Origin of the sequence: uncultured Nitrosomonas sp., from assembly GCF_902826915.1 — a bacterium.
In the GTDB taxonomy this organism is placed as follows: domain Bacteria; phylum Pseudomonadota; class Gammaproteobacteria; order Burkholderiales; family Nitrosomonadaceae; genus Nitrosomonas.
The window spans coordinates 1-57671 of the sequence record NZ_CADEGP010000005.1 but is presented as its reverse complement, the minus strand read 5'-3'; the positions used below and the strand labels follow the sequence as shown (position 1 = coordinate 57671).

General features: G+C 45.2%; 54 protein-coding genes and 5 pseudogenes (1 of these 59 running past the window's edge). 44 read left to right on the top strand and 15 right to left on the bottom strand.

Annotated elements, in window-relative coordinates:
* Positions 1-281, bottom strand: the start of a protein-coding gene (locus QZV86_RS01720) for a serine/threonine-protein kinase (RefSeq protein ID WP_295623553.1). 1432 nt of this gene lie to the left of the window's left edge; the window shows 281 of its 1713 coding nt (coding positions 1-281); the start codon lies at positions 279-281; the stop codon falls past the left edge of the window.
* Positions 282-637: 356 nt separating this feature from the next.
* On the opposite strand from QZV86_RS01720, the gene QZV86_RS01715 reads away from it, so the two are divergent.
* The 4 genes from QZV86_RS01715 to QZV86_RS01700 all read left to right on the top strand — a co-directional run bounded on the left by QZV86_RS01715 (position 638) and on the right by QZV86_RS01700 (position 3446).
* Positions 638-1129: a low molecular weight protein-tyrosine-phosphatase gene (locus QZV86_RS01715; RefSeq protein ID WP_295623552.1), complete on the top strand. Its 492-nt coding sequence runs from the start codon at positions 638-640 to the stop codon at positions 1127-1129.
* Between the two features lie 15 nt (positions 1130-1144).
* Positions 1145-2251 (top strand): S-(hydroxymethyl)glutathione dehydrogenase/class III alcohol dehydrogenase, encoded by a 1107-nt coding sequence (locus QZV86_RS01710; RefSeq protein ID WP_295623551.1) that lies wholly within the window; start codon positions 1145-1147, stop codon positions 2249-2251.
* 2 nt (positions 2252-2253) lie between these two features.
* Positions 2254-3096 carry an S-formylglutathione hydrolase gene (gene fghA / locus QZV86_RS01705; RefSeq protein WP_295623550.1) on the top strand — a complete coding sequence of 281 codons (843 nt, stop codon included), beginning with the start codon at positions 2254-2256 and terminating at the stop codon, positions 3094-3096.
* Between the two features lie 107 nt (positions 3097-3203).
* Positions 3204-3446 carry an Imm32 family immunity protein gene (locus tag QZV86_RS01700; RefSeq protein WP_295623549.1) on the top strand — a complete coding sequence of 81 codons (243 nt, stop codon included), beginning with the start codon at positions 3204-3206 and terminating at the stop codon, positions 3444-3446.
* Positions 3447-3849: 403 nt separating this feature from the next.
* On the opposite strand, the gene QZV86_RS01695 is transcribed toward QZV86_RS01700, so the two are convergent.
* Entirely contained in the window at positions 3850-5214 is a 1365-nt protein-coding gene (locus QZV86_RS01695) for an HD-GYP domain-containing protein (protein WP_295623548.1), read from the bottom strand.
* 178 nt (positions 5215-5392) lie between these two features.
* On the opposite strand from QZV86_RS01695, the gene QZV86_RS01690 reads away from it, so the two are divergent.
* From QZV86_RS01690 to QZV86_RS01680, 3 genes are all read left to right on the top strand, one after another.
* A complete protein-coding gene (locus QZV86_RS01690; protein ID WP_295623547.1) occupies positions 5393-6367 on the top strand; it encodes a 2-hydroxyacid dehydrogenase in 975 nt (324 codons plus the stop codon).
* A 389-nt stretch (positions 6368-6756) separates the two neighbouring features.
* A complete protein-coding gene (locus tag QZV86_RS01685; RefSeq protein WP_295623546.1) occupies positions 6757-7383 on the top strand; it encodes a PEP-CTERM sorting domain-containing protein in 627 nt (208 codons plus the stop codon).
* Between the two features lie 244 nt (positions 7384-7627).
* On the top strand, positions 7628-7960 hold the full coding sequence (locus QZV86_RS01680; RefSeq protein WP_295623545.1) for an SMR family transporter: 333 nt from the start codon (positions 7628-7630) through the stop codon (positions 7958-7960).
* A gap of 174 nt (positions 7961-8134) precedes the next feature.
* Here the strand turns inward: QZV86_RS01680 and glgB are convergent, their stop codons facing one another.
* Entirely contained in the window at positions 8135-10321 is a 2187-nt protein-coding gene (gene glgB / locus QZV86_RS01675) for a 1,4-alpha-glucan branching protein GlgB (protein WP_295623544.1), read from the bottom strand.
* A gap of 146 nt (positions 10322-10467) precedes the next feature.
* Between glgB and glgC the strand changes: the two genes are divergently transcribed.
* The 10 genes from glgC to QZV86_RS01625 all read left to right on the top strand — a co-directional run bounded on the left by glgC (position 10468) and on the right by QZV86_RS01625 (position 23251).
* Positions 10468-11787 carry a glucose-1-phosphate adenylyltransferase gene (glgC, locus tag QZV86_RS01670; RefSeq protein ID WP_295623543.1) on the top strand — a complete coding sequence of 440 codons (1320 nt, stop codon included), beginning with the start codon at positions 10468-10470 and terminating at the stop codon, positions 11785-11787.
* A gap of 131 nt (positions 11788-11918) precedes the next feature.
* On the top strand, positions 11919-13631 hold the full coding sequence (locus QZV86_RS01665) for a glycoside hydrolase family 57 protein (RefSeq protein WP_295623542.1): 1713 nt from the start codon (positions 11919-11921) through the stop codon (positions 13629-13631).
* Positions 13632-13708: 77 nt separating this feature from the next.
* Positions 13709-15715 carry an alpha-amylase/4-alpha-glucanotransferase domain-containing protein gene (locus QZV86_RS01660; protein ID WP_295623541.1) on the top strand — a complete coding sequence of 669 codons (2007 nt, stop codon included), beginning with the start codon at positions 13709-13711 and terminating at the stop codon, positions 15713-15715.
* Between the two features lie 53 nt (positions 15716-15768).
* Positions 15769-17403, top strand: a complete 1635-nt coding sequence (gene pgi, locus QZV86_RS01655) for a glucose-6-phosphate isomerase (protein WP_295623540.1) — start codon at positions 15769-15771, stop codon at positions 17401-17403.
* A gap of 11 nt (positions 17404-17414) precedes the next feature.
* Entirely contained in the window at positions 17415-18890 is a 1476-nt protein-coding gene (gene glgA, locus QZV86_RS01650; protein ID WP_295623539.1) for a glycogen synthase GlgA, read from the top strand.
* A 32-nt stretch (positions 18891-18922) separates the two neighbouring features.
* The gene (locus QZV86_RS01645) at positions 18923-20722 is read left to right on the top strand and encodes a c-type cytochrome (RefSeq protein ID WP_295623538.1); all 1800 of its coding nucleotides are present in this window, start codon (positions 18923-18925) and stop codon (positions 20720-20722) included.
* A 74-nt stretch (positions 20723-20796) separates the two neighbouring features.
* Entirely contained in the window at positions 20797-21120 is a 324-nt protein-coding gene (gene sugE / locus QZV86_RS01640; RefSeq protein WP_295623537.1) for a quaternary ammonium compound efflux SMR transporter SugE, read from the top strand.
* A gap of 79 nt (positions 21121-21199) precedes the next feature.
* On the top strand, positions 21200-21619 hold the full coding sequence (locus QZV86_RS01635; protein WP_295623536.1) for a VOC family protein: 420 nt from the start codon (positions 21200-21202) through the stop codon (positions 21617-21619).
* Complete coding sequence (locus QZV86_RS01630; protein ID WP_295623535.1) at positions 21606-21869, top strand: hypothetical protein; 264 nt, start codon at positions 21606-21608, stop codon at positions 21867-21869. The genes QZV86_RS01635 and QZV86_RS01630 overlap by 14 nt, the downstream gene beginning before the upstream one ends.
* Positions 21870-22234: 365 nt before the next feature.
* Entirely contained in the window at positions 22235-23251 is a 1017-nt protein-coding gene (locus tag QZV86_RS01625; protein ID WP_295623534.1) for a sodium:calcium antiporter, read from the top strand.
* A 7-nt stretch (positions 23252-23258) separates the two neighbouring features.
* On the opposite strand, the gene QZV86_RS01620 is transcribed toward QZV86_RS01625, so the two are convergent.
* Complete coding sequence (locus QZV86_RS01620) at positions 23259-25976, bottom strand: cation-transporting P-type ATPase (RefSeq protein WP_295623563.1); 2718 nt, start codon at positions 25974-25976, stop codon at positions 23259-23261.
* 124 nt (positions 25977-26100) lie between these two features.
* Between QZV86_RS01620 and QZV86_RS01615 the strand changes: the two genes are divergently transcribed.
* The 4 genes from QZV86_RS01615 to QZV86_RS01600 all read left to right on the top strand — a co-directional run bounded on the left by QZV86_RS01615 (position 26101) and on the right by QZV86_RS01600 (position 29418).
* Positions 26101-26613: a protein tyrosine phosphatase family protein gene (locus tag QZV86_RS01615; RefSeq protein WP_295623533.1), complete on the top strand. Its 513-nt coding sequence runs from the start codon at positions 26101-26103 to the stop codon at positions 26611-26613.
* A 228-nt stretch (positions 26614-26841) separates the two neighbouring features.
* A complete protein-coding gene (locus QZV86_RS01610) occupies positions 26842-28071 on the top strand; it encodes a hypothetical protein (RefSeq protein WP_295623532.1) in 1230 nt (409 codons plus the stop codon).
* Positions 28072-28173: 102 nt separating this feature from the next.
* Complete coding sequence (locus QZV86_RS01605; protein WP_295623531.1) at positions 28174-28533, top strand: hypothetical protein; 360 nt, start codon at positions 28174-28176, stop codon at positions 28531-28533.
* A 6-nt stretch (positions 28534-28539) separates the two neighbouring features.
* Complete coding sequence (locus tag QZV86_RS01600) at positions 28540-29418, top strand: restriction endonuclease (RefSeq protein WP_295623530.1); 879 nt, start codon at positions 28540-28542, stop codon at positions 29416-29418.
* Positions 29419-29606: 188 nt separating this feature from the next.
* On the opposite strand, the gene QZV86_RS01595 is transcribed toward QZV86_RS01600, so the two are convergent.
* From QZV86_RS01595 to QZV86_RS01575, 5 genes are all read right to left on the bottom strand, one after another.
* Positions 29607-30437: a sulfite exporter TauE/SafE family protein gene (locus QZV86_RS01595; protein ID WP_295623529.1), complete on the bottom strand. Its 831-nt coding sequence runs from the start codon at positions 30435-30437 to the stop codon at positions 29607-29609.
* Positions 30438-30443: 6 nt separating this feature from the next.
* Positions 30444-32054 (bottom strand): bifunctional protein tyrosine phosphatase family protein/NAD(P)/FAD-dependent oxidoreductase, encoded by a 1611-nt coding sequence (locus tag QZV86_RS01590; RefSeq protein WP_295623528.1) that lies wholly within the window; start codon positions 32052-32054, stop codon positions 30444-30446.
* A 109-nt stretch (positions 32055-32163) separates the two neighbouring features.
* Positions 32164-32490, bottom strand: a complete 327-nt coding sequence (locus tag QZV86_RS01585; RefSeq protein WP_295623527.1) for a metalloregulator ArsR/SmtB family transcription factor — start codon at positions 32488-32490, stop codon at positions 32164-32166.
* Between the two features lie 99 nt (positions 32491-32589).
* Positions 32590-33006 carry a DUF6691 family protein gene (locus tag QZV86_RS01580; RefSeq protein WP_295623562.1) on the bottom strand — a complete coding sequence of 139 codons (417 nt, stop codon included), beginning with the start codon at positions 33004-33006 and terminating at the stop codon, positions 32590-32592.
* 32 nt (positions 33007-33038) lie between these two features.
* Complete coding sequence (locus tag QZV86_RS01575) at positions 33039-33467, bottom strand: YeeE/YedE family protein (protein ID WP_295623526.1); 429 nt, start codon at positions 33465-33467, stop codon at positions 33039-33041.
* A 125-nt stretch (positions 33468-33592) separates the two neighbouring features.
* Here QZV86_RS01575 and QZV86_RS01570 point away from each other — a divergent pair, with 125 nt between their 5' ends.
* Positions 33593-34453, top strand: coding sequence for an MBL fold metallo-hydrolase (locus tag QZV86_RS01570; protein WP_295623525.1), 861 nt, complete (start codon positions 33593-33595; stop codon positions 34451-34453).
* A gap of 187 nt (positions 34454-34640) precedes the next feature.
* On the opposite strand, the gene QZV86_RS01565 is transcribed toward QZV86_RS01570, so the two are convergent.
* Positions 34641-35720, bottom strand: coding sequence for a molecular chaperone DnaJ (locus tag QZV86_RS01565; protein WP_295623524.1), 1080 nt, complete (start codon positions 35718-35720; stop codon positions 34641-34643).
* A gap of 211 nt (positions 35721-35931) precedes the next feature.
* On the opposite strand from QZV86_RS01565, the gene QZV86_RS01560 reads away from it, so the two are divergent.
* From QZV86_RS01560 to QZV86_RS01520, 9 genes and pseudogenes are all read left to right on the top strand, one after another.
* Complete coding sequence (locus QZV86_RS01560) at positions 35932-36117, top strand: hemin uptake protein HemP (protein ID WP_366925675.1); 186 nt, start codon at positions 35932-35934, stop codon at positions 36115-36117.
* A 246-nt stretch (positions 36118-36363) separates the two neighbouring features.
* A complete protein-coding gene (bfr, locus tag QZV86_RS01555; RefSeq protein WP_295623522.1) occupies positions 36364-36828 on the top strand; it encodes a bacterioferritin in 465 nt (154 codons plus the stop codon).
* Positions 36829-36947: 119 nt separating this feature from the next.
* Positions 36948-37586, top strand: coding sequence for a DUF2325 domain-containing protein (locus QZV86_RS01550; protein ID WP_295623521.1), 639 nt, complete (start codon positions 36948-36950; stop codon positions 37584-37586).
* Between the two features lie 184 nt (positions 37587-37770).
* Positions 37771-38028, top strand: a pseudogene (locus QZV86_RS01545) (IS3 family transposase); the annotation flags it as partial.
* 124 nt (positions 38029-38152) lie between these two features.
* A complete protein-coding gene (locus QZV86_RS01540) occupies positions 38153-38872 on the top strand; it encodes a c-type cytochrome (protein ID WP_295623561.1) in 720 nt (239 codons plus the stop codon).
* Positions 38869-40149 carry a cytochrome c gene (locus tag QZV86_RS01535; RefSeq protein WP_295623520.1) on the top strand — a complete coding sequence of 427 codons (1281 nt, stop codon included), beginning with the start codon at positions 38869-38871 and terminating at the stop codon, positions 40147-40149. Before QZV86_RS01540 ends, QZV86_RS01535 begins: the two co-directional genes overlap by 4 nt.
* Positions 40150-40279: 130 nt before the next feature.
* Positions 40280-41587, top strand: a complete 1308-nt coding sequence (locus tag QZV86_RS01530; RefSeq protein WP_295623519.1) for a M18 family aminopeptidase — start codon at positions 40280-40282, stop codon at positions 41585-41587.
* Between the two features lie 213 nt (positions 41588-41800).
* On the top strand, positions 41801-43060 hold the full coding sequence (locus QZV86_RS01525; RefSeq protein ID WP_295623518.1) for a peptidoglycan-binding domain-containing protein: 1260 nt from the start codon (positions 41801-41803) through the stop codon (positions 43058-43060).
* Between the two features lie 2 nt (positions 43061-43062).
* Positions 43063-43680, top strand: coding sequence for a hypothetical protein (locus QZV86_RS01520; RefSeq protein ID WP_295623517.1), 618 nt, complete (start codon positions 43063-43065; stop codon positions 43678-43680).
* Positions 43681-43731: 51 nt separating this feature from the next.
* On the opposite strand, the gene QZV86_RS01515 is transcribed toward QZV86_RS01520, so the two are convergent.
* Positions 43732-44568, bottom strand: a complete 837-nt coding sequence (locus tag QZV86_RS01515) for a thermonuclease family protein (protein ID WP_295623516.1) — start codon at positions 44566-44568, stop codon at positions 43732-43734.
* 483 nt (positions 44569-45051) lie between these two features.
* On the opposite strand from QZV86_RS01515, the pseudogene QZV86_RS01510 reads away from it, so the two are divergent.
* Together QZV86_RS01510 and QZV86_RS01505 are read left to right on the top strand one after the other, a co-directional pair.
* Positions 45052-45458, top strand: a pseudogene (locus tag QZV86_RS01510) (transposase); the annotation flags it as partial.
* 65 nt (positions 45459-45523) lie between these two features.
* Positions 45524-46486 (top strand): IS1595 family transposase, encoded by a 963-nt coding sequence (locus tag QZV86_RS01505; protein WP_295623515.1) that lies wholly within the window; start codon positions 45524-45526, stop codon positions 46484-46486.
* A gap of 45 nt (positions 46487-46531) precedes the next feature.
* Here QZV86_RS01505 and QZV86_RS01500 read toward each other — a convergent pair.
* A pseudogene (locus QZV86_RS01500) lies at positions 46532-46845 on the bottom strand (transposase); the annotation flags it as partial.
* A gap of 70 nt (positions 46846-46915) precedes the next feature.
* Here QZV86_RS01500 and QZV86_RS01495 point away from each other — a divergent pair.
* Positions 46916-47369 (top strand): annotated as a pseudogene (locus QZV86_RS01495) (IS3 family transposase); the annotation flags it as partial.
* A gap of 94 nt (positions 47370-47463) precedes the next feature.
* Here the strand turns inward: QZV86_RS01495 and QZV86_RS01490 are convergent.
* Both QZV86_RS01490 and QZV86_RS01485 read right to left on the bottom strand, forming a co-directional pair.
* On the bottom strand, positions 47464-48360 hold the full coding sequence (locus tag QZV86_RS01490) for a 3-hydroxyacyl-CoA dehydrogenase NAD-binding domain-containing protein (RefSeq protein WP_295623514.1): 897 nt from the start codon (positions 48358-48360) through the stop codon (positions 47464-47466).
* A 184-nt stretch (positions 48361-48544) separates the two neighbouring features.
* Positions 48545-49091: pseudogene (locus tag QZV86_RS01485) on the bottom strand (IS3 family transposase); the annotation flags it as partial.
* Between the two features lie 578 nt (positions 49092-49669).
* Between QZV86_RS01485 and QZV86_RS01480 the strand changes: the two are divergent.
* From QZV86_RS01480 to QZV86_RS01435, 10 genes are all read left to right on the top strand, one after another.
* Positions 49670-50482 (top strand): ABC transporter ATP-binding protein, encoded by an 813-nt coding sequence (locus QZV86_RS01480; protein WP_295623513.1) that lies wholly within the window; start codon positions 49670-49672, stop codon positions 50480-50482.
* Positions 50475-51272, top strand: a complete 798-nt coding sequence (mlaE, locus tag QZV86_RS01475; RefSeq protein WP_292920199.1) for a lipid asymmetry maintenance ABC transporter permease subunit MlaE — start codon at positions 50475-50477, stop codon at positions 51270-51272. The genes QZV86_RS01480 and mlaE overlap by 8 nt, the downstream gene beginning before the upstream one ends.
* Positions 51272-51739: an outer membrane lipid asymmetry maintenance protein MlaD gene (gene mlaD, locus QZV86_RS01470; RefSeq protein WP_295623512.1), complete on the top strand. Its 468-nt coding sequence runs from the start codon at positions 51272-51274 to the stop codon at positions 51737-51739. The genes mlaE and mlaD overlap by 1 nt, the downstream gene beginning before the upstream one ends.
* An 86-nt stretch (positions 51740-51825) precedes the next feature.
* A complete protein-coding gene (locus tag QZV86_RS01465; protein ID WP_295623511.1) occupies positions 51826-52446 on the top strand; it encodes a phospholipid-binding protein MlaC in 621 nt (206 codons plus the stop codon).
* A gap of 8 nt (positions 52447-52454) precedes the next feature.
* Entirely contained in the window at positions 52455-52793 is a 339-nt protein-coding gene (locus tag QZV86_RS01460; protein ID WP_295623510.1) for an STAS domain-containing protein, read from the top strand.
* Between the two features lie 52 nt (positions 52794-52845).
* Positions 52846-53763 carry an ABC transporter ATP-binding protein gene (locus QZV86_RS01455; RefSeq protein WP_295623509.1) on the top strand — a complete coding sequence of 306 codons (918 nt, stop codon included), beginning with the start codon at positions 52846-52848 and terminating at the stop codon, positions 53761-53763.
* Positions 53760-54515, top strand: a complete 756-nt coding sequence (locus tag QZV86_RS01450; protein ID WP_295623508.1) for an ABC transporter permease — start codon at positions 53760-53762, stop codon at positions 54513-54515. The genes QZV86_RS01455 and QZV86_RS01450 overlap by 4 nt, the downstream gene beginning before the upstream one ends.
* 48 nt (positions 54516-54563) lie before the next feature.
* Complete coding sequence (locus tag QZV86_RS01445) at positions 54564-54809, top strand: BolA/IbaG family iron-sulfur metabolism protein (protein ID WP_295623507.1); 246 nt, start codon at positions 54564-54566, stop codon at positions 54807-54809.
* Positions 54810-54897: 88 nt separating this feature from the next.
* Positions 54898-55677, top strand: coding sequence for a co-chaperone DjlA (gene djlA / locus QZV86_RS01440; RefSeq protein WP_295623506.1), 780 nt, complete (start codon positions 54898-54900; stop codon positions 55675-55677).
* A gap of 34 nt (positions 55678-55711) precedes the next feature.
* Positions 55712-56320 carry a glutathione S-transferase gene (locus tag QZV86_RS01435; protein ID WP_295623505.1) on the top strand — a complete coding sequence of 203 codons (609 nt, stop codon included), beginning with the start codon at positions 55712-55714 and terminating at the stop codon, positions 56318-56320.
* Positions 56321-56392: 72 nt separating this feature from the next.
* Here the strand turns inward: QZV86_RS01435 and QZV86_RS01430 are convergent, their stop codons facing one another.
* Complete coding sequence (locus tag QZV86_RS01430; protein WP_295623504.1) at positions 56393-56992, bottom strand: hypothetical protein; 600 nt, start codon at positions 56990-56992, stop codon at positions 56393-56395.
* Positions 56993-57671: the final 679 nt, after the last annotated feature.

Sequence of the window (57671 nt, the reverse complement as noted above, 5' to 3'; positions counted from 1 at the left end):
TGCTCAATCTGAGTCAGAATCTCGGCCTGATCCAGAAATGCCTTTAATCCATAATCAAACTTTTCTTTATCCGTTAAAAATTTAGGTTCAACACCAAGACCATCCATCGCGCGTATGGCGAAATCGTGAGGAAAATATTCGCGTATTTTCACCCGTTCTTTAAGATGATGATTCCAGGCACGATAAGTGATATCAAATGAACCGACTTTTGCAACGCCCTTGATTTCATAGACGCCAATTTGAGTGCCCTCAGGCAGAATTTGATCGTGTATTTGTGTCATGATAGGTATTATCCCTGTTACTAATATCAGTTAGGTGTCAAATTTTTATTATGTGTTATGTGCACCTTAAAACTGCAATGTTAACAATAAATGTTTTCGATGAAAGTTAGTTTTTCAACAGCCTGCTAAACGGCAATCATATATTGAGCCGACATAAGCATTATGACACCAATGGAATAGAATCACTTTAGAGTTTCCAAAAAGATGGCTTGCCAAGTTTAATGACGTATTAGTAAACTTTAGGTTAATTCAGAAAAGCCTGAGGGATGCTAAAAACACAGTTTGCTGATTTGCTAAGGACTTATGGCAACTCATCGAATATTATTAATATCTGCCAACCCAGAGTCACAATAATCATGGACCAGAATAAAAAAATAAAAGTACTATTTGTCTGCATGGGCAATATTTGCCGGTCCCCAACCGCGGACGCCGTATTCCGGCATATCGTCAATACCGCCGGCATGGGTCACATGATAGAAGTGGATTCCGCGGGCACGCATGCCTACCACATTGGCAACCCGCCGGATCATCGCGCACAGCATACGGCATTACAGCGTGGATACAAAATGGACGAATTACGCGCTCGTGCGGTGCAATCGAGTGATTTTGAGGAATTCGACTACATACTTGCCATGGACAACGAAAACCTCGCATTATTGCGGCAGCGCAGTCCTCAACATCATCACGGCAAGATCCAATTATTCATGCAATATGGCGAGAACACCCCTGCGACTATCGAAGTGCCTGACCCTTATTTCGGAGGGCAGCAAGGATTTGAACAAGTGCTGGATATGGTCGAAGAAGCCAGCCGTGGTCTGCTGGTGCATCTGCGCAATCACAAAATATAGCAAGGACAAATTTCAATGAAAACAAGCGCTGCAATAGCCTGGAAAGCCGGTCAGCCCTTAACGATCGAACAAGTCGATTTGGCAGGCCCGAAATCCGGTGAAGTACTGATCGAAATCAAAGCCACCGGCATTTGTCATACCGATTATTACACACTATCCGGCGCTGATCCCGAAGGTCTTTTCCCGACCATCCTGGGTCATGAAGGTGCCGGTGTAGTGGTGGATGTCGGGCCCAACGTAAAATCGTTGCGTAAAGGTGATCATGTCATTCCACTCTACACCCCGGAATGCCGCGAATGTAAATTTTGCCTTTCCCAAAAAACCAACTTGTGCCAGGCGATTCGCAGCACCCAAGGTCGCGGCCTGATGCCGGACAGCACCTCGCGTTTCTCAATCGATGGAAAACCGCTATTCCACTACATGGGCACATCGACGTTCTCCAATTACACCGTGGTACCGGAAATCGCGCTGGCAAAAATCCGCGAAGACGCTCCTTTCGATAAGGTGTGCTATATCGGCTGCGGCGTCACGACCGGACTCGGTGCGGTGATCTACACCGCCAAAGTCGAGGCCGGCGCGAACGTGGCCGTGTTCGGTCTAGGCGGCATCGGTTTGAATGTGATTCAGGGCGCGCGCATGGTCGGCGCCGACAAAATCATCGGCATCGATATCAATCCGGGACGCGAAGCGATGGCGCGCAAATTCGGCATGACGCGTTTCATCAACCCGAACGATGTACCGAATATCGTCGATGCCGTGGTGCAACTGACCGACGGCGGCGCGGATTACAGCTTTGAGTGCATCGGCAACACCAAAATCATGCGCCAAGCACTGGAATGCACGCACAAAGGCTGGGGACGCAGCATCATCATCGGCGTGGCCGAGGCCGGTGCCGAAATCAGCACGCGCCCCTTCCAACTCGTCACCGGTCGCAAATGGGAAGGCTCCGCCTTCGGTGGCGCGCGCGGACGCACCGATGTACCCAAAATTGTGGATTGGTATATGGAAGGCAAAATCGATATCGATTCGCTGATCACCCACACCCTGCCGCTGGACAAGATCAATGACGGCTTTGACTTGATGAAAAGCGGTGAATCGATTCGCTCCGTGGTGATTTACTGATCATGACATCACTCGAAACTCGTAACCAGCACGGCTGCTTTGATGGCATCCAGAGCTACTATCAACATTCGTCGGAAACTATCGGTTTGCCGATGCGCTTTTCGGTGTATCAACCGCCGCAGGCAAAAATTCAACGCGTTCCGGTACTATTTTTTCTCGCCGGACTCACCTGTACCGAAGAAACCTTCATGATCAAAGCCGGTGCGCAGCGTTACGCAGCGGAGTACGGCCTGATGCTGGTATCGATGGACACTAGCCCGCGCCAGACCGGCATTACCGGTGAAACCGACGGCTGGGATTTTGGCGCAGGCGCGGGATTTTATTTGGACGCAACGCAACCGCCGTGGTCGAAGTATTACCGCATGGAAAGTTACATTACCCGGGAACTACGCCAGATCATTATCGATCACTTCCCCGCAGATCCGAGTCGCGCCGGTATTTTCGGTCATTCGATGGGCGGCCACGGCGCATTGATGTTGGCGCTGCGTTATCCCGAGTTGTTTCGCTCGGTATCCGCATTCGCGCCAATTTGCGCACCGATGCAATGCCCGTGGGGGCAAAAAGCATTCCGCAATTACCTGGGTGAAGATCAACAAAGCTGGCGTCAGTACGATGCCACCGCGCTGATCCAGGATGGTCGCCGTATTCCAGATTTATTGATCGATCAGGGTTTGGACGATCAGTTTCTGGCGCAACAACTGTACCCGGAAAACCTGGAAAAAGCGTGCCGCGAAGCAGATCAAAAGCTGACGCTGCGTTTTCATAACGGGTACGATCACAGCTATTACTTTATCAGCACATTTATCGACGATCATTTGAAATATCATCGCGATGCGTTGTTATGATCATAAGTAATGTCAACACTTCATTTTTTGCTCTTATTTTTCTTGATTCGAGACCCCATTTTCTTGCCATTTTTTATGAAGAGATTTTGAATTATAAGGAATTTAGAATGAGAGTTAGTGTAGAAATTGGTGATTATCGCGAACCAGAAAATAACAAACCACAAGAAGTTGAAATCTACTGCGATAAAGAAGGATTGGAATATTTAATTAAAGAATTATCCAAATTAAAAAATAATGGCGATCACGCTCATTTTATGACCCCTTCGTGGGGAATGAATGATTTGAGTAAAAATAAGTTTGTAGCTAAAAATGACCTTGTACATCATTTAAAGCTAACATTAATCGAGTAATTCGCTAAGTAATGAACTCTGCCTCCAGTTAGAGGAACGATAGGGTCAGGTGCATAACTAAGAATTTCTTGTTTTTGCGAAGAATCACTCTGCGAGACCGAGAAAATTTTGCAGCACGCCAATGGGGTCAAGTCTATAACTAAGAATTTTTTGTTTTTGCAAACAGTCTCAATAGGATCATCGATTTGGTTGAGACTGTCTCCTTTGCGGGTGCGGCGGGTGACATCAAATTCAGAGAAATTCATGAACACCAATTCAATTGCATGATTTAAAATGGGATTATATCACCTCACTCTTCTCAATGAGACTTTGTCCGTGCAAAGGTTTCTAGATGCTAGTGTATTTCCTATGGCCGCACTCATAATTTTGGTTCTTACCCGGTAACAATCGAAGGAATTCTGATTCAAGGTGTTTGGCTTTGAGGCCTGGTACCGATTGCGGTTGTCAGGAAATGGCGCGAAATGCAACGTTTTACCATGGCAATCATCTGGCTTTCCTCCATGCCTGTCACCTCCTGATAGAGCGCTGGGGCGATCGACACAAAAATACGTAATAACTGTGGATCAAAATGACTGCCGCTATCACGTTCAAGTTCGGCAAGAGCGTCATGCACCGTCCATGATTCCTTATACGGGCGTTTGGAGGTCAGCGCGTCGAACACGTCAACAATGGCGAATATTCGCGCATTCAACGGAATCGCTTCGCCCTCGAGTCCTTTCGGGTAGCCGCTGCCATCGTATTTTTCGTGATGAAAATGAGCCACATCACAAGCACCACTGAGCCAACTGGATTGTTTTAATATATCCACGCCCAGCGTGACATGCGTTTTCATGATCTCAAATTCCTGTGGGGTCAGCTTTCCCGGCTTTAGCAGAATCGGGTCGCGAATGCCGATCTTGCCGACATCGTGCAAGAAAGCGCCCGTGATCAGATTGAGGATATTTTCATGACGCAGTCCGACCGCCTCTCCCAGCCGGAGGGCATAAAAGGTAACGCGGTAATTATGGCTGTTGGTATCGGAATCGCGCTCCGCGATGGCGCAGCCCATCACATTCATCAACTCCAGATTTCCAGTTAAAAGATCAGTGGAAAGTTTAGTCAATTCCCGATTGAGTGTCAGTACAATCGGATACATCAAAAGGGTAGTAAAAGTGATGCTAAGGGCAATCAGTAACAGTGTGTGCAACAGTTCATCCTTGATCGAATCCTGAGTTTCCTGATCAATCTGGTAGATGCCCTCGAAATAACCGATTAATGCATGCTGCGGCCCTTTTATCGGGACCAGCATAAGCAGCAACAGCTTGCCCTGAGTGAAATGAAATTCCTGAAAAAAGTCACCACGCTGGGGGAATTGATGGCGGTGGCTATTGATCCATTGCTCAGTTGTCTCTTGTCCCTGACGGACTGCTTCGATCTTTAGCTGCTTATTGACATCATAGAGCTCAACCACGAGAAAATTGCGCTTAACCAATTGTTGCGCCAGATTGGTCAGGTGCTGATAAGTCGATCCATCCAGCTGTTCTAAATCAGAAGGGATTTCACCGCTGAGTACGCCAGATTCCTTTAACGCAAGCGCATGAACGAATTGCTGGAAGCGCGAAATTTCAAGCCATAGAACGATGCTTCCAATCGTGAGACTGAGAAAAAGCCATCCCAGAAACAAACGAAGCAGGATTTTTCGATGAACAAACTGACTGGTGGCAAGTGCCTCTTGTGAATCAGCTTTAACATCAATTACACTTGGAGCGGTGGGTTTTGCTTCAGTCATATTCTGATTTCCTCGCTAGAAATCACATCGACATTTGATGGCAGATGAGCAATGTATCAAGTCGTGCGATAAAAGTACACTACTCAATATTTTTAGATGCACATGATTCTACGTGACCCGCAAGGAACGTCCAAGCATCGCTTGTGGTATGATTTTCGATCATAGCTGGAGGATTGAGATGCGCGCTGTTTTTTTGGATTTTGGTTCTGTAACTCGCGGCGATATGGATTGCGCGGCGCTGGAGCGAGCAGTATCACCGTGGCAGTATTATCATGACTCTTCCGAACAGGAGGTGCAGGAAAGAATCCGCACGGCCGAGGTGATCGTCAGCAACAAGGTGTTTATCGACCGCGCAGCAATCGTTGCGGCGAAACATCTGAAACTCATCTGCGTGGCGGCAACCGGGTATAACAATGTCGATTTCGCAGCTGCTGGTGAATGCAATATTCCGGTGTGTAATGTGCGTGGTTATGCTACGCCCTCAGTAGTGCAGCACGTGTTTATGCTGATGCTGAATCTGGCGCGCCATTTTGTGGATTATCAGGAGCTGATGGAACGCGGCGGCTGGCAAGCGAGCCAATTTTTCTGTCCATTGGATTTTGATATTCAGGAGTTATCCGGAAAAACATTGGGAATCATCGGTTTTGGTGAATTGGGTAAAGCGGTGGCTAACGTGGCGCACGCATTCGGGATGCAGGTGCTGATCGCGGAGCATAAAGGCAAACCGCCACGCTCTGGCAGAACCGCGTTTGACGACGTGTTGCGGCGGGTGGATTTTGTTACGCTGCATTGCCCATTGTCGCGGGAAACGCAACACCTGATCAGCCGCAGAGAATTGGATCTACTGAAACCTTCTGCGTATCTGATCAATACCGCGCGCGGTGGTTTGGTCAATGAAGTCGATTTATTGCAGAGCTTATCCAATGGCCGGATTGCCGGTGCTGCGATCGATGTGATCCAGGAAGAGCCGCCGAACAAGGATAATCTGATACTGCGGCAGCAACCGGGCAACCTGATTGTTACGCCGCATATCGCCTGGGCTAGTCGGGAATCTAGACAGCGTTTGCTGGATCAATTGGCAGGCAATATCGAGAATTTTTTCCAGGATAAGCCTTTTAATCAAGTAGCTGGTTCAGATAGCAAAGTGATATAGCGAAAAATCAAAAGAACATGAAATCTAGCAAAGTTTAATCCGCGAATTCAAATTGCTGGTAGCGATTTTTAATTATTCTGCGCATAATAAACATCGGGTTATTTAAGGCTATGTAACAATTAACTGTTGATTTTTACAGTACTCTGATGACAAATGACTTTTTAATTACCATGAAACGACATAACCAATTGTTTACAAAAAAATCATGTGATTCTATAAGTCATTCTCAATAATCAGCTGTGACATAGCCTTATTTAAATAGTAATAGTAAACTTTCAGGAACGACTATGAACCATTAGCTACTAAGGAAAGTGATTACATTACACAATGCGTATTTGCGATAACAAGCAAAGAAAATCTAAGATATTTTTACTTGAAAGGGGAAGCGAATGAAAATACTAAAATGGTTGAAACAAATTGCTCTGGCGGTTGGTTTCGTAGTGACGCTAGGTGGAGTGAGTCATGCAGGTGCATCAGGATCAGTTTTCATAAAAACCCTTGGTCCGCTCGATTCCTTTACGGTAGATATTGCGAGTTCTAACAGGACCGATGGTATGATCCAGAGCCTGCGGTTTGATTTGTCGGGCACGCAGTGTGGTAACACGGGATGCGTACTCGGAGAACCGTTGGTGTTTAGTGTCTTGCAAGATTCTGGTTTCGCTCATGATCCCGCTGGTGATGGGGTTTCATCTCCGTTTGGCGTGCATAATGCGCTGCATTTCGGTTTTAACTTCACCGGTTATGATCCGCTCGATAAATTTCAGTTTTTGTGGGATCCCGACGTTGCGAGTAACAGTGACTATGCCGCGATAGTATCCGATCTGATCGGAATGGTGATTAGAGCATCCGTCATTTTTCCCGATAATTCAACTCTGATCTATTCTGGGACCATGGCGGTAGTGGGTTCCGATGTTGCAGTCAATCTCCTTCCTGTTCCAGAGCCGAGAGTTTATGCCATGCTGGCTGTTGGACTGGGTTTACTTGGTTTCATCAGATACCGCCGTAAGATCGCCTAATTGATCAGGTACAGGTTAATAAAACTATCTGCATTGTTGCCGCGGAAACATTCTTCAACAGCCTATTTAAGCAGTAGGTTATCTTGAGAAGTCGGCGCTCCATTACACGGCTTTTAGAGCAAAGAAGGCTGAAATGATTGCCGGTCATTGGTTGTTCCTCATCCCTGTTATAGTTACTCTGTGTGTCATTTGGAATTAATACATGTATCCGCCACCAAGTGGTACAAAATATGGAGTTATTAGAATGCAGCACTGGATTTTTCTTTCAATCGCGATTATCAGTGAAGTGATTGCAACCTCATTTCTTAAGGCATCCGAAGGATTTACTCGCTTGTGGCCGTCGCTCGTAGTGATTGTGGGCTATGTGCTAGCCTTTTATTTGCTTTCGTTGACACTCAAAACCATTCAGGTCGGGGTGGCTTATGCTATTTGGTCCGGCGCAGGATTGGTATTGATTGCGCTGAGCGGTTGGATCTTTTTCGGGCAGTCGTTGGATATCCCTGCTGTGATTGGCTTAGTGCTAATCGTTGCAGGGATTGTGGTGATTAACATGTTTTCGCAGACTGTTTCACTTTAACAGACTGTTGAAAAACTAACTGCATTGCCGCTGCAGTGTTAAAAACAGGTTCAAAATTTTCATTTATTAGGCATAAACTGCGCTTTTCACCTGTTTTTCCTCGCATCAGCTGCTTCGAAAACATTTTTCAACAGCCCGTTAAACTGAATAAATCAAGTCAGTCTAATCTCCGGGTTATTCTTTCCAAGAAAAAATAACCCCCGCCAGTGGCGGCAGCGTAATTGCCATTGAATTGGCAAATCCCATCCAGGGGATCGATATACTGTCAATATTACCTAAGTTGCCGACATTGCTGCCACCGTAATAAGTGGAGTCGCTATTAAAGATTTCTTGATAAGCGCCGGCAGCTGGTACACCGATGCGATAGCCGGTGCGTGGTACCGGAGTAAAATTGAGAATGATCAACACAAATGTTCCGTCGATGGCGCGCCGCAAATAAGCGATTATCGATTGATCGGCATCTTGGCAGTCGATCCAGTGAAAACCTTCGGCAGTAAAGTCAAGTTGATGTAAAGCCGGGGTATTTTGATAACAATGATTCAAATCGCGCACAGCAGCTTGCACCCCGGCATGTGGTTGTTGCTCCAGTAAATACCAGTCAAGTTCGTGACTCACGCGCCATTCGCGTTGCTGTGCGAATTCATTGCCCATGAAATTGAGTTTTTTTCCTGGACAAGTCATTTGATAGACCAGTAACAAGCGCACATTGGCAAATTTTTGCCAGGAATCTCCGGGCATTTTGTTCCAAAGTGAACCCTTGCCGTGCACCACTTCATCATGCGAAAAAGGCAACACAAAATTTTCGGTATACGCATAGAGCTGGCTGAAAGTCAGCTGTTCGTGATGATAGCGCCGGTGAATCGGATTTTGCTGTATATAAGAAAGCGTATCGTGCATCCAACCCATGTTCCATTTCATCGAGAAACCCAAACCGCCGACATAGGTAGGGCGCGACACACCCGGCCAAGCAGTGGATTCTTCCGCCAGTGTGAGTGCGCCAGGAAATTCTCCGTGCACCATGATATTCAGCTCGCGAATAAAATCAATCGCCTCCAGATTTTCTCGCCCACCATATTTGTTTGGCAACCATTCGCCATCCTTGCGTGAATAGTCGAGATAGAGCATCGAAGCCACCGCATCGACGCGCAGTCCATCCAAATGAAATTCGGATAGCCAATAATGAGCGCTGGACAGAAGAAAGGATTTCACTTCATTGCGGCCATAGTTGAAGATATAGGTGCCCCAATCCTGATGAAACCCCAGGCGTGGATCCTCGTGTTCATACAAGGCGGTGCCGTCAAAACGCGCCAGCGCAAAAGTATCCTGAGGAAAATGCGCGGGTACCCAATCCAGAATCACGCCGATTCCCGCCTGATGACAGGTATCCACGAAAAACCGGAAATCATCCGGCGAGCCAAAGCGGCTGGTGACGGCAAAATATCCCGTCGTTTGGTAACCCCAGGACTCATCCAACGGATGTTCCGAGACGGGCATCAACTCGATATGGGTATAACCCATCTCCGCCACGTAAGGCAATAGATGCGTTGCCAGTTCCCGATAGGTATAGAAGTGTCCGTCCGGATGCCGTTTCCATGATCCGGCGTGAATTTCAAGAATATTCAGCGGCGCATGCAGCCAATCCCAATCGGATCTACGTGACATCCAAGTAGTATCTTGCCAATGATAGGCCTTATGCACGGGGATCAACGCGGCCGTGTTGGGGCGCAACTCGTATTGCTGGGCAAAGGGATCCGTCTTGACAAGAATTTCACCGCTATCGCGATTGCGAATTTCAAATTTGTAATGAATGCCGGAAGGTAATTCCGGAATAAACAATTCCCATACACCGCTGGCGTGATGCACTTTCATCGGATGCATTCGGCCATCCCAGCGATTAAAATCTCCTACGACGCTGACGCGCTCTGCATTTGGTGCCCATACTGCGAAGCGCATTCCATCAACACCGGCATTCTTGGTCGACTGGGCCCCCAGCATGCGATATGCCTGCCATAACTTACCTTGATTGAATAAATACAAATCATGATCAGAAATTTGTGGCATAAAAGCATAGGGATCGTATGCTTCATAGACGGCATGCTTTGAGTCTTTCCCTTCAATGCGCAAGCGGTACGGCATGGTCGGCATCGATTCGCCGCGCCATTCGAAAACTCCTTCAGGATGAGCGCATTGCATCGGCTCATAGCCGATGGATGTTTTGATCCATACCTGTGCATCAAAGGCACGAAATACGCGCACTAAAACTTGATTATGTTCTCTATGTAATCCTAAATATGCATAAGGATCATGGAGCTTTGCGTTGAGCAGTGCATGTAGCAGATAATTGGGTTTGCTCGTGGTCATCACCTTTAATATGGAGTTAGCAGATGCGGCTTGGATTATAACCTGTCTATTCTTTGACAAAAGGCAATTAAATTCGAAGCAGTCTGTAAGAAAGTGCCATAATACGATAACATATTCACATAGAGGCAAAAGGGCTATTAATTGCTATGGATAAAAATGAACCTGTACATGCAAATGAATCCCAGACGAAATACAGTACCAGCAGCCGTTTTCGTAGCAACATCACACATGAAACACTGGCATTGATACTAGCGGGTGGGCGGGGTAGCCGTTTACATCAATTGACCGACTGGCGCGCTAAACCGGCGATGCCTTTTGGTGGAAAATTTCGCATCATTGACTTTCCTCTGTCCAATTGTGTTAACTCAGGTTTTCGGCGTATAGGTGTAGTGACCCAGTATAAAGCACAGAGCCTGATTCGCCATATTCAACATGGCTGGAGTTTTCTCGATGGACGTTTTAAGGAGTTTGTCGAGCTACTTCCGGCGCAGCAGCGAACTGCCGATGGAACATGGTACCAAGGGACAGCCGATGCGATATTTCAGAATATCGATATTTTACTGCGCCACGATGCGAAATATGTATTGATTCTGGGTGGGGACCACATTTATAAAATGGATTACAGTAAGCTGCTGGCTGAACATATCGAGAAATCTGCGGATATGACGGTGGCTTGTCTCGAAATTCCACAGCAAGAAGCCAGTGCTTTTGGTGTGATGGGCGTCAATGACCAATGGCAAGTAACCAGTTTTATTGAAAAACCGGCTCAGCCCGTGTCGATACCCGGCCAACCTGAGAAAGCGTTGGTAAGTATGGGCATATATATATTTAATGCCGATTTTCTCTATGAACAATTAATTCGCGATCATCAAGATCATGATTCATCGCATGACTTTGGTAAAGATTTGATTCCGTATTTGGTGCCTCGTTATCGCGTCTTTGCGCATCGATTCATGAATAGCTGCGTTAATATGGCATCCGGAATACCGTATTGGCGTGATGTTGGAACAGTGGATGCATACTGGGAAGCCAATGTTGACCTGATTTCCGTCACGCCGGAGCTTAATCTGTACGATGATGACTGGCCCATCTGGACACACCAGGAACAATTGCCTCCGGCAAAATTTATTTTTGATGATAATGACCGACGTGGCCAGGCATTGGACTCATCCGTATCCGGTGGATGTATTATCAGCGGTGCTACCGTTCGTCGTTCCTTGCTGTTCTCCAACGTGAAAGTCAATAGCTTCAGTCATGTAGAGGATTCGGTCATACTTCCCAATGTGGAAATTGGTCGCCATGCACAACTACGGCGTGTTGTGGTGGAAAAGAAATGCGTGATTCCTGAAGGATTAACCGTTGGATTTGATCCTGAGCAGGACCGCAAGCGGTTCTATGTTACCGAAAAAGGCATTACGTTAATTACACCAGAAATGCTAGGGCAGGAAATACATAATGTATGTTAACAAAGATTGAATAAACATTTCAAATAACGCTGAGCGGCACATAGTGCCAAGCATATTCGTTTTTATGCCAGAAACTTAACTGACTCAGTAAGAGTCTGTAATTATTAACCTAATAAATATTATTTTTTATAATGAAGCAAATAAATCTTGTCTTGTTATGGCATATGCATCAACCGGACTATCGGGATTATGTGACTAATCAATTTGTATTGCCTTGGGTGTATCTGCATGCCATTAAGGACTATACCGATATGGCTTATCATTTGGAATCGCATCCAAAAACCAAGGCAGTTGTCAATTTTGTGCCGGTACTGTTGGATCAGCTGGAAGATTTCACACAACAATTCTCTACCAAGCAAGTACACTGTCCTTTGTTACGCCTGCTAGCAACACCTGAGCTCGAAAACATTACGATGCAGGATCGACTGTATTTATTTGACAGTTGCTTTCTCAGCAATCATGAGAACATGTTGCAACCGTACCCAGCTTATAAGCGCTTGCATGAACTTTATCAAGTTTTCAACAAAGTAAGTGAGCGTGAGTTAAAGTATTTTTCGGGGCAATATCTGGCTGACTTAGTGGTTTGGTATCACTTGGCGTGGATGGGAGAAAGTGTACGACGAAACAACGAGTTTGTGATGAAATTGATGGCTAAAAATCAGGAGTTTAACCATGAGGATAGACTACAGCTCTTTACTTTAATTGGAGAATTAATTGCGGACCTGATTCCACGCTATCGCAAGCTTGCTGAGTCTGGTCAGATTGAATTATCCACCACGCCTCATTATCATCCGCTCGCGCCGCTTCTGATTGATTTTACTTCTGCTCAAGATAGTCAACCTGATGTCACCCTACCCGTGCATAACATCTATCCAGGTGGGCGTAGCCGTGTAGCATTCCATTTGTCGTCTGCAGTCACCAGTCACACACAGCGTTTCAATGAAAAGCCTGTCGGTGCCTGGCCTGCTGAAGGCGCTTTATCAGCCGCATTAATAAAGATCCTGGCAGAACAAGGTTGTCAGTGGAGTGCTAGTGGGGAAGGTGTGCTGGTCAATAGCTTACGTGCATCATATCCTGATAAACCACTTTCGGATCGAAATCACTATTTATATCATCCTTACCGGATAGATGGAGAATCAAAAGACGTCATTTGTTTTTTCCGCGATGATCAATTATCTGACTTAATCGGTTTTGAATATTCCAAATGGTTTGGTCGTGATGCAGCTGAAAATTTTGTGCAATCTTTGGATCACATCTATCACAACACATCAGCTCAGGAAAATCCGATTATCAGTGTTATTCTGGATGGTGAGAATGCCTGGGAATCATATCCCTATAACGGTTTCTATTTTCTTGATGATCTTTATCATTTGCTTGATGATCATCCGTATATCCGCACCACAACTTATCGAGATTATCTTGCACACGCTGAGACCAATACGATTGAAACTTTGCCTACGCTAGCAGCGGGTAGCTGGGTATATGGAACATTCTCTACTTGGATTGGCGATAACGAAAAAAACTGCGCATGGGACATGCTCTGTGCGGCTAAACATAGTTTTGATCTGGTGATGCAAAGCGACCGGTTGACTGAGGAAGAAAAAACTCAAGCCAGTCGGCAATTGGCGTCTTGTGAGAGTTCAGATTGGTTTTGGTGGTTTGGTGATTACAACCCGGCACATTCGGTAGCAAGCTTCGATCAATTATTCAGGAAAAATCTGATAAACCTATATCATTTGCTTAAACTACCGACACCTCCAGCAATACTTGAGCCCGTTAGTAAAGGTAATGAATACACCGAAACGAGCGGAGCGATGCGGCGATCCTCGTCAAACGGAGATTAATTCAAACCGCATTCATCCGTGCTTGAAAAAAGCATTCTGGATTGCCTTGGGTTCTTAACGGTTACGGGAGTCATTGAATGTCACAACGTGTTTCGCTACTTTTGGGTGTTCATGCCCATCAACCCGTCGGCAACTTTCCCGATGTATTGAAAGACGCGCATCAGCGTTGTTACAAACCTTTTCTGCAGATACTTTATCGCTATCCGGACTTTCGTTTTTCAGTTCATTTTTCGGGATGGTTACTGGATTATCTGTTGCAACATTTTCCTGATGATATGGCATTGCTGCATCAGATGGTTGCGCGTCGGCAAGTGGAATTGTTCGGTGCAGGTGATACCGAGCCGGTTTTGGCGGTCATTCCGAACCGGGATCGCATCGGGCAGATTGATACCTTCTCCAATAAACTAGCAGCAAAGTTTGGTCAACGTCCACAAGGAGCGTGGTTGACTGAACGTGTTTGGGAATCTACGGTCGTTCCGGCTTTGGTAAATTGCGGAATTCGCTATGTCACTGTAGATGACTACCATTTTCTATGTGCCGGTAAAACACCGGAAGAATTGAGTGGTTATTTCACCACCGAGGAAGATGCTTATAAACTCGATTTATTCCCAATTTCTGAATCCTTGCGCTATAAAATTCCTTTCTCTCCGGTTGAAGAGACCATCGCTTATCTGGAATCATTAGCGGATCATCATTTGCCAGATGCTAACCCTGCAGCGGTTTATTTTGATGATATCGAGAAATTTGGCATCTGGCCGGAAACGTATCATTGGGTATATGAGCAAGGCTGGCTTGAGCATTTTATCCAAGGCGTACTGGCTTCCGACAAAATATGTACCCAGCATTACAGCGAATATCATGCCGGTGAGAAAACCCGCGGCATTGTTTACCTGCCTACGGTATCGTACATAGAAATGAATGAATGGACTCTGCCTACGCATTCCGCCAATATTTATGCAGAGCTGTTACAGCAGGCAAAGGCAAGCGGTTGGCATGAGCACAAGAAGGCTTTTATCCGAGGCGGCATTTGGAAAAACTTTTTTTCCCGCTACCCAGAATCCAATTGGATGCATAAGCGCATGTTGGGACTTTCTGCGCGGCTGGATAAATTACCGGTGCTACAACGCACTAATGAAATGCAGCAGAAACTGTACGAATCTCAAGCGAATGATGCCTATTGGCATGGCATGTTTGGCGGCCTGTATCTCCCGCATCTGCGGCGTGCTGTATACAATGGCATGGTTGAGCTGGAAGCGTTGCTCGATACCTGCGCGCCGCGTCCTTCATATTTTACCGAAGATACCGACCTAGATGGCGTGGAAGAAGCGTACCTGCAAAATGGTGTGCTACAGGCAGTGCTAAAATTAGACGGTTTTGCCAGTATCTGCGAACTGGATGCTTATCTGTTGAAGCATAACTTTGGCGATACCTTGCGCGTTCAGACCGAACATTATTACCAGAAAATTCAGACGGGACAACTGGATCCATCCAGTGATACCGTTAGCGGCATCGCGTCAGCGCACGACCGAATCAGCTATAAGCATGAGATTAATGCGGCAGACATCGTCGCCGATGATCATCCTCGCGGCTTGTTCATCGATCGCTTAGATGGCACATTTATCGCCTATCGATCCATCGCTTCAGCACTTGAAAATAACCACTTTCAATCTGAAAATACCCAATATCCGATCCATAAACACGTCATGTTGGATCAGAATCAATTACAGGTCGCATATCATTTTACCGCTAAATTGGCGCATGGATTCAGTACCGAAATCAATCTTGCGATGCCTAGTTGTGATGGCATGGGCGGACGCTACATTTATCAGGGAAAAATTCGTGGCGGTTTTGGTGAATTGCTTGAGTTAACCGGCATGACTGAAATAACATTAGATGACGATACGCTGGGCGGTTGCGTGGTGCTAAATACATCTCATCCAGTGACGTTAAGTGCACACCCACATTTTTCGGTGTCGCAATCTGAAAGCGGGTTTGAAAAAATTATGCAGGCAACGACACTGCTGCTGGAATGGCCTGTAACAACTCAGGAATTAATCATTACACTGGAGATTAATGTCCGGTAGTTTCATTTCATTCAAGATTCATAACTCCTAATATTCAGCAACTCAAAAACGCTATGTCTACTCTTACGCAATCATCTGCCTGGCTAGCCTTACAGGCGCATCAATCCGTTATGACGCATCAACATTTACGGGAATTGTTTCAACAAGATCCGCAACGCTTTGAAAAGTTCTCTCTGACTTTCAACAATATTTTGATGGATTATGCCAAGCAGTCGATCAATCATGAAACTGTTGAATTATTGCTGGCGTTGGCGCATCAGCAAAAGCTAAAAGATTGGATTGCACGGATGTTTTCCGGGGAAAGAATCAATTCGACTGAACAACGTGCGGTACTACATATTGCGTTACGGGGTGATCAATCCATAATGGTTGATGGCGCGGATGTGATGCCGGATGTTAAGCGCGTGCTGAAGCAAATGGAGCGTTTCTCGATTGCGATTCAAAGCGGCGCGCGCAGAGGTTACACCGGAAAAATGTTTACCGATATTGTCAATATCGGTATCGGTGGATCGGATCTGGGGCCGGTAATGGTGACTGAAGCACTTAAACCTTACTGGCTGAAAGGCATCTCACCACACTTTGTTTCAAATGTTGACGGCACACAATTAGCAGGTATTTTGCGACAGCTTGATCCAGCTACGACGCTTTTTGTGATTGCTTCAAAAACATTTACTACTCAGGAAACTCTGACCAATGCACATTCTGCGCGCGAGTGGTTTCTGTCCAACGGCGGCAATGAAAAAGACATCGCGCATCATTTTGTCGCTGTTTCGACCAATCGCGTTGCCGTGGAAAAATTTGGCATTGACCCGGATAACATGTTTGAATTCTGGGATTGGGTTGGTGGGCGCTATTCATTATGGTCAGCTATTGGATTGCCGATTGCTTTGACCGTTGGTATGGATCATTTCTATTCGTTGCTGGCAGGTGCGGAAGCAATGGATCAGCATTTCGCTACTGCGCCATTGGAGAAAAATTTGCCGGTTATGCTGGGTTTAATTGGTATCTGGCACATCAATTTTTTCGGTACATCTTCTCATGTTGTGCTGCCGTATGATCAATCGCTACACCGTTTCCCCGCCTATTTGCAACAACTGGAAATGGAAAGCAATGGCAAGCGCACCACCCGCAATGGTGAAGTGGTCGATTACGCCACCGGAGCGGTTGTTTGGGGCAAACCTGGAACCAATGGTCAGCACGCTTTCTACCAATTGTTACATCAAGGCACGCAAATCGTTTCAGCTGATTTCCTGGCGCCTTGCCAAAGCCATTATCCAATGGGCGAACATCATCGCATGTTATTGGCGAATTTTTTTGCTCAAACAGAGGCGCTGATGACGGGCAAAAATGAGCAGGAGGTACGCGCCGAACTTGAAGCGCAAGGTATGCCGGCAGAATCCCTGGCGCAATTACTGCCGCATAAGATTTTTCCCGGTAATCGCCCAACCACATCCATTTTATTCAAGAAACTGGATCCCCATACACTGGGTTCATTAATCGCAATGTATGAGCATAAAGTGTTTGTGCAAAGCGTAATCTGGAACATTAACCCGTTCGATCAATGGGGGGTGGAACTAGGCAAGCAGCTTGCCGGAACAATTCTAACCGAATTGGAACACAGTGAACCTGTGACAAAGCATGATTCATCCACCAACGGATTGATCAATTATTTCAAGGAAAATCAGTAGAAATATCATTTATGCCGCGATCTCAAGAACTTCGCGTTCTATTTATCACTTCTGAAGTGTACCCTTTGTGCAAAACCGGTGGCCTGGGTGATGTCAGTGCAGCATTACCCGCTGCATTACGTGCGTTGCACAGCGATGTGCGGCTTTTGTTACCCGGCTACCCGCAAGTCATTGCCGGAGTGAAATACAAATCCAAAGTAGCCGAATTCAATGCGCTATCACAGTTTCCACCGGCTTCATTGCTTTCGGCCCGATTATCGTTGAGCAAAACCGAGAAAATTCCGGTGTTCGTGATCGATTGTCCCGGGCTGTATAACCGCGAAGGCGGACCCTATATGGATGCGTTTGGCCGTGATTGGCCAGATAACGCATTACGTTTCGGCCTGTTGTCAAAAATTGGTGCCATTCTGGCTAGCGACGCCAGTCCGATTGCCTGGCGTCCGCACATAGTTCATTGTAATGACTGGCAGAGTGGGCTCACCCCGGCTTATTTACATTTTCATTCGGGGAAGAAAGCTGCCACGATGATGACCATCCATAATTTAGCATTTCAAGGTATTTTCCCACCTGGAAGCACGGTGCAACTGGGATTACCATCGGATAGTTTCGATATCAACGGGGTAGAGTATTATGGCAATTTGTCATTTCTCAAAGCGGGGTTGTATTATGCCGACCAGATCACTACCGTCAGCCCCAATTATGCCAAAGAAATTCAGATAGAACCGTTAGGATTCGGTTTGCAAGGATTATTGACCGCTCGTCGGCCTGATCTCATCGGCATTATCAATGGCATAGCGACCGCTGAATGGGATTCTGCAACGGATCGTCATTTGGTCAAAAACTACAGTAGCAAAAACTTGTCGGATAAGGCGGCTAATAAAGCTGCGCTGCAGCGACAAATGGGGCTGGTAGTTGATGCGACTATTCCGCTATTCGGTGTTGTCAGCCGTTTGAGCCATCAGAAAGGGATTGATCTGCTGATCCAGATTGCTCCGCAATTAATAAAAATACCCGCGCAGCTGGTTGTGCTTGGGAGTGGTAATGCCGAACTAGAGCATCTGCTTTCCATGCTAGCACAAACCTACCCTGAATCAATCGCGCTCCATTTTGGTTTTAACGAAGCTTTGTCTCATTTAGTAGAGGCCGGCATTGATAGTTTTCTGATGCCATCACGGTTCGAACCCTGTGGATTGAATCAGATGTATAGTCAACGCTACGGTACTCCACCGGTAGTTCATGCCACGGGCGGTCTACTCGATACAGTCGTGGATTGCACCCCCGACACACTGGCAAATCGTACGGCCAGTGGCTTCGTGTTTTACCCGATGACGACTGATAACTTGCTAGGCGCCATAAAACGTGCAGTACTTGCTTATCACAATAAAAAAACCTGGCAAAGTCTGCAAAAAAATGGCATGGCCAAAGATTTCAGCTGGCACGCGAGCGCAACAGCCTATCTAGCACTTTACCGCATGCTGCTACACTGATGCACGATCTTAATTCAATAGGACTAAGTGTCATGAAAATCACATTAAGCATTCTCTTTGTCGCTTTGTTGTCTGCTTGTATTGCGCATCCGTTAGAGGCACCGCTACCACCCGCTGTCGTGAGTGAAGTACCGGAAAACTGGGAACAGGCGCAAGCCAGAAAATCTCAAGAAAAATCAAATTATATTCAGTCTCATCAAGTCGCTTATGATTGGTTCGGCAATTTTGCTTTTAGCGAAATCGATGGTATTCCCTATATTGCGTTGAAACTCTTACCCAAACTGGCACCGGAATTATGGGGAGGCGAAGAAAATTTTCTTGATGCGGTGGGTCTGTTTATTGATGAACGGCAGCAATCCTATCCCGTTGCACGCGGCATTGGTTTTAGCGGTTTGTCTCGCGCTGAGGCGCAAGGTAATATCGATTATGCATCATTCACCTGCGGCGCTTGTCACATCGGCCGTGTGCGGCTTGAAAACGGTCAAATGGACTATCTCGACGGCGGCGTGAATACGACTTTCAATATTGCGTTATTCCGCGTCAAGCTGTATCAGACCTTGCAAAAAGCCTATGCGGGTGAAACCGGCGACAATAAATACCAATTGTTAGCGCAGAAATTGCTTGATGCATTGGATGCAGTTCAGCAACACGATCCGCATTATTTTTATAACAATTTCCAAACAGGCAATAGAAACTTTGACGCTGACTACGAAGCCGCGCAGATCGCTTTGTTCAAACAAGATGCTGAGCAAACGATCAAGCAATTTGCGCAGCGCGCTGAAGCGGAATACGAAGGTTTTGGTGCACTAATCGCCAAGAACTACGAAGGTCTTGAATCAGAAATGCTGGCTGGTTTTCCCGGAATGGCGGATGCGACGGGGCTAAGTGCCATCAACGGCTATATGAATTTGCGCAAGATTCCCATTATTAAAGGGCTTGCCAGTGTCTCGCTTCCGCCGGAACCGGGCATTACCGATTTTATGTCGGTATGGGAACAAGATAAGCGCCGTGCAAGCTGGGATGAAAGCCATAAAAGATTTATCAATGGCGGGGGGCAATGGAACGGTAATGTGCCGATGCCAATCTATCGCAATCTGATCGCCATGCTGACCTTGGGATTGGAAAAGACCGATGTGCGGGTGGCTGCTTTTGCCGAAGAACTGCTCGATGGTTTGCCGGCCAGCCCTTATCCTTTTAATGTAGATATCGAGCTAGCTAAGAAAGGACAAGCGCTATTTGCACAACACTGCGCCGATTGTCATCAGCCCAAAAACGGCAAAGTGTACGATAATCTCGGTACCAGCATGAAAAGGGCTTACGTGGTCGGTACACTGTTAAATTATGCCGCACGCAAACAGTTGTATGCGAACTGTGCGCCGGATACTTCCATTCGGTTGGTTGGCAAAGATATCAAGCCCTGCGCCGAGTTTGACGGCATTTCTCTTGAGGGCAAAAAAGACTTGCTAATGTCGCCCAATAATGAACATCATGGTTACAACGCCCGACCATTAAGCGGAATCTGGGCGCAAGCGCCCTATTTGCATAATGGCACGGTACCGACTGTTTATCATTTACTGGTTCCAGACGAGCGCCCAATCAGTTTTATCAAAAGTCGCCTTGATTACGATTCTCAATATCTCGGCTTTTCCTGGAATTCTGAACAAACAGCCAATCAGAACGAGGGCTATGTGTTTCAGGTCAACGCGATCCCAGCTTTGAGCAACAAAGGGCACGATAAGGATATCGTGGAAGGTGAAAAAACTTATCGTCTCAATTGGTCTGACGACAAACAAAGCGCTTTTGCTATCATTGAATATTTGAAGACTTTGTGATTTCATATTGGTAATAAACCGGCGTGTAAGAGTCGTTATACAAAACAGCGAACAAATCTCGGAAAGGAGTGCATATGGCTTGGGTTATTCTTGTTGCTGCAGGGCTATTTGAGATTGGTTGGGTCATCGGATTGAAGTATACGGAAGGTTTTACGCAATTGTGGCCCACAATTGGAACGATTTTCGCGATCATCGCCAGTGTTTGGTTGCTGGGCATTGCCATGCAATCGCTTCCAGTTGGCACTGCCTATAGCATCTGGGTAGGCGTGGGCATGATCGGCACGGCGATTCTCGGAATCGTACTGTTTGGCGAACCTGTAAATGCGGCACGTTTAATCAGCATTGCTTTAATTATTATAGGCATCGTTGGCCTCAAGCTCACAACACCGGATTCATAATCTCATTCATTGCTAAGAATAATAGCGCGATGATCGTGGATGTCGCAAGATACAAATACCATAATATCAAGGAGATAACATGCCAGGCGCATTGATCCAACCCTACATTATGTTTGGTGGACGCTGTGAAGAAGCGTTGGAGTTCTATCGCACCGCACTCGGTGCACAGATTGACATGCTGATGCGTTTCAAAGACAGCCCGGAACCGCCCCCTGCAGATATGCTTCCACCGGGATCTGATAATAAAGTGATGCACGCCAGCTTTCGCATCGGCGACAATGTGCTGATGGCTTCGGATGGATGTGAGGAAGGTCAGCAATACAGCGGCATTTCACTTTCCATCTCGGTTGCTACGGAGGATGAGGCGGATCGTTTCTTTATCGCGCTATCCGATGGTGGGCAGGTACAGATGCCGTTGGCCAAAACATTCTGGTCGCCGCGTTTTGGCATGCTCACCGACCGTTTTGGTATCAGCTGGATGATCAATGTCGTGGGTTGATGGCTATTATTCTAATCATCGACACAGTCAACAGCCGCGCTTGCCGGTTATTGGAATCGTATCGATGACATTTGCAATCGGTCTTGCGGGTTGCTCAACTCAGCAACTTTATACCACGGGCCAGTCGTGGCAACGTAATGAGTGCAACCGGTTGATGGATCATCAAGATCGTGACCATTGCCTGTCGAGTACAAGTACCTCGTATGAAACGTACAAAAAGCAATCCGGCACCGGAAGTGATCCGAAATGACAGCCTTATGAACCGATGGAATATCCTAGACCGGTTGGAGAATGAGGTTATTGCAAGCGACATATGCTGTGAGATCTTTGCAGGACTACTTATTTTGTTGCTTAATCGACCCTGAAAAATTATCGAACAACAATTATTCCAGGCGAGCTGTCGGGAATAATGAGGTCTATAAAAATGTAGCTCTCGATGATTTGCACAGTCACTCCTGAGGAACACATAACAATTTGATGATAAAACAATAATATCCGAACAAGCAATGCGCTATCGAACAGAAATATTAAGATTACTACTTCTTTCTGCTCGATAGCATGATTAAAAATGCCCACATCCAGTCGCTCGTACCAAACACATAAAATACCCGTCACATGCTGACCGCTCTGATCATTTGGTTTAAATTCGGCCTTTGCGCCATGCTCATTGGCTTGGCAGGAACTCGATTATGCCGGTACGCCGACGTTATCGCCGACAAGACAGGTTTATCTGGAAGCTGGGTGGGTCTCATTCTACTTGCCACGGTGACTTCACTGCCCGAGCTGGTTACAGGTGTCAGTGCATTGACACTGGCAAACATACCCAATATTGCGGTGGGTAGCTTGCTGGGTAGTTGTGTATTCAACTTGACTATTCTAGTAGTACTGGATTTTCTGGTACGTGGCGAATCATTGTACCGTCGCGCCAGCTCGAGCCACATTCTATCTGCAGGATTTGGCGTAATACTCATTGGATTTGTGGGACTAAATGTTTTACTGATCGATAAAAACACTTTCAATATCGCCCACATCGGCATTTATACACCCGCCATCATAATGTTCTATATCGTTGCCATGCGTGCAATGTATATCCATGAACGCGCGCAGGTCAGAGAGTTCGTTGAGCGGGTCGCGGATCGCTATCCGGATATAACTCTGCATCAGGCCTATCTACGCTATGCGCTATCTGCCTTGGCGGTTATCGCTGCCGGAATATATTTACCGTTTGTGGCTACACAACTGGCTGCACTGATGGGTTGGAACAACACCTTTGTAGGCACGCTCTTCATTGCCGGGATCACCTCGCTTCCTGAACTTGCCGTCAGCATTGCCGCGTTCCGCATGGGCGCACTAGATATGGCGATTGCCAATCTATTAGGCAGCAACTTGTTCAATATTCTGATACTGGCATTGGAAGACCTCATTTTTCTTGCAGGCCCACTGCTAACGCATACTTCACCCTTGCATGCTTTTTCCGCCCTGTCGGCAGTAATCATGAGCGGCATCGTTATCGTCGGCTTGGTTTATCGACCCAGCACCCGCCTCTTCATTAGCATTGGCTGGATTAGCCTGGGTCTGTTCACACTCTATCTGCTCAACACATACGTGTTTTATCTGCATGGCGGCGAATAACTCAGGTTTACAAGTTTTTAATACCTCGCTTCCTTAACAAGAATTTCTCCAGTTCAATCAGCAGAAATAAAACCAGGCTAACAACGATAATCCGCCCCCAAGCCGCAGCATCCAACGCCGCTGTGCCAAACAATTGCTGCATAATTGGCGAATAGGTAAACAGTAGCTGCAGTACCAGTAACAAACCGATCGCCAATAAAACATAACGATTACCCAAAAAACCTTGGCGCGAATAAACGGAAGCCACCAAATAGCGGCAATTGAACAAATAAACGATTTCACACATCACTAGCGTATTCACCACCACTGTCCGACCCCACTCAATACTGGATCCTTGCATGGTTTCCCAGATGTAGAGCGCAAAGCCGCCACTGATCATTAATAAAGAAACAAAGACAATGCGCCACACCAGAAATCCTGACAAAATGGATGCATTGGGATCATGCGGCGGGCGTGACATCACCCCGCTTTCCGGCCGCTCGAACGAAAGTGAAATCGCCAACGTTACCGTCGTCACCATATTAATCCATAAAATCTGTACCGGCGTAATGGGTAAAGCCATACCCAGAATGATGGCGAGTATCAGGATACCCGCTTCGCCACCACTGGTTGGAATGATATAAACAACTGTTTTACGGATATTATCGTAGACTGTGCGGCCTTCCTCCACGGCGTGCGTAATCGAAGCAAAGTTATCGTCCGTCAACACCATCTCTGCGGCTTCTTTTGCAACTTCGGTACCCTTATGGCCCATCGCAACGCCAATATCGGCACGTTTTAGCGCTGGGGCGTCATTCACGCCATCTCCCGTCATCGCGACAACTGCACCGTTCTCCTGTAAAGCTGTCACCAGTCGCAGCTTATGCTCGGGATTTGCGCGGGCAAAAATCTCCACATCTGCTGCAACCTGACGCAATTGCGCATCATCCATTTTATCCAGTTCAATACCCGTAATCGCGCGCTGGCCATCCCCAATCCCTAATTTTGCGCCGATCGCACAGGCGGTAATACGATGATCGCCGGTGATCATTTTGACCTGAATGCCGGCCGCATGACATTGCTGCACGGCGGTGATGGCCTCCTCGCGCGGCGGATCGATAATACCCACCAATCCAAGCAGGGTAAATCCCGCTTCAGCATCAGAGAGTACCAGTGTTTGCTGCTTTTCCTGCGCCCTGCGACTGGCCATCGCCAATATGCGCTGACCGGTTTCACTGGCTGCGCTTATCGCGGCATGCCAGAAATCTGGTTGAATCGGCTGATCTTTCCCTTCGCTGCGTTGATGGCTGCACATGGCCAGCACTTTTTCCGGCGCACCTTTGACATAAATCAGGCCCTGCCCAGCATGATCATGATGCAGCGTTGCCATGAAGCGGTGTTCCGATTCAAAAGGAATCACATCCGTGCGCGGCAATGCTTTCTGTTCAAAAACCGAATCCAGCTCTGCTTTCATTGCCAACGTGATAAGCGCGCCTTCGGTCGGATCGCCCTGTATTTCCCATATTTCACCACGCTGACACAGCGACGCATCATTGCAGAGCAATCCGACCCGGAATAATTCCAGCATATCGGCATAATCAGTAATCGTGACTTCCTTTCCATCCCGGCTAAAGCCGCCCTCTGGCGCGTAACCTACGCCACCGACTTGCAACTGATCATGCGCGGTAATGATGCTTTGCACGGTCATTTCATTGCGCGTCAGTGTCCCGGTCTTATCCGTACAGATAACAGTTACCGCACCCAGCGTTTCCACTGCGGGCAATCTGCGTACAATGGCACTGCGCCGCGCCATATTCTGCACTCCCAGCGCCAGCGTAATCGTCATGATAGCCGGCAATCCCTCCGGAATTGCGGCGATAGCCATACTCACCGCGGCCATGAAGATCTCGCCCAAGGGATAATCATGCAGCAAAAAGCCATAAACAAATATGCTCACCGCCAAGAATAAAATTGCAATTGTCAGCCAACGACCAAAAATTGCCATTTGCCGCAATAGCGGTGAAACCAGTTTATCGACTTGCGCGATCATCTGGCTGATACGTCCAATCTCGGTATCCTGACCGGTGGCAACCACAACGCCCATCCCTTGACCGTAAACCACCAGCGTGCCCGAGTACGCCATGCAGAAACGGTCTCCGATCGCTGTCACGGCATCGACCGCTGGAATCGATTTTTCGACTGCCACGGATTCGCCAGTTAACGCAGCCTCTTCGATGCGCAGATTTTTACAACTGAGCAACCGTATATCAGCAGGCACCTTGTCACCGGATTGCAACAACACAATATCACCCGGTACCAATTGTTCCGCCGGAATCTGCGCTCGTTGCCCTGCGCGCAATACAATCGCGTTGAGCGACAACATGCGTCGGATCGCATTCAGGGCTTTTTCCGCCTTGCCTTCCTGGATAAAGCCGATGATGGCGTTAATAATGACCACACCGAGAATAACGCCGCTATCTACCCAGTGCTCCAGCAATGCTGTCGCAATGGACGCGCCCAACAAGATATAAATCAGCACATTATGAAATTGCAACAAAAAGCGGATCACGGCACTTTCGGATTTGGGCGGTTTTAAACGATTGGCGCCATACTTTTCCATACGAAGGTTTGCTTCCGATTGTGACAAACCACTCTGATCGGTTGCAAGTTCCTGCACAACCTGCTCCGCTGAACAGTTATGCCATGCAGGTGTTGTATCAACACTCAAATTGGAATCATACGACATCATTTTTTTCCTTTGGCGCAACAAGCCGACGAGCAAGGTTATCAGGAATAATTTGTATTTGTTTATCCAGTACAGCTACAATGGAAATCATTTTTTTACCTTAACATAGCAAATGGGGCTTTCCATGAAATACTCTATCATTCTGATGGCACTGATGGCCATCCTGTTTACCACCTTAGCACAAGCATCCGGCCGCGTACCGTTTGGACATCAGGTCATCGAGGTACAAAACTACAGTCGTGCCACAGAACAAATCGCCATTTCAGGAATGATCAGCGATGGCGGCACGCAAGCACTGGCTGCCACCGGTTTTAAAGCCGTTATTGACTTACGCACTAGAAATGAAGGAACTGCCGAGGAAAAAGCATTGGTCGACAGGGCTGGCATGATGTACTTCAACATTCCAACCACGGTTGCCGGGATCACGAAGGAACAGGTGGCAGAATTTACCAAAATAATTGAATCAACCCCGAAACCTGTATTGCTTCATTGTGGATCGGGCAACCGGGCCAGTGCCATGTGGGCCAGTTATCGCATTACCCAAGGCGTTGAACCGGAAACAGCCATTGAAGAAGCACGCAAAATGGGTTTACGTCCTCCGCTCGAGGAAAAGCTTCGTGAAATCATGCTCAACTGAGTGTTTAGCTCAGTCATTTGCTGTAAGAAGACTGAATTTCAACAAATCCCCGATATTCTGGCCAAATAATATGGATAGACATGATATTCAGGTCTGTCTATCGTTTCATTTAGAGTACTAATCGAGAGCAAATCTGACAAACATAACGGCTCAGTTGCTATCAATGCCAAAATAGGGAAGATATATGGAAACTGTGTAATTACTCGTTAACCAACAAAGAGGATAGCGATGTATCCGTTTAGCGAGAGAGACACCTTTGCTACTTTTCGAAATATTATCGATTCAGTAGTAAATGAAATTAAGTCGCTGGAGAACGGATATGTTCTGAAGGCGTCAGAATCAGAGCTAGAGGAGTTTTATACTGAAAAGGCGCTAATTGAGCCTTTGGTCCTTCACTCAGATCAACAATATACTAAAAACCAATCAGGTACGCAGATTGATGTAAGCCATGATTTCCGTAGGGCCGTGTTTCCCGGCGAGCGAGCAGTTGTTAGAGGGACAAGAATAGACATTGCCATCCCGTTTGAAGGTGACCCGGAGTTGTGGCAAATCCGAGCTTCCACATGGAGTTCCGGCGGTTACCCAGAGATTGACGTGAAAAACGGAGAAATAATATTGAGCATAAGCTTTCCGGATGATTCCGCCAATCCCGATCAGCTCAAGTTGGATATATGCCGCAGCATCAAATCATTAGAAGATGCTGTTGGTTATCTTAAGAATGATGTCACCAACCATAACAACTCTGTCCCCAATGCAGTGAAGCAGGCTTTAAAGAGAAAAAGAGAATTGGCGCAAGCAACCACGGGGGCTGTTGCAGCGCTAGGTATCCCTGTTAGAAGAGTTGATTCCTCACCAACATTCACAATTCCTGCTAAGCGGCGTACTAGACCAACAAGTAGGCCCTCAGTGGAAACTGGAGCGTATCAACCAGAGCCCGTCTTGGATGAAAAGGAATATCAGCACATCCTGGAAATCATGCGCAGTATGTCGCTGGTTATAGAGCGTAATCCCGCATCATTTGCATCGCTTGATGAAGAGTCAATTCGAGATCATTTCCTACTACAACTGAACGGGCATTATGAGAGTGGGGCTACTGGGGAAACGTTTAACGCGTCCGGTAAAACAGATATCTTGATTCGGGAAGTCAACAAGAATGTATTCATTGCTGAGTGTAAATTCTGGCGGGGTAATAAGGTGTTCGGTGAGGCCGTTGGTCAGCTTCTGGGTTATCTGACGTGGCGTGATTCTAAATGCGCACTTATGATATTTAACAGAACTAAAGACTCCAATACCGTCAGAAATAAAATGCATGAGGCCATGGAGTCTCTGCCGGAGCATCGTAAAACGGTCTTCCACAAAACAGAAGGCGATTCTCGCTATATTCTCATAAAGGAATCAGAGCCAGGAAAAGAAATAATCGTTACAACGCAACTTTATGACATTCCATCAGATAAGTAATTTATCGGCTAACAAAGCAAAAACAGTTAACTCGGACGCATTTTTCGCTCGCTGCGCTCACCAACAGTGCGCCGGTTACTGCAAGCGTTATATGCAAAACATATGAGTTCAGAATCAGAGCAATTGTGCAAAATTCTTGACTTGCTTTTAGCAGATGAAATAGATTGCGGAGTAGCACAGGATAAAATTGAAAAGCTTACTATGACAGAGTTCGATGATTTGTATAGTAATCTTCATCATTACTACACGGATGAAGATATCAGGAAAAGAGATCCAGAATATAAGGAGTTTCAGGTCGCTGAATTACAAAAATTAATAAAGCATTTAAAATCTGGAAATATTAAATCGGCAAATAGGGTGTTTTTTTGCATGTTTCTTAAGCATATAGCCCGTCACTCCAACTGGACGACGACATCGTCTAAGTCCAGCTGGAGGGCTCAATTCGAATCAAACAACAACTAAAAACCAATGGAATTACCAAAGTTTAATGAAACTTTCCTTCCAATATTGGAAGTACTTAAAGACGGAAAAACCATAAAAGGGCGTGATTTAGTTAGAATCGTAGAAGAAAGGTTTTATTCAAACTTGCCGCAAGAACTTCTTGAACAAAAGACTAAAAGCGGAGATCGTCTAATTGCAAATCGTATTGCATGGGGAAAATCATATTTAAAAAAAGGCGAGCTAGTTCACTATCCACAACGAGGTTATGTGCAGATTACCGAGAAAGGAAAAACTGCCAAACCAGAAAATATCTCTCTAGATGATATTCAATCTAACGTAATCACCTTCTACGAACCTGAAAGCAAGTTAGTATCTAAAACAAAGATTGAGGGAGATGCAAGTCCACAAGATCTGATTGATTCTGGTTTTGAAAAAATTGAACGTGAAGTGAAAGATGAGCTACTTTCAAGACTTAAGGAAGTTGATCCGTATGCGTTTGAAAAAATAATCCTAATCTTGTTAAAGAAAATGGGCTATGGCGATTTTATTGAAACCGCTAAATCTGGTGATGGTGGGATAGACGGTATCATTAATGAAGATCAGCTTGGGTTGGAAAAAATCTATATTCAAGCCAAACGCTATAGCGAAAATAAAGTTCGTGAAACTGACATACGCAACTTCATTGGCGCCATGAGTGGCGATACACGTAAAGGTATTTTTGTAACCACCTCATCTTTTGATGAAAAAGCAGAAATAAAAGCTAGAAACGCACACCATACAATAATCTTGCTAGATGGCTCAAAGCTTGTTGATTTAATTTACAAATTTAATGTGGGCGTGCAAATAAAGAACTCTTACGAAGTAAAAATAATAGATAGTGACTTTTTTGATCCAGAGCAAATCTAGCTTAACAAACGCGTCGATGGGGACAGGTTTCTCGCTGTCGCTCAAAGCCAACCTAGTACGCGCATTATCTCACTTTCTGCTTTAGGGCCAAACTCAATCAATAAGGCACCCCGCCGCAAGCAGCGGGAAATTAAACCCGGAAGAGATTAATTCTTGAAGCTTTCAGCTCGAGCTTGAGCTATTACCAACTAGCTGATCCAGAATAACCGAACAATCATCCATATCGCTATACCCATCGAAACGACAGCAAATCCCTGTTGTAATTTCGGCCCCGCAAGATGATCGGCAATGCCACGTCCTATCAACATGCCTGCCAATGCTCCGGCAGCAAAAGGCAGTGCAACAGGCCAATTCATCCCGCCCAGAGCAGTTGCCGACGCAACGCCGATACCTGAGACAAGCGCAATGACGGCCAGCGATGTGGCCAGTATGGATTGCATCGGAAGATTGGTTGCTCTTTTCAACGCCGGAACAACCACAAAACCACCACCGACACCCAGCAGCCCTGATATAAATCCGGTTGCAATGCCTGAATAGCCCAGCGCTCGAACGCACGGCCAGCCCCAAATTAAACGGCCTCGTTCGTATTCCAAACGGCAGGGAATTGCAGCAGAGTCAGATTGCAGATCTGCTGCATTCCTTTCCTCAGCCATCGGCTGCGTGCTGTGTCGCAACATATTGACAGCAACATAAAACAAAACCAATGCAAATAACACCGTCAAAGGTACATTCGGCAGCCTCTGCGCCAGCCATATCCCGGCGGGCGCCACTAATATTCCGGTAACTGCTATAAATCCCGCCGCGCGGTAACGCACTTTCCCCTGCCGCAGCGCAATGAGCGCGCCGATGGTTGATGATAGACATACTGCGAGCAAGGCGATCGGAGCAGACTCGGCAACCGTGAAATGCAACCCGAAGATGAGTAAGGGCACTGCGATGATCGTTCCGCCCGCACCGGTCAGTGCAAGTACAGCGCCAGTAAAGACGCCAAGTAGTATGCTGATTAGCAATATTTCCACGCTAGCTCAGCGTAATTTACGAGGATGAGCAAGCCATTCCTTGCCTTTTAACATAGCATTCCAATAGACCCATGGAAAAACAGTCTGCTTGAAAAACCAGTAGAGCTTACTTGGCGCGGTTGGATTAAATGGGAAGGTGGGTAATAGTTTTCCACCAAAACCAAATTCAGCCAGGATTACCTTACCATTTTCCACCGTCAGCGGACATGCGCCATAGCCGTCGTAAAAAGCGGCAAACTCCCGATCTTCTTTTTCCGCCAAGAGATTCTCGGCCACGACAACAATTTGCTTTCGGGCGGCTGCTGCAGTTTTTGCATTGGGCGAAGAACAAGCGTCCCCCAGAGAAAATATATTCGAATAATCGGTATGTTGCAATGTCTTCTCATTCACCTTGCAAAATCCGCTGGCGTCCGCCAAAGGACTATCGCGTAGAAAGTCCGGCGCCATTTGCGGCGGCGTCACATGCAATAAATCGAACGGTTTTGCTTCGCGTACTATCGCGCCATCAGCGTCCTTAATGTCAAAGTAGGCGATTTTTTGCGTTCCGTCCACTTTGACCAGGTTGGAATTAAATACCAATTTTGCATGGTAACGTTTGACATACTCCATCAAAGGCGGCACAAAATCAGCCACACCAAACAACACGGCACCTGCTGTATCAAACTCAACGTCTATGCTATCCAAGCAGTCTGTTTGCAGCCAGTGATCGCACGAAAGATACATGGCTTTTTGTGGTGCACCAGCACATTTGATGGGCATCGGCGGCTGGGTAAAAATTGCCTTCCCGGATTTAAGTTCCCGCACCAGTTCCCAGGTATAAGGCGCCAAATCATGACGGTAATTTGATGTAACGCCATTCTTACCCAGCGTTTCTTCCAATCCCTCAACCTTTTCCCATGCTGTCCGGATACCAGGACAAACAATTAACTGCCGATAGCCAATCACTCGTCCATCATCCAGACGCACTTTGTTGCTTTCCGGATCAAATACAGCTGCGGCCGCCTGGATCCACTCTGCGTTTCTGGGAATTACATCTGCCATCGGTTTCACTGTTTCCGCAATGTCGTATGTACCCCCCCCGACCAGCGTCCAGGCAGGTTGATAATAATGTTCACTGCTGGGTTCGATGATTGCAATACGCAGCGTTGGTCGCCGTTTGAGTAGGCTAGCAGTGACTCCGATGCCAGCTGAACCGCCACCGATAACGACCACATCAAAAGCATTCTCCCAATTACAGGCGTCGAAGACTGAGTCCTGTGCCTTCACCTCATTACTGGCGCTTTGCCGGGCCATCTCATGCAAAGCAGTCGCGCGTCTGCCGGAGTTACAAAACGCCAGAACCGGTTTAGGCAACTCAGTCATCAATTTCTGAAAAGCTTTAACACGCTCGGTAGAAACCGAGCCCATCTTGACAGGCAAATAAGCGAAGGTAATATCTAGCGTTTTGGCCACTGCTTCCAGCTCTTCACTATGCGGCTGATTCTCGCCGCCTTCATAGTCCGGGCGATTACAAATAATCGACTTGTAACCAGCCGCCGCTAGTTCATTGATGTCATCAACGCTGATTTGACCGCTTACCGAAAACGTGTGATCCAGTTTAATAATATCAATGGGCATGCCTATTCTCCTTTATTAGCCTGTAATTTGATAGCCTAGCTACGACTTCCATTTATATAGAATCCTTCTCCAAAAAGATCTATAAGCACTGCAACCAATCTTTAGCCTCTTACGCAGAATGCTTCTTGCAGTAAAGGTTGAATAACGTCTCCATGACTTGAATAGCCTCCAGGCTTGCTAAGCTATAGTAAATGTACTTGCCTCTTCGTTCTGTCGAAACCAGGCTTTCTTCTCGCAGTACGGTTAATTGCTGCGATAAGGTAGGTTGATGAATACCCAATAATGCTTCCAATTCACCCACATTCCGTGTTCCTTGACTAAGTTCGCATAAAATGAGCAATCGATCTTCATTGGCGAGAATTTTCAGCAATGCACACGCATCCGCAGCCGATGTATGCAACGCTGTCATACTGTTTAAAGCTGATTGTGTTTTCATGTTTTATCATATTTTAGAGTAATTATTCGAGGCCTCGAAATTCAACAATGATCACAAGGATATTAATCCTAATTTATTTTCTAGAAATTGTCAGTAAACTTATTGATGTTTCTGCTGAATAGCTTCGAAAACACCCATCCCCAATAACATTGCCGTGAGAAAAATGATAGCCTCCAGGCTGCCGGATCCAACCAGAACTAGCGCTGGCCCAGGGCAAATTCCAGCGATCCCCCAGCCGATCCCAAACACAATCCCACCTAATATCAACCGAGCATCAATTTTGGTAACACCCGGTATCTTCATTGATCCTCCTAAGTAGCTTTTCTTCCGCTTCTTTGCAATGGCAAAAGCTACAAAACCCACCGCCACCGCACTAGCCATCACCCATGCCAATGAAGGGTCCCAGCGACCGGCTACATCAAGAAAAGCTAATACGATTGCTGGATTAACCATACCGGACAAAATAATTCCTAATCCGAACACAATTCCAGACACCCACGCCATCAAACCAATCATTTGATCTCCTCCATTACGCACAGCCACTTAAACTAATTAATAAGCACATGTCTTACCCAATAAACCGTCATCATAGCCGTCACTATAAATAGAGCGGTTGCAACAAAGGAGCGGGCAGAGCCTCGCGATAATCCACAAACACCATGACCGCTCGTGCATCCAGATCCCAATCTGGTGCCAAAACCAACCAATAAGCCAGCTAATATCAACATCATATGACTGGTTTCAATTTGTATCTCCGGCAGAGCGAAAAAAAACTTCCAAATGGTGACTGATAAAACTAGTCCTAAAATAAATGCGATACGCCAACTAACATCCCCCCTTTGCAAGCGGAATAAGCCGCCTATAATTCCGGATATGCCGGCAACACGTCCATTAAACAGCAATAACAAAGTCACCGCAAAACCTATAGCGAGCCCTCCCGCTATTGCATGCCATGGTAATAAATCCGGATAATTCATATGCACCCCTATACTGAGAAAATAATGCCATCGTTTCCATTATTATGATATATATATAAACATAATGATATCTATTTGTATGTTTTCAACAGCAAACCCGCTTCAGAAACAACTCGGAGAGCAACATGAAACCCACTATAGAAGCATTCTTTGATACGGTAACACAGACCATCAGTTATGTTATCTTTGATGAAGCTGGGGGCTACTGCGCCATTATTGATCCCGTACTAGATTACGATCCAAAGGCCAGCAAAACCTTTACTCATATAGCCGACAAAATAATTGCATTTATTCAAGATCAACGCCTTTCGGTGCAGTGGATTTTAGAAACACATGCGCATGCGGATCATTTATCATCAGCCGATTATCTTAGAAATCAGCTAGGTGGAAAAATTGGCATTGGTAAGAATATTCCCGCAGTTCAGAAAACATTCAAAAAGATTTTTAACTTTGGCGATGAATTCATACCCGACGGCCATCATTTCGACCATCTATTTGCTGACGGCGAATCGTTTCGGATCGGAAAAATTACGGCTAAAGCCATTGCAGTATCAGGCCACACACCCGCCGACATCGCATATCAAATCAACGATGTGATCTTTGTGGGTGATACACTTTTTATGCCGGATGTTGGCACTGCTCGCACAGATTTTCCCGGCGGCGACGCACGCCATCTGTTTAAATCCATTCAGAAAATACTGGCATTCCCACCAGAAACCCGCCTATTGATGTGCCACGATTACCCTCCCACCAATCGCCCGACAGAGTGGGAGTGTACGGTTGCTGAACAACGCGCGCACAACATTCATGTCCACGATGGAATTACTGAAGACGAATTTGTAAAGATGCGCAATGCACGTGATGCAACGCTAGGAATGCCTAATTTGCTGCTTCCATCAATACAGACAAACATTAGAGGTGGGAAATTACCGCCAGTCGAGCCTAATGGTGTTTCCTATTTTAAAATACCGATTAACTTTACTTGATACGTGACATTAAGATTTACATCTTACTTGAAGAAAATTCTCCTTATCCTAACCGAAAACCACCGGTTATTAAGAATGTTTTCGTAGCAATCGATATGTAAGGAGGAGGCAAGTGAGGCAAACAGTTTAGACCTAATGATGAACATACTGAGCGTGTTTCTAATGTCCATAGTTTTTCAATGCCCTGTTAAACTTGCAATGTGACAAAGTTGCCATGTTGTTGATCGAATTTTACCGTAATAAAGCGTGTGCCCACAGAAACTCCATGACTCTCGTGCCGTTTATGCGTCACCTCGGCTACCGCTTGAAAATTTGGCGCGTCGATTTTTATAACGTCGTTGAAATCCAGTATCACATCAGTCAAAAAGCGCATGCCTGCAGGCGATAAATCTTGAAAAATACCTTGCACCGGACGACCCGGCCAAAACAAGTAAAAAACCAACTCACCCCTCACTGGGGTGCGCATCATAGTGCGGCGTGTTGACTCCATATTTTTATGATTCAATAGAAGCAGAGGGCTCGCACATTCCAAACAATTTTCACTTTGGTAAAAGCCTGTTTGCGGCACATAAGGCGTCTTACAGAAAAAACAATAATACGTAATCATCGCCCGATATGGTTTGACAGAGTATTCTGCTGCGTCTAATTCGGGGATCAGACTGGGTAGATTAGTCTTCTTATTTGCTGTTTCTTTCGCAGCACGAAGTAAATTGCTCATTAAAAGTGCGTCATACTGCATACGCGCCGCCGGATCAGATAAAATTCGATAAGCTTCATCAAGTAATGCTTTATCTTGAAAAGAATCTTTTTTTAATATCTGATAACTCGCCTTAATCGTCGTAATTGGTGCATCAGGTTGAACTTGAAGGATCCGGTAATAATTACGTTGATTCAAACTATCCGTACGTTCACTATATTTTTGCTCTGCTTCAAGTTTGGCACTGGATCCTAATGCGCCCTGACTAAGAATTTTAATATGATATCGGTCTAATAACTCTTGATCATATACATCCCGTTTGAGCGGATCCCCTAGCGTACTATAAGCAAGATTAAGTAAATTTACATTCCAGTCCGGACTGGCCAGTTCAGGATGCGTCACAAGTTTTTGCATCAATACCCAATAACTTTCCTTAACGACCGCCATCGGTGCATCAGGCTGAATGTGAAGAATTCGATAGAAATTTCGCCGCTCGATCATGATTACTGAGAATTTTAGCACCTTATTAGTCGATTTATCAGCGACGCTGGTAGTTAGTGAAATTTTCAAAAAACAACTCGAGCCAATAAACGTTATCTATATAGTTCTCATGACAAATTAAGCTGATCAAATAAGGCTCAGTTTAATTCTACAATGACCGGTTTCTCGATAGCTAATATCATAATCAATAATACTTTGATTCTGACTTCAGATTACGTTTGCATTTTATCAGCATATCTATATAATGAGAACAATTCTCATTATCATCTTTATATTAATTATGAACGCTCACCCATCAACTCAATCGATGACAAAAAATTCGTATCAACCGGAACTAACAAGCTTCAATGCACCAATAGATAGCAACTCCTTATTTAAAAATGGCGATGTTGTATTTATATTGCATAAAGGTGAACAATACACACTACGACGCACACGAAACGGCAAGTTAATCCTGAACAAATAGTGGATTGTGAGCGCAGATCATGTATATTAATACTTGTAGTTATTAGCGGTTCGCATACAAAAACCATTCTCAACCATGATGAAGGTAAGCGGGTGCATGACATGGGTTTATGATAGGAATTCTTGTTTAATAACAATTTCTTGACACATAATATAATGTCAAGCAACAAACAATTTGACTGTGACTGAGCAATATCTTTTCAAATGAATTCAGCCCATATAAAAATATTTGTCTTAGGAGCTAAAAATGAAAGGTAACGTAGATATTATTCGCTGGCTAAACCAGCAGTTACAACATGAATTAACAGCCATTAACCAATATTTTCTGCATGCTCGCATGTACAAGAATTGGGGATTTGAGAGCCTCGGAAAACACGAATTTGAAGAATCCTGCGAAGAAATGAAGCACGCTGATCTTCTGATTGAAAGAATTTTGTTTCTGGAAGGCTTACCCAACCTACAAGATCTAGGAAAACTAATGATTGGTGAGACTGCTGAAGAATGTATCGCTTGTGATCTAAAACTTGAATCAACATCGCGGGTAACTCTGCTAGCCGCAATAGCGGCCTGTGAATCGACCCAGGACTTTGCATCACGAGAAATCTTTGAACATATTCTTGAAGATACCGAAGAGCATATTGATTGGCTGGAAACTCAGCTCGGGATCATGCAAAAGGTCGGTATCCATAACTGGCTACAAAGTCAGATATAGCGTTCTCGATACTGCTGGAGTTCCTCTTCCTTCTCCAGCAGTACATTTAGCCAGCCAGCCCATTTTTATGGTCAGCCAGCCATTTTTTTACTTGCTGAAAATTTGAAGGAGATTCTATTATGAAATTTCTCAAGAAGCAGGCTGCTATGACCACACCGTGCACTATTTCTCATTATCATTACCCCACTTCGGCATATACAGATACTTCTCTATCGTATAGGAAAGTTTTACAAAGATTTGTAAAACTTGCGCACCTACTGAAGCAAAATTTGATACATCTCAAACAAAAACTGATCAAAGAGCATTCAGTTGCGACTAGAGATTCTCGCATTATCGATTGGGCGCCTTTGATTAAAGCATCTTCCTTAATAGAAATTAGTGACGACACAAACTATGGCAACCCAGCCGACAGATACTATGACAATCCATTAACTGGAAAAACCATTCTATGTGTGGGCGGAAGAATCAAACTTTATCCAGAATATAATCAGATAGTAAAAAAATTCGGCGGCACATTCATATCATTTCATGGTGATTCAAATGACACACTGGATAATTTATTCCTACTTATGGAAAAGACAGCTGATATGATTATTTGTCCAGTCGATTGCATCAATCATGAAGCATTCCAAACTGTCAAATATTACTGCAGATCTTCCGGAAAACCATGCGTCCTACTAGATCGTTCAGCGATTAATAGCTTTACAATGGGCATTCGCATGCTAGCCATAATGATGGCAAAAAAACCCATACGCTAACCAATCAATTTGTAATTTATTATCATGAACGACTTGAATAAAAACACAGAACCAGGAACATCGACAGTGGATTTCAATTAAAGGCAAGCTCGAACAAGGAAAGTACGAGTACGACTCAACAATATCCAAGCTAGACACACTGAGGTATGCTGATTTTCGAGGAGTCTAAAAAGTTTCATAAATATTAAAGCGATTTGGCATAGTCGCTTCCATGAGTGGCAAAGGCGACTGCTACAACAAGGCCCCGATGGAAAGCTTCTGGGGAATACTTAAACCCGGACTGGCGTATCATCGAAAATTCAAAACACGACAACAAGCAATTCAGGAAATTACCGAATATATAGAAACTTTTTATAACTGACAGCGTAAGCAAAAAAGACTGGGCTATCTGTCACCAGCAGAATTTACGCAGCGATACTATACAAATCTGGCCGCTGTTTAACTACATACATGCACTCCATTATTGACAACACATGTCCGTTTTCAAGATGAATAAACATTAAGCACGGAGCGTGCGTAATGTACCCACTATTGATAGAGTCTTATAAATTGCGGAAAACCTTTAAATAATGCGTTTTATTTTATTGTTATTTTTTTGTATCACCGGTGTGGCGAATGTGAATGGCAGTACACCCGCAGAAGTGCCGGATACCATGGCTGAGCGAGTTAAAGCTTGCACTATCTGTCATAGCGCTGAAGACAAAGTAGGGCGTGATGCTTATTACCCTCGCATAGCAGGTAAACCGCAGGGGTATCTTTTTAATCAAATGCGCAATTTTAGGGACGGCCGACGCTATTATCCGCCAATGGCCATTCTGTTGGAAAATATGTCGGACGAATACCTGTTGGAGATAGCACAGTACTTTTCATCTTTGCAATTACCTTACCCTGACCCTGAGCGAATTCAGATGCAACCCGAGGAAATCAAACTGGCAGAGCACCTGATTTATTCAGGATATCCAGAGCGGGATATCCCGGCATGCAGTGCCTGTCATGGAGATGTTTTGATGGGTGTAGAGCCTGCTATTCCAGGCTTGATTGGATTGCCTCGCGCTTATATCACGGCACAGCTGGGCGGGTGGCGCAATGGAGGTATCATGCGGGGTGGGAAGCCTGACTGCATGTCTGCAATTGCTAAACAGTTGACCGAGGACGAAGTCAATGCAGTTGCAAAATGGTTGGCGAATCAATCGGCTTCTGGGAAACCAAGTTCATTTGATGTGCTTTCATCTGAGTTGATAGATCGCTGCAGCCGAACTATTCTGGAAAACGGAGGTGCAGAGTGAAGCGTTTGGCCATAATACCCCGCGTAAGTTGGTGGAAAAATATTACTTTGCTGTGGATGTGCGTGATATTGCAAGCAATGGCTGCGGAGATTACGGCAAGCGAACCAGAATATTCTGACGAAGTGAGTTATGGCGCCTACCTAACCCGCATCGGAAATTGCATGGGATGCCATACGGCTAAAGGTGGCGTGCCATTTACGGGTGGACGCCGATTGTCTACATCATTTGGTGTATTCATTACCCCCAATCTTACCCCCGACAAAGAAACCGGGATTGGCCGCTGGACGCAACAGGATTTCTGGCAAGCACTGCATCAGGGCAAGTCGCGTGATGGGCGACTTCTATATCCAGCTTTTCCTTATACCGAATATACCAAAGTAACACGCCAGGACACCGATGCGATATTTGCTTATCTGCAATCGTTAGCGCCTGTTCCGCAATCCAATCCGCCGCACGATATTTTCTTTCCCTATAATTCCCAATCGCTGCTCGCAGTCTGGCGCGCATTGTATTTTAAAGAAGGCATTTATGAGCCGGATCAATCCAAAAACCAAACATGGAATCGCGGCGCTTATCTGGTACAAGGATTAGGTCACTGTAATGCCTGTCATACCACTCGTAATATATTGGGAGCGAGTCAAGATGAAGCCTTGATGGGTGGACAAATAATGGGCATGAATTGGTATGCGCCTTCTCTGTCCTCGCATTTGGAAGCAGGCAGTGGCGATTGGGAGATCGATGAAATCGTTGCTTTGTTAACAACAGGCGTAACAAAACGTGCTATGGCTTCGGGTCCCATGGCAACCGTTGTCAGGCAAAGTCTGCAATACTTGTCGCAAGAAGATGCTCTCGCTATGGCGACCTATCTAAAATCACTGACAGAAAATGAGACAGGCAAGTTGCCTGGTGTCCAGTTCTCGGTGATGTCGGGCAGCTTGCGGAAACATTTGGATCTGGGTGGGCAGCTTTATCAAGAATATTGTCAAGCATGTCATGGTGCAGACGGAAAAGGTGCCCCAGGCATTTATCCTGCGTTGGCCGGTAATCGGGGTGTAATTATGGATTCGCCATTGAATACTATTCGTAGCGTGCTGAATGGCGGCTATCCGCCCACAACGGCGGATAATCCCCGGCCTTATGGAATGCCACCGTTCCAACAGATTTTACGTAATGAAGAAGTGGCGCTGGTGGTGTCTTATATCCGAAATGCTTGGGGAAATCGTGCCAGTTTAGTAAGAGCGTTGGATGTTGATCGTAGTAAAGGCGGGAATGATTAACAAGACCTGAGATAGTGTTCACAGCATAGTATGCCTATGATCCATTACTATTTTTAGTATTTGTTTGCAAGTACCTCTAGTAAGCAATAACACAAGATATCAATATAACTATCAGAAAATGAGATAAATAATGAGCGCAAAACAATATGTGCAGCATTTGTTGAGCTTTATCGATGAAAGCCCGAGTCCTTGGCATGCCGTTGCTTCGATTGAAGCTGCAATCCAGGCTTTTCAGTTTGTTAAGCTGGATGAGATGGTCAAATGGCAGTTACAAACAGGCGGTCGATATTACGTGGTGCGCGATGACTCTTCGATCGTACTGTTTGTGCTGGGGCGTAAAGCACCTGCTGAATCGGGTTTCAAGATTGTGGGGGCGCATACGGATTCACCGGGATTCCGCATCAGACCGAATGCCGCGACCGCGAGTAATGGCATTGCCAGGATTGGTGTTGAAATTTACGGTGGACCGATCCTGGCAACCTTTACCGACCGCGATCTAAGTTTGGCCGGGCGAGTTAGCTATGTTGATGACAAAGGAAATCTTTCTCAAAAATTAGTGCGTTTCTATCAATCTTTAGTACGCTTGCCGAATCTTGCGATTCATTTGAATCGAGGCGTCAATGAGGATGGATTGAAACTACATAAGCAAAATGAATTATTTCTATTGTTCACACAACTGACCGCAGATCAACTACCACCGCAGCCTTATTTTGTCGCATTATTGGCGCAGGCGGCAGGAATAGAGGCTGCACAGCTATTATCCTGGGATCTGGCTGTTTACGATACGCATAAAGGGACATTCTGGGGCGCAAACCAGGAATTTTATGCCAACAGTCAGATTGATAACCTGGCATCTTGCCATGCTGGATTGCAAGCCTTACTGAACGATGCTGTCATAAACACTGCTGAAAGTACGCTGGTCTGCGCCTTCTTCGATCATGAAGAAATTGGTAGCAAAAGCCATATCGGAGCTGCCGGTAATTTTTTAACCGATGTGTTACAACGGATCAGTATTGCAACTTCATCGGACCGGGAAGCTATGTCATGCGCGTCCGCGAATAGCTTTTTGATCAGCGCGGATATGGCGCATGCTTATCATCCCAATTTTGCTTCAGCCTATGAAGCTGACCATAGTGTGATTGTCAACCAAGGCCCAGCGATTAAATCCAATGCGAATCGACGCTATAGCACTGAAAGCATTTCCACCGCACATTTTATTCGCTGGTGTAAAGAAGCGGATGTCCCCTATCAACGCTACTCACATCGTAGCGACTTGCCTTGCGGCAGTACGATCGGTCCGATTGCTTCAGCGCAGCTAGGTATTCGTAGCGTCGATATTGGCTGCCCGATGTGGGCTATGCACAGTGTCCGCGAAAGCGCAGGGGTACAGGATCATGAATATATGATTAAGGTACTGAAGCAATTTTTTAGTAATTGATGGTGCGGTAAAATTTCCGGTACTGAGTGATGCGTAAAATTGTAAGCAATTCATATAAGTATTAATTATTGTGAGAAAAATCACTGCTTTTCATTCTGAAAAAAATAATAATCAATGTCGAAATGAGATTGATAGGCTGGTTATCAATACTGAATAAACGCACGATTTGATTCTTTCTAAGCTTAACAAAGCACGGAGAAAAAGAGGTTCGATATGCTCGATATTATGATTGCAGTTTTTCTGATATACGCACTTTTCTCAGGATTAGTCAGCGGTGTCAATGAACTGATAATCCAATGGATTGGAATGCGAGGCAAGATGTTATTTGAAGGCATTGCAATGATGCTGGGGGAGTTGCCCAAGAAAACCTGTAAACCGGGTATTCTTAAACCATTTTTCATAAAAGGCGCAAATCTTACCGAAGATCTATACAAACATCCGCTGATTGACTCGCTGTCACCGGCAGGGAGTGAGAGACCTTCGTATATATCGTCGGCCACTTTTTCGGCTGCACTCATTCAAACACTGTCGAATGACGGTTCATTGGCTGCATTGCGGCAGAAACTAGACGATCGGAGTACCCGCTTGGGTCAATTATTCGGTCCTATGCTCGATGAAGTCAATGGAGATCTGGAAAAATTTAAGGCCAAAATCGAAACTCACTTCAATGAAGTAATGGACAGAGTGGGCGGATGGTACAAACGCCGTACGCAAGTTGTGCTGTTTGCGATTGGATTAATGCTGGCTGTGTTATTTAACGTCGATAGCATTCATATCATGCAACAACTGCAAAAAGATCCAGCACAAGTGGAAAAGCTGGTGCAGATGGCGGAAGCTAAAATGCAAGCTATTGAAGAACAGAATCAGAAATCAAACACCAATGTAGACGCTGTTTCGGAAGTTGATAAAAGTGTAGACGTCAACATCAAAGCACAATTTGCCGACCTTAAAAGTCAATTTGAAGCCTTCAATAATTTGACGTTACCTATTGGATGGGCTTTTTCAGATCAGTCCAATTCTTTTTTTGACTCTTTTGATTACCCAGCTCAACAAAACCGAAGCTTAAGCTTTCTTGGCTGGCTTCTCACTGCTTTGGCAGCCACATTGGGTGCGCCATTCTGGTTTGATGCTATATCTAAACTATTTACAATTCGCGGAGCCGGTAAAAAACCTGATGAATCTACTACAGCATCTGCGACACCTGTAGTGCAAGTGGTTACAACCCCAGAGAGTGGCACGGTGGTGCATGATATTCAACTGAACGATTTTGAAGCGAGTCGGTTAAATGGTGACGATATTGAAGGTTTGCAAAGAGCCTTGGGAGTCCCCGCTGCAAAAATAAATGGAAAATTTAGCGAGGAGCTGAGAAATTCACTCCGCGAATGGCAGCGCATCACTGGAAGAACCGTAACCGGCCAATTTGATGAGCCGACTGTATTGGCTCTGCTATACGCTGAATCAGGAGGAAAATAAACATGGCTGGTAGTGTACATATATTGCCCCAGGCAGGACGTCCGGATATCTCTGCCGAAACGCTGGAAGCATGGCTGGCTCCTCACAAAGAAGAACTGCAAAAGTTTCAGCTATGGATTGTGGGGATTCGCGGTTTTTTTCCTGCTATTGGTCCTTCCGGGCAGAATGACCGCAATGTATACGATGATGCGATCATTCTGCGGGTTCCGTCCCTCAATATTTTTGCTGCTTTTAATGGCAATACCGATCCCTCAAGAATTTACAAGGGTTTCGGCAAGAGTGAGCAAACCAAAGGAATGGCCGTTCTGAAAACAGGATTATGGCCGGCTTACCGTTTTGACCGACATAATGGCAATCAACCACATGAAGCTATCTGCCAAAGAGCGGGTACGGTTACGGTAATTCGGGACGGTGATCCGCCCTATCCGGATACCGGGAATTTTGGCATTAACATTCATCGAGGGGGTTATACAAAAACATCCAGCCTTGGATGCCAGACCATTCCTCCAGAGCAATGGGACGAGTTTTATTATCAAGCGAGTGACGCTGCAAAAAAACTTTGGGGAAGCGCGTGGAAAAGTAAGGCCATTGCTTATGTGTTGCTGGAGAATAAGGCATAGTCCCACTCGAAATATGAAAACTGGTTGGAAGTTTTAAGTTATCGCGTTAGATCATCGCATGATCAATGCGCTGGGATGTTGAATTAACAGGCTGTAATGATCCTTGTTGCGCGATACCCAGCCACGAATCTCCAGTGATTTCCCAACATAAGTACTCAGCGCAGGAAACAGATCGAGGTTTGTATTCAAGATGCGTATATCAATCTTGTCATCAAATATCAGTCGCGTGTATTTCCTGCTTTTCTTAATCGATGCCGGGGCTCCGGTAAATCGCTGCCAGCCTTTGTTGTGGTTGGCAATTTGAGCGATTGGCTTGGGTTGATAATCCGGCATTGACCAGATGCCGAGTTTTTGTTTTTCAGCCTGCTGCTGCGCTTGAATCAGTTTGTCGCTGTAGCGTACATTGGGCGGGATGATGCTGACAAAGGCCAAACCATTTTCCAATAGTGCCTGGTTAATATGTTTGCCATCCGGCGTAAAAACATGGGCAAGCAAACGCTTGTACTTATCTCGCTTGGTTTGATCATATTCCAGATAGACTTTGTTTTCCTGTAGCTGAGCCTGCAGCCACTTCTTGGCTGCAACGCCACCGGGCTCTTCCGCACGCAGCCGACTTTCAATTTCAGGCGTGTTAATGCCTAACAAACGAATCTGTTTTTTATCTTCCAATATGATGGTATCGCCATCGTATACTCTGACAACAGAATGTAAATGGCGCCCGGGTTGACTGATAATATCGAGTTTTTTGGCACCAGTTGAGGGTACGTCTGAATAGGTTATGCGGCCCCGGTCATCGACGCTGCGGTAGATTTCGCTTGCGAATCCATTGGATGTAAAAAAACTAAGGATCAGATAGCCAATCAGATAGTGCTGTTTGCTAAAAAACATAGACGATATCTCAGAAGAATGGATTGTAGTAGGCCGCTGGAAAACGTTTCCGAAGCAGCTGATGCAAGGAAAAAACAGGTGAAAAAGCGCAATTTATGCTTAATAAATGAGCCTTTTGAGCCTTTTTTAACGCCGCATCAGCAAGGTAGACAGTTTCTTCACGACCCTGTTAGATAAAACTTGGTCTGCATGATGCCATGATATCTAACTATAGAAAATACAAAAAACAATGCTGATTGATGCCTATAAACTTAATTGCATCAATACCAATGATCGTACGTGGTTCCTCCGCAAAATGACTTTGCGGAGGAAAGGGATAAAGTGAATTGAGCTAGATCCGATTTAGTGGGCGGGCAAGTATTTCGAGAATGCTACATTTTTCTCAAGTTTTTGCATGCAAGTTTTAGCGAAATCAGCAAGGTGACGTGGTTTACTGAAACCGGACACTCCAGTTAAGAGAAAATAGCTTAAGTGGAGGAAGAAATGGTAACGAGAAAGCAATATACGAAAGAATTTAAATTAGATGCGATCAGCCTAGTATTGGATCAGGGCCACACGACGTCAGAAGTATCTCGAAACCTTGAGATCACGCCCAATATGTTGAGGAGGTGGATCAGGGAATACCAGGCAGATGATGCTGATCAGTCATTCCTGGGTAATGGGAAACTGACACCAGAACAGGAAGAAATCCGGCAGTTGAAAGCACAAATCAAGCAGCTCAAGCTGGAGAGAGAAATACTAAAGGAAGCGACGGTCTTTTTCGCGAAAGAAACGAAGTGAAGTATTCGTTCATCACCCAAAGGAAAAATACCTATCCTGTTGGCTTGATGTGCCAACTTATGGGTGTAAGTCGTAGTGCCTACTATGGTTACGTTCGGTGCGTTGATAATGGCTATGTCACAATTAATTATTGAATTATTTGTCCAACGTGCATTGAGATATAGAGGTGTGCACAATGAAATCAACGGAATTCAAAACGTGGATGGATTCGATTGAACGCATGAGCCGTAATCAGCGAGACAAACTCCGGAAGAGATTGGAAGGAAAAGAGAATACTGATGAAGTAATTGCATTGATCGAACGTAATCAGGACGACAAACCTGCTTGTCCCTATTGTAAGACAAGCAACCTATATCGCTGGGGAAAAGCCAGTGAGCTGCAGCGTTATCGATGTCGTCAATGCAATCGGACGTTTAACGCGCTAACAGGCACGCCACTGGCACGGTTACGGCACAAGGACAAATGGTATGAATATGAGCAAACGATGATTCAGGGATTAAGCATCCGAAAATCATCGGACAGTTGTGGAATAGCCAAGAACACAAGCTTTAAGTGGCGTCATCGTTTTTTACAAATACCTTCGACTGGTCAACCCAGCAAAATGAATGGTATTGTCGAAGCAGATGAAACCTATTTTCTGGAATCCTTCAAAGGACAGCGTCGTTTACCCAGATCTGCACGCAAGCGTGGTGGTAAAGCCGTCAAGAAAGGGACATCAAAAGAACAAGTGCCCGTATTAGTGGTACGCGACCGTCATGGTGAGACTGCAAACTGTATACTGCATGGCACAAGTGCGCGGCAAATTGAACCAGTGCTTATTCCTTTGTTAAATAAGGATGTAATCTTGTGCACTGATGGGTTGCCCACTTATAAACAGATTGCCCGGCAAGCAAACATTGCCCACCGTCCAGTCAATATTGCCGCAGGTCAGAGAGTTATAAACAACATCTATCATATTCAGAACGTCAATGCGTATGATAGCCGGCTCAAGCAATGGATGAGGAAGTTTAATGGTGTGGCAACACGTTATCTTGGGAGTTATCTCGGATGGCACAGAATGATTGAACGCCTCGGTCAAAGTATTACCCCAACTCTTTGTTTCCTAGCATCTCTTGGGAAAACAAGGCAGATTCAATAACTAATTGTGACATAGCCTTTTAAAAACGCTATGTTGTATTCCTGGTTTTGCAATCATGGCGTACTTTACTTCGTTAGCTTCGCAAAGTACGCCGTTTCCTTTAGTATTTCTCTCTCCAGCTTGAGCTGCTTGATTTGCGCCTTCAACGGTCGAATTTCTTCTTGCTCCGGCGTCAGTTTCCCATTACTCCGGAATAACTGATCAGCTTCATCCGCCTGATATTACCTGATCCACCTCCTCAGCATATTGGCATTGATTTCCAGGCTTCGAGACACTTCCGATGTCGTATGGCCCTGATCCAATACCAGACTGATTGCATCTGATTTGTATTCCTTTGTATATTGCTTTCTCATTATCATTTCTTCCTCCAGTTAAGCTATTTTCTCTTAACTGGAATGTCCGGTTTCATTAAGCCAGGTCAGATATCATTATATTCATACTCTGGAAGGTTAGCTGTACCTGGCGGTTGTGATCGACTTGTTTTCTCGTCAAGTCGTGAGCTGGTCAATGGCCGCACATATGAAAACCCACTTAGTCAACGATGCACTCCTGACGGCTATTTGGAAACGTAAATCCGAAAAAGGCTTATTGTGGCATACCGACCGGGGTAGCAATATGCCTCAGAAAGTCACCGGAAATTACTAAAGCAGCATGGCATCCAGCAAAATATGAGCTAGAAGGGCAATTGCTGGGACAACGCCGTGTCGGAAAGCTTCTTCCATACCTTACCGAATTGATCTATCATCAAACGTTTCATTCTCGAGAAGAAGCTAAGCAGGCTGTGTTTGAATATATCGAAGTGTTTTACAACCGGCAGCGATTACATTCAGCTAATGGATATATATCCCCCGTTGACTTCGAGTTGCAGCAAAATGCTGCTTAACCTTGTGTCCAGAAAAGTGTTGATACATCATCTCCTGCAAACCCGGGGCGGTTCAATAAGCGCTATGATGATTTAGAAACTTTTGTGTAGTTTCTTATGCAAAGAAAGAAGGATTTTTGAACTCCGGATTAGGATATTTATAAAAACCTTCGCCGGAGTTGACGCCTGTTTTTCCTTTATCTAAATATTGTTCTTTGAGCTGTTCTGCCACAATAGCCAATTCAGGATCTGTTGCTGCGGCATTTTTGGTAACATGGTATATCACGTTCAGGCCAGTTTCATCCATTTGGGCAAACGGTCCCATTACCGTTTTACTCATATTTTGAACCATCCATACTTTATCGACTATCTTGTAATTTACAATGCCTAGGAAGTGAAGTTTCAAAGCTGCAAATCCCCAAGGGATGAACAGGGAATTGATAACATATCCTGGATATTCAACCGCTATGGGGACTGGCGACAAGCCAATTTTCTCCACAAAATCGACAACCGTGTCAAAGGATTCTTTGTTGGTTCCACCGTGGGCCATTACTTCAGATAATGGTTTCTCCCAAACTATACTAAGAAAGTGCATGGCCAAGAAACGGTCCGGACCTTTAATTTCATCTACCCAATTACTTGGTACGAATGAGGAAGAGTTAGAGGTTAAAATAGTATCTTCCCTGGCGATTCTTGAAACGTTGTACCAAAATTCTTTTTTGATTTTTACATCTTCCGGCACCGATTCACTTATTAAATCGGCATTCGCAAAGGCTTCCTCTATATTAGTTGTATAGGAAATCCTGTTCAAGCTTGCATTGACCTCTTCTTGCGTACTTCGCCCTTCTTCAACGAAAGCTTTGGCGTAATTTTGGTGCAATTGCTTTCCATTCTCTAGTCCTTTTTCAAATGGGTCGTAAACCTTTACAGTAAACCCATTAAATGCGGTTTGCCATGATATTTGTGATCCCATGACACCGGCACCTGCGATTGTTACATTTTTAATTTTCATAATTTCTAATATTCTAACGTTGTTGAGTATGCTTTCATCACTCTACAAAATTAGGTTGTGTGTAGCAAGCTAAATCGTCCTAAAAAGCCAAATCAACCCGAGGCAACCTGATTTTGCATTGAGGTGGCCCCGTAAATTCGGCCACAGAATGGATTGATGTGTCAACACTTTTCTGGACACAAGGTTAAGCAGCATTTTGCTGCAACTCGAAGTCAACGGGGGATATATATCCATTAGCTGAATGTAATCGCTGCCGGTTGTAAAACACTTCGATATATTCAAACACAGCCTGCTTAGCTTCTTCTCGAGAATGAAACGTTTGATGATAGATCAATTCGGTAAGGTATGGAAGAAGCTTTCCGACACGGCGTTGTCCCAGCAATTGCCCTTCTAGCTCATATTTTGCTGGATGCCATGCTGCTTTAGTAATTTCCGGTGACTTTCTGAGGCATATTGCTACCCCGGTCGGTATGCCACAATAAGCCTTTTTCGGATTTACGTTTCCAAATAGCCGTCAGGAGTGCATCGTTGACTAAGTGGGTTTTCATATGTGCGGCCATTGACCAGCCCACGACTTGACGAGAAAACAAGTCGATCACAACCGCCAGGTACAGCCAACCTTCCAGAGTATGAATATAAGTGATATCGCCCACATATACCCGATTTATCTGATCAATGGCGAACTAACGATCCAAATAGTTAGGTGCAATCAGCAGTTCATGTTTTGAATCTCCAGCGGCTTTTTTTAATATATCTCGCTCTTCACGGGCAATAGCTAATTCACGCTCTAGCACACGAATACGTAATTGTTCGGCACTCAGCTTGCTGACACCGAGGCTGCCTGTGAGCGTGCCTTGCTGATATTGCGAAATCCAAGTTCTGATCAAACCGCTTCTTTCTTAAATTCTTCTGTAAACACACGACGGGGAATACGTTTCATAAAAACTCCTATCAAGTTGATAAAATATCATCAACTTGCCCGCCCTCAAAATCAGACCTTACTCACATTTTGATGATGACGAGAAACTTATAGAGTTGATTGCAAAGACTCCTTAGTGTGTACGGAATGACAAATAGAAACCACTCAGAGATTTCTTAAACGAGAAAACTACGCTGGAAAGTAATTTAAGCCAAACTTATGGAAGAAAGTGGATTAAAATTGACGCCTATTAAATCGGATTGATCAATTGATGATATTGGTAACGCTAAGTATTCCTCGATTATCCATAGGCGTGTCAGGAATATTTTAAATTATTACAAAACACTGCGATTATCGTTCATCTTTTCTCAAAAAAATTAATCATTGAGTATGGCATCTGAAACTTTGATTGAGGTCAATGACCTGAATTTCTCCTATCCTGCGCGCGCGATTCTGAACGGCATCAATATGACTATGCGGCGTGGCCAGGTCATTGCGGTGATGGGCGGCAGCGGATCAGGGAAAACCACGTTGCTGCGATTAATCAGTGGCGCGATTCAGCCCACTTCCGGATATGTAAAATTTGCCGGAGAAGTAGTGCATGAACTGGATCGTGATGCGTTGTTCAAGCTGCGACGCAAAATGGGTATGCTGTTTCAGTTTGGCGCATTATTTACTGACTTGTCCGTGTTTGATAATGTGGCGTTTCAGATGCGTGAGCACACCAATTTACCGGAGTCGATGATTCGTGATCTGGTATTGATGAAATTGCATGCAGTCGGTCTGCGCGGCGGACATCAATTGATGCCCAATGAATTATCCGGCGGAATGGCGCGGCGTGTGGCTTTAGCCCGTTCGATCGCACTGGATCCGATGTTGATCATGTATGACGAACCATTTACTGGGCTTGATCCGATTTCGTTAAGCGTGATTGGCAATCTGATCCGCCGGTTAACGGACTCTCTCGGCATGACTTCGATAGTGGTGACGCACGATGTGCATGAATCGTTAAAAATTGTTGATTATGTTTACTTTATTGCAGATGGCGTGATAGCGGCCGAAGGCACGCCTAAAGAAGTGCGCGAATCGATTGCGCCTTTTGTGCATCAATTTATCCACGGCGAAGAGGATGGGCCGGTGCCTTTTCATTATCCTGCGCAAGCCTACCGGAAGGATCTGAATCTGGAGGATATCGTTGCTTAAGCAGATTATATCCGGTATTCAGAATATCGGGCATCGTGCGATCGAAAGCGTCTGGCGGCTAGGTGTTGCCAGTCGTTTTTTTATTCTAGTGTTATTAAAATCCGGCACCAGTCTGCGTCGATTTGATCTAGTTATACGGGAATTATATTTTACCGGTGTATTGTCGCTGATCATTATCGTGGTATCAGGCTTGTTTGTGGGGATGGTGCTCGGTTTACAGGGCTACGAGACATTACAGAAATACGGTTCGGAGTCAGCCGTTGGCACGCTGGTGGCGTTGTCTTTGGTGCGTGAATTGGGCCCGGTCGTAGCAGCGCTATTGTTTGCCAGCCGGGCCGGTTCTGCCATTACTGCAGAAATAGGTTTGATGAAAGCAACCGAACAATTGGCGGCAATGGGGATGATGGCGGTTGACCCGATTGCCCGTGTCGTCGCTCCGCGGTTTTGGGCCGGCGTGATTTCCATGCCATTTTTGGCAGCAATGTTTTCAGTGATGGGTGTTTTTGGCGGATATCTTGTTACTGTGTTATTCATCGGCGTGGATGAAGGCTCTTACTGGTCGCAAATGCAAAGTGCGGTTGATTTCCGGTTTGATATATTAAATGGTTTCATTAAAAGCTGTTTTTTTGGTGTGGCGGTTACCGCGATTGCGGTTTTTGAAGGATATGATGCACCGCCGACGGCAGAAGGCGTATCCGGTGCGACTACGCGCACGGTAGTCACTTCTTCATTAGTCATTTTAGGGCTTGATTTTATTTTGACCGCTTTTATGTTTAGAGGGGTAAGTTAATGCAGCGGACAACGATGGATTTATGGGTGGGTGTGTTTGTGATCACGGGCATCATTGCGCTCATGATCCTGAGTCTTAAGGTTGGCAATCTGAATGTTTATAATCCCGCGCAAAGTTATGTGATCACCGGGAATTTTGAGAATATCGGTGGCTTAAAGATCCGTGCGCCAGTGAAGAGCGCAGGTGTCGTAGTTGGGCGTGTAACGAATATACAGTTTAGTACGGAAACTTACGATGCGGTTGTGACTATGAGCATGGATGGCCAATTTGAATTTCCTAAAGATACATTTGCCAGTATTTTGACGTCAGGGTTGTTGGGAGAACAGTATATTGGATTGGCTGCAGGTGGCGATGAGGCGAAGTTCAAAGAGGGTGATAAAATAATGAAAACCAATTCCGCCATGGTGCTTGAAGAATTAATCGGACGTTTTTTATTTAATAAAGCGGCAGAAGATGATTCTTTCTAATTCAATGGGTTGTTAATTTTATTCTGGTTGGTTAGTATTGCATATTACGATTTACAATTTACGGTTAAAAACTTGATGAGGTGATAATGAAAAGGTTTCTCGGGTTAATGATACTCATGCTTGCTAATTTGGTAGCATCGTCTGCTTGGTCAGTAGATTTGGCACCGGACAGACTAGTGGACAGGACAGTAAAGGAAGTGATCGGGATTATCCAAAAAGATGAAGAGCTGAGAAGTGGCGATAGAGAAAAAATGTTCGATTTGATCGAGGCTAAGATTCTGCCACACTTCAATTTTTCGCGCATGACGCAGCTTGCAATGGGGCAGCATTGGTCCAAAGCCCAGCCGGAGCAGCAAAATAAGATTGTGAATGAATTCCGCATACTGCTGGTTCGCACGTATTCCAATGCGTTAACAAGTTATCATGATGAAGCGATTAAAGTGAATCCATTACCTGATTTAGGTGATCGTACTGAAACCAAGGTGCGTACCATGGTGATTCAAGGGAAAGGAAAAGAGCCCGTTCCGATCGATTACAGCATGGAAAAAAAACCAGATGGCTGGAAAGTCTATGATGTTACAGTGGCTGGCGTGAGCCTGGTGACAAATTATCGTGGAAGTTTCAACAGTCAGGTTCGCAAAGGCGGTGTGGAAGGGCTTTTGAAAGCCTTGTCGGATAAAAATAAGTCGCTTGAGAGGAAAAGATAGTTGTGACGGTGAGTCGATATGATCCTTACACCACAATGATTTTTCGCGATAACAACAGAGTTATTGTGCAAGGTTCGGTCACGATTGATAATGTTGTGCGGTTGATGCAAGAAGGAATCGCGTTGTTTGATGATCAGCCATTAACGATTGATCTGGAGCAAGTGTCTGAAGTCGATTCAACCATTATCAGCATGTTGCTTGAATGGTTGCGTGCAACACGCAAAAATACCCATACGCTGCAGTTCATTAACCTTCCTGAGAATCTCACCAGCCTGGTTCAGTTATATGGAGTGGCGGAATTAATTCCGATTCCGCCACCCCCAGCCACACCCCAAAGCGCTTCTTGATCCGATACGATTCTGCTGTCTCTGAAGTTCTTATAATTTAACTCCCTATACGATGTTATCTGCGATTGAAATCAAGCGCGTATGTAAAGATTTTGGAAGCATGCGCGCATTAGTCGATGTGGATTTGGAGATTTCTCCAGGGGAATTTTTTGCATTGCTGGGCCCCAATGGTGCCGGAAAAACAACGTTGATCAATATTATTGCCGGCTTGTCCTTGGCCGATAGTGGCTCGGTCAATGTGATGGGACACAACGTTATTACACAATACCAGCAAGCGCGGCGGAATCTGGGGGTCGTTCCACAGGAATTAGTATATGATCCTTTTTTCAGCGTACGCGAGGTTTTACTCATCCAATCCGGTTATTACGGGATAAAACACAATAATCTCTGGGTAGACGAAATTATTGAACGCCTCGATTTAACCGACAAGGCCAATGCGAATATGCGCTCGCTATCCGGTGGCATGAAGCGGCGCGTTCTGGTTGCGCAAGCACTGGTACACAAACCGCCAGTCATTATTCTGGATGAACCGACAGCGGGGGTGGATGTTGAGTTGCGGCAAACCTTATGGGATTTTATCAAGCAACTTAACCAGGATGGGCATACGATTGTTCTGACCACACATTATTTGGAAGAAGCGGAAACGTTGTGCAACCGCGTGGCTATGCTCAAGGAAGGTAGGATTATTGCATTGGATAGCACGCAGAACCTGATTGAAAAATTGGTTTCAGGCAACTCGGTAAAAATAAGATTGCTACCCGATAACCTACCGTTGGTGCTTCAACCGTTGAAGAAAAGTTGCACTAATGGCTTGTATGAACTACGAATAGATAATTATGCACACCTAGAATTTATTCTGTCGGCTTTGAGATCTGAAAATATACACATACAGGAAATGCATTTGCAGCAACCTGATCTGGAGGATGCTTTTGTTAGTCTCATCAGAAATAGTGGGAATAAATTGCAATGACCGGTTTTTTGACCCTGTTGCATAAAGAATTGCTGCGTTTCTGGAAAGTCGGTTTCCAAACAATCATAGCACCGATGGTTTCCACTCTGCTGTATCTGCTGGTTTTCTTTCACGTGCTGGAGACGCGGATAGAAGTTTACCCGGAAGTGGCGTATACGATTTTCCTGATCCCCGGATTAGTCATGATGTCAGTGATCCAGAATGCCTTTGCAAATTCATCTTCCAGCATGATTCAATCCAAAATTAGCGGCAACATCGTGTTTGTCTTGCTTTCACCTCTCACGTATCGTGCCATATTTTTTGCGTATATACTGGCATCCATTGTTCGTGGTCTTTTGGTGGGTTTGGGCGTTTATCTGGTCACATTGATATTTTTTGATATTCCGCTACTATTACCCCTTTGGGCAATATTGTTTGTCATTCTGGGAAGTGCGATACTGGGCGCATTGGGATTAATTGCAGGAATTCTGGCGGACAAGTTTGATCAATTAGCCGCTTTTCAGAATTTTATAATTTTACCGCTCACGTTTTTATCAGGCGTCTTTTATACTATTCATTCACTGCCAGCCGGTTGGCAGTATTTATCTCACCTTAATCCATTTTTTTATATGATTGATGGATTTCGCTACGGTTTTTTTGGTGTATCGGATATTTCGCCTCATATTAGCTTATTGATTGTTTCTATGTGCCTGATAGCGATATCTGCCCTGACCATCAATCTGCTCAGAAGCGGATATAAACTGAGACAGTAAAATAATTTTGCTTTACTTTAATATGCTAACGCATGAAGGAGAATTAAAATGCTTACCGCAGAGGAAATTAAAACATATATTGAATCATCGCTACCCTGTGAGCATGTGCTGGTGGAGGGAGACGACGGAGTTCATTTTCATGCACTGATCGTCAGTTCTGAATTTAATGGGAAGAACGCGGTGCAACAGCATCAGTTAGTATACAAATCACTGGGCGATAGAATGAGGCAGGAAATTCATGCGCTATCAATGAAAACGCTGACACCTGAACAATGGGCAGCAGCATCCCAATGATGCAAGATAATAACTGATAATTGATTGGCATCGTTCAGCCAAAGAAAATAATTTATAACTAACCCCTATTTATTGATCTGGAATTTCATTGTTTAGATTACTTGGTGCCTTCGTCGGGTTTTTCATCTTTGGCTTTTTGGGCATTTTCCTGGGCTATTTTGTTGGAAGCTTTATAGACCGTTTTAACGCGTACGGTTCAGGTGGGATGAATCCATTTAATGCTACGCGCCGCCAGTCGGTTTTTCTGGAAACCACTTTCATATTGATGGGAAAGCTGGCTAAATCGGATGGGCGTGTTTCTGAGACTGAGGTGTCGCATGTAGAGCTGTTCATGCAGAAACTTGGCATGACGCACGAGCACCGATTAAAAGCCATCGCTTTATTCAAGCAAGGGGCATCGGCTAACTATGATATTCACCCGCAAATAAATCAATTTCTCGCTGTATGTGGCGCTTCCAGCAACTTGAAGCAAATGTTGCTGGTGTATTTGATCATCATGGGATTATCGGATGGACAGTTGAATTCCGTCGAAGAAGCGCTTTTGCGCGAGATTGCCGGGTACCTTGGGTATCATCAGGCGGCATTCGATCAGCTAATCGACATGGTGAAGAATCAAATGCATTTTTCCGGTGGACAAACAAGCTCACCCCATGCATTGGAGGACGCATACCGAGCGCTAGGTGTCAGTAAAGATAGTACAGACCAACAAGTCAAACGGGCTTATCGTAAGCTGATGAGTCAATATCATCCGGACAAATTGATGGGACAAGGCGTGCCGGAGGAAATGGTCGCAATGGCCACTGAACAGGCCCAAGAAGTCCAGACTGCCTATGATTTAATTAAAAAGAACCGGGACCAAAATCGATAAGGCCTCTTAGTCGACTCAATCATTCAACTGAACCATGAAACCACTGCTGTACACATTCCGCCGTTGCCCTTATGCAATGCGTGCTCGATTGGCCATTAAAGTCAGCGGAGTCGAAGTGACGACGCACGAAGTCAGTCTGCGCGCCAAGCCGAAAGAAATGCTGGAATGTTCACCCAAAGGCACTGTGCCGGTATTAAAATTTGCCGATGGCAGCGTACTCGAACAAAGCCTGGACATCATGCAATGGGCGCTTTCCATCCATGACCCTGAGCATTGGCTTGAGAGTGATCAAGAAAAATCAAATGCAATCATGTCACTGATCAAGCAAAATGACGAATCGTTTAAACCCGCGTTGGATCTCTACAAATATGCCGTTCGGTTTCCCGAACATTCTGAGGCTTATTATCGCGAACAAGCTAAACCCTTTTTAGCCGACCTGAATGCACGTTTGAGTCAGGATGGTTACCTGTTGTATGCCCGCTATACATTGGCTGATATGGCCATCTTTCCTTTCATCCGGCAGTTTTGTAATGTCAATCCGGATTGGTTTTATGCTTCACAATACGCTCATTTAATTGAATGGCTGAATCGTTTGATTGAATCTAACTTATTCCAGAACGTAATGCAGAAAGAAGTTGGTTAACTAGAATAGGCTGTTGAGAAATGTATTCGAAGCAAGCGGGCGTTGGATGCAAGTGGGTGCACGATTAATTTGTTATACGTTTTCATTGGCCCACTCCAATAGATTACTGGATAGTTTTGCAAGTTCTGGAAATATGAGAAGAGAGGCATGCACAGTTTCTTGCTTGATCGGCTCAATGCTGTGAGGATGGCCTGCCTCATTTCGAGCAGCCCTGATTTGCTGGGTAAATGCTGGCCAATAAGATTCATACTCTTCTCTCAATGAAAAAGGCATTTTTTTAGATTTATCATCAAAAACCGACTCCAGACCCAAAAGTGTTTCTTTCGCTCTCCAGGTGGTCAAATTCTTGGGGATCTTCTGTTCTGTTTTTTCGAGCTTGTCTTTAACAGTATCACGCAGATCGTTAATCAGAGCTTCTGACGCAGCACTAACCATAACTGCCGCTGATTTATATAAGCCGGAAACATAACAGTTTAGCCCTTCTTCTAGGTATGATTTTGATATTAGATTGAGTGCCGCAACCGAATAAAGATGTTTGAGATACCCTTCGGGATTTGAAGGATCTCTACCAACACGGGATAAGGCCTCTCGCCCCTGAGATGTGAGATGAAAAAATGGTGGGTTAGGATTCGATAAATTGTAACCCCAAGCCAAATAACCCGTTCTAAACAAATCATGCCATTGCGTTAAAATTGCTTCCTCGATCTCATGGTTGTTACTAGCACTCAGCCTACGACTGACTTCACTTAGAACCGAGTTAGTTTGAAGCGTTGCATCTGCGGGCCTCTTTGGCGACTGTTTTCAATCACTTCCAGTAACGTGCCTCTAATATCCATATCCATTGCTTGATGCTTCTTTTTTCTTACAACGTTTAAATTGATGAACATCCCAAATGAGCGTAGTAGTCAACAACGCAAGCAATGCTCTTTCAGGAGTAATAGGTGTCGTCCGGTCTAGAATCAAGAATTCTTGCTCTTACGTCACGAAGAATAACTCCAATCGTTGTTGGGTGCAATTGATAGTACGCTTCCGATTTCTCGTTGGCTGTATGCGCCTGTCTTGCAGACTGCAATTTATGAGTGTGACAAATATCAGCATACTCAGAAAAATCGTGCTTTCTCGCTCATGTCAATCCAGCTCACATCGAAATGATAGCCTGGTAGCTCAGATGGCGCGCTGAATTTCTGAGTAAGCTCTGAGTAAGCTCTAAATAAAGTTCCGACTCGCTCAATAAAAAGGCACAAATTAACTTTGTGCCTTTGGCAATTACCCATCAGAAAAACTAAGTCTTTTTAAGCTGTGCTTTGCCCTTCATTTTTATTTTTGCGCATCATCATAAAAGCAGCAACGC

Excerpts from the sequence above, each read along its gene's own strand:
- QZV86_RS01715 (WP_295623552.1), top strand. The coding sequence starts at position 638 with ATGGACCAGAATAAAAAAATAAAAGTACTATTTGTCTGCATGGGCAAT.
- QZV86_RS01710 (WP_295623551.1), top strand. The coding sequence starts at position 1,145 with ATGAAAACAAGCGCTGCAATAGCCTGGAAAGCCGGTCAGCCCTTAACG.
- fghA (WP_295623550.1), top strand. The coding sequence starts at position 2,254 with ATGACATCACTCGAAACTCGTAACCAGCACGGCTGCTTTGATGGCATC.
- QZV86_RS01700 (WP_295623549.1), top strand. The coding sequence starts at position 3,204 with ATGAGAGTTAGTGTAGAAATTGGTGATTATCGCGAACCAGAAAATAAC.
- QZV86_RS01695 (WP_295623548.1), bottom strand. The coding sequence starts at position 5,214 with ATGACTGAAGCAAAACCCACCGCTCCAAGTGTAATTGATGTTAAAGCT.
- QZV86_RS01690 (WP_295623547.1), top strand. The coding sequence starts at position 5,393 with ATGCGCGCTGTTTTTTTGGATTTTGGTTCTGTAACTCGCGGCGATATG.
- QZV86_RS01685 (WP_295623546.1), top strand. The coding sequence starts at position 6,757 with ATGAAAATACTAAAATGGTTGAAACAAATTGCTCTGGCGGTTGGTTTC.
- QZV86_RS01680 (WP_295623545.1), top strand. The coding sequence starts at position 7,628 with ATGCAGCACTGGATTTTTCTTTCAATCGCGATTATCAGTGAAGTGATT.
- glgB (WP_295623544.1), bottom strand. The coding sequence starts at position 10,321 with ATGACCACGAGCAAACCCAATTATCTGCTACATGCACTGCTCAACGCA.
- glgC (WP_295623543.1), top strand. The coding sequence starts at position 10,468 with ATGGATAAAAATGAACCTGTACATGCAAATGAATCCCAGACGAAATAC.
- QZV86_RS01665 (WP_295623542.1), top strand. The coding sequence starts at position 11,919 with ATGAAGCAAATAAATCTTGTCTTGTTATGGCATATGCATCAACCGGAC.
- QZV86_RS01660 (WP_295623541.1), top strand. The coding sequence starts at position 13,709 with ATGTCACAACGTGTTTCGCTACTTTTGGGTGTTCATGCCCATCAACCC.
- pgi (WP_295623540.1), top strand. The coding sequence starts at position 15,769 with ATGTCTACTCTTACGCAATCATCTGCCTGGCTAGCCTTACAGGCGCAT.
- glgA (WP_295623539.1), top strand. The coding sequence starts at position 17,415 with ATGCCGCGATCTCAAGAACTTCGCGTTCTATTTATCACTTCTGAAGTG.
- QZV86_RS01645 (WP_295623538.1), top strand. The coding sequence starts at position 18,923 with ATGAAAATCACATTAAGCATTCTCTTTGTCGCTTTGTTGTCTGCTTGT.
- sugE (WP_295623537.1), top strand. The coding sequence starts at position 20,797 with ATGGCTTGGGTTATTCTTGTTGCTGCAGGGCTATTTGAGATTGGTTGG.
- QZV86_RS01635 (WP_295623536.1), top strand. The coding sequence starts at position 21,200 with ATGCCAGGCGCATTGATCCAACCCTACATTATGTTTGGTGGACGCTGT.
- QZV86_RS01630 (WP_295623535.1), top strand. The coding sequence starts at position 21,606 with ATGTCGTGGGTTGATGGCTATTATTCTAATCATCGACACAGTCAACAG.
- QZV86_RS01625 (WP_295623534.1), top strand. The coding sequence starts at position 22,235 with ATGCTGACCGCTCTGATCATTTGGTTTAAATTCGGCCTTTGCGCCATG.
- QZV86_RS01620 (WP_295623563.1), bottom strand. The coding sequence starts at position 25,976 with ATGTCGTATGATTCCAATTTGAGTGTTGATACAACACCTGCATGGCAT.
- QZV86_RS01615 (WP_295623533.1), top strand. The coding sequence starts at position 26,101 with ATGAAATACTCTATCATTCTGATGGCACTGATGGCCATCCTGTTTACC.
- QZV86_RS01610 (WP_295623532.1), top strand. The coding sequence starts at position 26,842 with ATGTATCCGTTTAGCGAGAGAGACACCTTTGCTACTTTTCGAAATATT.
- QZV86_RS01605 (WP_295623531.1), top strand. The coding sequence starts at position 28,174 with ATGAGTTCAGAATCAGAGCAATTGTGCAAAATTCTTGACTTGCTTTTA.
- QZV86_RS01600 (WP_295623530.1), top strand. The coding sequence starts at position 28,540 with ATGGAATTACCAAAGTTTAATGAAACTTTCCTTCCAATATTGGAAGTA.
- QZV86_RS01590 (WP_295623528.1), bottom strand. The coding sequence starts at position 32,054 with ATGCCCATTGATATTATTAAACTGGATCACACGTTTTCGGTAAGCGGT.
- QZV86_RS01585 (WP_295623527.1), bottom strand. The coding sequence starts at position 32,490 with ATGAAAACACAATCAGCTTTAAACAGTATGACAGCGTTGCATACATCG.
- QZV86_RS01580 (WP_295623562.1), bottom strand. The coding sequence starts at position 33,006 with ATGATTGGTTTGATGGCGTGGGTGTCTGGAATTGTGTTCGGATTAGGA.
- QZV86_RS01575 (WP_295623526.1), bottom strand. The coding sequence starts at position 33,467 with ATGAATTATCCGGATTTATTACCATGGCATGCAATAGCGGGAGGGCTC.
- QZV86_RS01570 (WP_295623525.1), top strand. The coding sequence starts at position 33,593 with ATGAAACCCACTATAGAAGCATTCTTTGATACGGTAACACAGACCATC.
- QZV86_RS01560 (WP_366925675.1), top strand. The coding sequence starts at position 35,932 with ATGAACGCTCACCCATCAACTCAATCGATGACAAAAAATTCGTATCAA.
- bfr (WP_295623522.1), top strand. The coding sequence starts at position 36,364 with ATGAAAGGTAACGTAGATATTATTCGCTGGCTAAACCAGCAGTTACAA.
- QZV86_RS01550 (WP_295623521.1), top strand. The coding sequence starts at position 36,948 with ATGAAATTTCTCAAGAAGCAGGCTGCTATGACCACACCGTGCACTATT.
- QZV86_RS01530 (WP_295623519.1), top strand. The coding sequence starts at position 40,280 with ATGAGCGCAAAACAATATGTGCAGCATTTGTTGAGCTTTATCGATGAA.
- QZV86_RS01525 (WP_295623518.1), top strand. The coding sequence starts at position 41,801 with ATGCTCGATATTATGATTGCAGTTTTTCTGATATACGCACTTTTCTCA.
- QZV86_RS01520 (WP_295623517.1), top strand. The coding sequence starts at position 43,063 with ATGGCTGGTAGTGTACATATATTGCCCCAGGCAGGACGTCCGGATATC.
- QZV86_RS01515 (WP_295623516.1), bottom strand. The coding sequence starts at position 44,568 with ATGTTTTTTAGCAAACAGCACTATCTGATTGGCTATCTGATCCTTAGT.
- QZV86_RS01505 (WP_295623515.1), top strand. The coding sequence starts at position 45,524 with ATGAAATCAACGGAATTCAAAACGTGGATGGATTCGATTGAACGCATG.
- QZV86_RS01490 (WP_295623514.1), bottom strand. The coding sequence starts at position 48,360 with ATGAAAATTAAAAATGTAACAATCGCAGGTGCCGGTGTCATGGGATCA.
- QZV86_RS01480 (WP_295623513.1), top strand. The coding sequence starts at position 49,670 with ATGGCATCTGAAACTTTGATTGAGGTCAATGACCTGAATTTCTCCTAT.
- mlaD (WP_295623512.1), top strand. The coding sequence starts at position 51,272 with ATGCAGCGGACAACGATGGATTTATGGGTGGGTGTGTTTGTGATCACG.
- QZV86_RS01465 (WP_295623511.1), top strand. The coding sequence starts at position 51,826 with ATGAAAAGGTTTCTCGGGTTAATGATACTCATGCTTGCTAATTTGGTA.
- QZV86_RS01455 (WP_295623509.1), top strand. The coding sequence starts at position 52,846 with ATGTTATCTGCGATTGAAATCAAGCGCGTATGTAAAGATTTTGGAAGC.
- QZV86_RS01450 (WP_295623508.1), top strand. The coding sequence starts at position 53,760 with ATGACCGGTTTTTTGACCCTGTTGCATAAAGAATTGCTGCGTTTCTGG.
- QZV86_RS01445 (WP_295623507.1), top strand. The coding sequence starts at position 54,564 with ATGCTTACCGCAGAGGAAATTAAAACATATATTGAATCATCGCTACCC.
- QZV86_RS01435 (WP_295623505.1), top strand. The coding sequence starts at position 55,712 with ATGAAACCACTGCTGTACACATTCCGCCGTTGCCCTTATGCAATGCGT.